Source organism: Ralstonia sp. TCR112 (genome assembly GCF_007997035.1).
GTDB classification, from domain to species: Bacteria; Pseudomonadota; Gammaproteobacteria; order Burkholderiales; family Burkholderiaceae; genus Ralstonia; species Ralstonia edaphi.
The window spans coordinates 1-57,671 of record NZ_VOSS01000029.1 but is presented as its reverse complement, the minus strand read 5'-3'; the positions used below and the strand labels follow the sequence as shown (position 1 = coordinate 57,671).

The 57,671-nt window shown below is 64.3% G+C and carries 46 protein-coding genes, 1 tRNA gene and 3 pseudogenes (1 of these 50 running past the window's edge); 37 read left to right on the top strand and 13 right to left on the bottom strand.

From position 1 onward, the window contains the following. Positions 1–441 (top strand): annotated as a pseudogene (locus tag FUT88_RS10380) (integrase) (it extends 821 nt beyond the left edge of the window). A 289-nt stretch (positions 442–730) separates the two neighbouring features. On the opposite strand, the pseudogene FUT88_RS10375 reads toward FUT88_RS10380, so the two are convergent. Then, positions 731–2,034, bottom strand: a pseudogene (locus FUT88_RS10375) (NCS2 family permease). A 1,435-nt stretch (positions 2,035–3,469) separates the two neighbouring features. Here FUT88_RS10375 and FUT88_RS10370 point away from each other — a divergent pair. Then, positions 3,470–4,546 carry a replication protein RepA gene (locus tag FUT88_RS10370; RefSeq protein ID WP_147214927.1) on the top strand — a complete coding sequence of 359 codons (1,077 nt, stop codon included), beginning with the start codon at positions 3,470–3,472 and terminating at the stop codon, positions 4,544–4,546. Positions 4,547–4,625: 79 nt separating this feature from the next. Here the strand turns inward: FUT88_RS10370 and FUT88_RS10365 are convergent, their stop codons facing one another. Further along, positions 4,626–4,829, bottom strand: coding sequence for a cold-shock protein (locus FUT88_RS10365; protein ID WP_004632415.1), 204 nt, complete (start codon positions 4,827–4,829; stop codon positions 4,626–4,628). A gap of 424 nt (positions 4,830–5,253) precedes the next feature. On the opposite strand from FUT88_RS10365, the gene FUT88_RS10360 reads away from it, so the two are divergent. From FUT88_RS10360 to FUT88_RS10330, 7 genes and pseudogenes are all read left to right on the top strand, one after another. Next, a complete protein-coding gene (locus FUT88_RS10360; RefSeq protein WP_147214925.1) occupies positions 5,254–5,922 on the top strand; it encodes a ParA family protein in 669 nt (222 codons plus the stop codon). After that, positions 5,919–6,929 (top strand): ParB/RepB/Spo0J family partition protein, encoded by a 1,011-nt coding sequence (locus FUT88_RS10355; RefSeq protein ID WP_147214923.1) that lies wholly within the window; start codon positions 5,919–5,921, stop codon positions 6,927–6,929. The genes FUT88_RS10360 and FUT88_RS10355 overlap by 4 nt, the downstream gene beginning before the upstream one ends. 320 nt (positions 6,930–7,249) lie before the next feature. After that, entirely contained in the window at positions 7,250–8,068 is an 819-nt protein-coding gene (locus FUT88_RS10350) for a DNA-binding protein (protein ID WP_147214921.1), read from the top strand. A gap of 276 nt (positions 8,069–8,344) precedes the next feature. After that, on the top strand, positions 8,345–9,295 hold the full coding sequence (gene galU / locus FUT88_RS10345; protein WP_147214919.1) for a UTP--glucose-1-phosphate uridylyltransferase GalU: 951 nt from the start codon (positions 8,345–8,347) through the stop codon (positions 9,293–9,295). Positions 9,296–9,585: 290 nt separating this feature from the next. After that, positions 9,586–10,926 (top strand): MFS transporter, encoded by a 1,341-nt coding sequence (locus tag FUT88_RS10340; RefSeq protein ID WP_147214917.1) that lies wholly within the window; start codon positions 9,586–9,588, stop codon positions 10,924–10,926. 3 nt (positions 10,927–10,929) lie between these two features. Then, positions 10,930–12,845, top strand: a pseudogene (locus FUT88_RS10335) (ATP-binding protein). After that, positions 12,842–14,200, top strand: a complete 1,359-nt coding sequence (locus FUT88_RS10330; protein ID WP_147214916.1) for a sigma-54-dependent transcriptional regulator — start codon at positions 12,842–12,844, stop codon at positions 14,198–14,200. The pseudogene FUT88_RS10335 and the gene FUT88_RS10330 overlap by 4 nt, the downstream one beginning before the upstream one ends. Here the strand turns inward: FUT88_RS10330 and FUT88_RS10325 are convergent. Beyond that, entirely contained in the window at positions 14,197–14,997 is an 801-nt protein-coding gene (locus FUT88_RS10325; RefSeq protein ID WP_147214914.1) for a YhfC family intramembrane metalloprotease, read from the bottom strand. The two genes, FUT88_RS10330 and FUT88_RS10325, sit on opposite strands and share 4 nt — an antisense overlap. Before the next feature lie 125 nt (positions 14,998–15,122). Here FUT88_RS10325 and FUT88_RS10320 point away from each other — a divergent pair, with 125 nt between their 5' ends. The 7 genes from FUT88_RS10320 to FUT88_RS10290 all read left to right on the top strand — a co-directional run bounded on the left by FUT88_RS10320 (position 15,123) and on the right by FUT88_RS10290 (position 23,416). Then, positions 15,123–15,563 carry a surface-adhesin E family protein gene (locus FUT88_RS10320; protein WP_147214912.1) on the top strand — a complete coding sequence of 147 codons (441 nt, stop codon included), beginning with the start codon at positions 15,123–15,125 and terminating at the stop codon, positions 15,561–15,563. Positions 15,564–15,670: 107 nt separating this feature from the next. Beyond that, a complete protein-coding gene (locus FUT88_RS10315; protein ID WP_147214911.1) occupies positions 15,671–18,352 on the top strand; it encodes a diguanylate cyclase domain-containing protein in 2,682 nt (893 codons plus the stop codon). A gap of 445 nt (positions 18,353–18,797) precedes the next feature. Then, the gene (locus tag FUT88_RS10310; protein WP_147214909.1) at positions 18,798–19,958 is read left to right on the top strand and encodes an ABC transporter substrate-binding protein; all 1,161 of its coding nucleotides are present in this window, start codon (positions 18,798–18,800) and stop codon (positions 19,956–19,958) included. Between the two features lie 130 nt (positions 19,959–20,088). Beyond that, the gene (locus tag FUT88_RS10305) at positions 20,089–20,970 is read left to right on the top strand and encodes a branched-chain amino acid ABC transporter permease (protein ID WP_009240220.1); all 882 of its coding nucleotides are present in this window, start codon (positions 20,089–20,091) and stop codon (positions 20,968–20,970) included. A 10-nt stretch (positions 20,971–20,980) separates the two neighbouring features. Further along, positions 20,981–21,889 carry a branched-chain amino acid ABC transporter permease gene (locus FUT88_RS10300; RefSeq protein WP_147214907.1) on the top strand — a complete coding sequence of 303 codons (909 nt, stop codon included), beginning with the start codon at positions 20,981–20,983 and terminating at the stop codon, positions 21,887–21,889. Positions 21,890–21,896: 7 nt separating this feature from the next. Beyond that, the gene (locus tag FUT88_RS10295) at positions 21,897–22,694 is read left to right on the top strand and encodes an ABC transporter ATP-binding protein (RefSeq protein ID WP_147214905.1); all 798 of its coding nucleotides are present in this window, start codon (positions 21,897–21,899) and stop codon (positions 22,692–22,694) included. Further along, the gene (locus tag FUT88_RS10290; RefSeq protein WP_004632384.1) at positions 22,691–23,416 is read left to right on the top strand and encodes an ABC transporter ATP-binding protein; all 726 of its coding nucleotides are present in this window, start codon (positions 22,691–22,693) and stop codon (positions 23,414–23,416) included. Before FUT88_RS10295 ends, FUT88_RS10290 begins: the two co-directional genes overlap by 4 nt. Positions 23,417–23,523: 107 nt before the next feature. Here the strand turns inward: FUT88_RS10290 and FUT88_RS10285 are convergent, their stop codons facing one another. Next, positions 23,524–24,396 (bottom strand): LysR family transcriptional regulator, encoded by an 873-nt coding sequence (locus FUT88_RS10285; protein WP_147214904.1) that lies wholly within the window; start codon positions 24,394–24,396, stop codon positions 23,524–23,526. Between the two features lie 205 nt (positions 24,397–24,601). On the opposite strand from FUT88_RS10285, the gene FUT88_RS10280 reads away from it, so the two are divergent. From FUT88_RS10280 to FUT88_RS10260, 5 genes are all read left to right on the top strand, one after another. Continuing rightward, positions 24,602–25,600, top strand: coding sequence for a quinone oxidoreductase family protein (locus FUT88_RS10280; protein WP_147214902.1), 999 nt, complete (start codon positions 24,602–24,604; stop codon positions 25,598–25,600). Positions 25,601–25,728: 128 nt separating this feature from the next. Continuing rightward, positions 25,729–26,046, top strand: coding sequence for a YciI family protein (locus FUT88_RS10275; RefSeq protein WP_147214900.1), 318 nt, complete (start codon positions 25,729–25,731; stop codon positions 26,044–26,046). A 52-nt stretch (positions 26,047–26,098) separates the two neighbouring features. Next, positions 26,099–27,502: a ClcB-like voltage-gated chloride channel protein gene (locus FUT88_RS10270; RefSeq protein WP_147214898.1), complete on the top strand. Its 1,404-nt coding sequence runs from the start codon at positions 26,099–26,101 to the stop codon at positions 27,500–27,502. Positions 27,503–27,786: 284 nt separating this feature from the next. Beyond that, the gene (locus tag FUT88_RS10265) at positions 27,787–30,015 is read left to right on the top strand and encodes a TonB-dependent receptor (RefSeq protein WP_147214897.1); all 2,229 of its coding nucleotides are present in this window, start codon (positions 27,787–27,789) and stop codon (positions 30,013–30,015) included. A 47-nt stretch (positions 30,016–30,062) separates the two neighbouring features. After that, a complete protein-coding gene (locus FUT88_RS10260; RefSeq protein ID WP_147214895.1) occupies positions 30,063–30,749 on the top strand; it encodes a Fe2+-dependent dioxygenase in 687 nt (228 codons plus the stop codon). A 70-nt stretch (positions 30,750–30,819) separates the two neighbouring features. On the opposite strand, the gene FUT88_RS26140 is transcribed toward FUT88_RS10260, so the two are convergent. From FUT88_RS26140 to FUT88_RS10250, 4 genes are all read right to left on the bottom strand, one after another. Continuing rightward, positions 30,820–30,966, bottom strand: coding sequence for a hypothetical protein (locus tag FUT88_RS26140; protein ID WP_186829277.1), 147 nt, complete (start codon positions 30,964–30,966; stop codon positions 30,820–30,822). A 123-nt stretch (positions 30,967–31,089) separates the two neighbouring features. Beyond that, positions 31,090–31,746, bottom strand: coding sequence for a PEP-utilizing enzyme (locus tag FUT88_RS26650; protein ID WP_261797109.1), 657 nt, complete (start codon positions 31,744–31,746; stop codon positions 31,090–31,092). Positions 31,747–32,618: 872 nt separating this feature from the next. Next, a complete protein-coding gene (locus tag FUT88_RS26645; RefSeq protein ID WP_261797104.1) occupies positions 32,619–33,617 on the bottom strand; it encodes a PEP/pyruvate-binding domain-containing protein in 999 nt (332 codons plus the stop codon). Then, positions 33,614–34,246 (bottom strand): TetR/AcrR family transcriptional regulator, encoded by a 633-nt coding sequence (locus tag FUT88_RS10250; protein ID WP_147214893.1) that lies wholly within the window; start codon positions 34,244–34,246, stop codon positions 33,614–33,616. The genes FUT88_RS26645 and FUT88_RS10250 overlap by 4 nt, the downstream gene beginning before the upstream one ends. A 119-nt stretch (positions 34,247–34,365) precedes the next feature. Here FUT88_RS10250 and pip point away from each other — a divergent pair, with 119 nt between their 5' ends. The 5 genes from pip to cysC all read left to right on the top strand — a co-directional run bounded on the left by pip (position 34,366) and on the right by cysC (position 38,999). Beyond that, the gene (gene pip / locus FUT88_RS10245) at positions 34,366–35,319 is read left to right on the top strand and encodes a prolyl aminopeptidase (protein WP_147214892.1); all 954 of its coding nucleotides are present in this window, start codon (positions 34,366–34,368) and stop codon (positions 35,317–35,319) included. Between the two features lie 3 nt (positions 35,320–35,322). After that, positions 35,323–36,228 (top strand): LysR family transcriptional regulator, encoded by a 906-nt coding sequence (locus FUT88_RS10240; RefSeq protein WP_147214890.1) that lies wholly within the window; start codon positions 35,323–35,325, stop codon positions 36,226–36,228. A gap of 76 nt (positions 36,229–36,304) precedes the next feature. Then, positions 36,305–37,000 carry an HAD-IA family hydrolase gene (locus FUT88_RS10235; protein ID WP_410003876.1) on the top strand — a complete coding sequence of 232 codons (696 nt, stop codon included), beginning with the start codon at positions 36,305–36,307 and terminating at the stop codon, positions 36,998–37,000. A 10-nt stretch (positions 37,001–37,010) separates the two neighbouring features. Further along, positions 37,011–38,159 (top strand): DSD1 family PLP-dependent enzyme, encoded by a 1,149-nt coding sequence (locus FUT88_RS10230; RefSeq protein WP_147214888.1) that lies wholly within the window; start codon positions 37,011–37,013, stop codon positions 38,157–38,159. A gap of 300 nt (positions 38,160–38,459) precedes the next feature. Next, positions 38,460–38,999, top strand: a complete 540-nt coding sequence (gene cysC / locus FUT88_RS10225; RefSeq protein WP_147214886.1) for an adenylyl-sulfate kinase — start codon at positions 38,460–38,462, stop codon at positions 38,997–38,999. Between the two features lie 163 nt (positions 39,000–39,162). On the opposite strand, the gene FUT88_RS10220 is transcribed toward cysC, so the two are convergent. Continuing rightward, entirely contained in the window at positions 39,163–39,948 is a 786-nt protein-coding gene (locus FUT88_RS10220; RefSeq protein ID WP_147214885.1) for an EAL domain-containing protein, read from the bottom strand. Then, complete coding sequence (locus tag FUT88_RS10215) at positions 39,945–40,370, bottom strand: GAF domain-containing protein (protein ID WP_147214883.1); 426 nt, start codon at positions 40,368–40,370, stop codon at positions 39,945–39,947. The genes FUT88_RS10220 and FUT88_RS10215 overlap by 4 nt, the downstream gene beginning before the upstream one ends. 296 nt (positions 40,371–40,666) lie before the next feature. Here FUT88_RS10215 and FUT88_RS10210 point away from each other — a divergent pair, with 296 nt between their 5' ends. From FUT88_RS10210 to FUT88_RS10185, 6 genes are all read left to right on the top strand, one after another. Next, positions 40,667–42,058: an ATP-binding protein gene (locus FUT88_RS10210; RefSeq protein WP_147214881.1), complete on the top strand. Its 1,392-nt coding sequence runs from the start codon at positions 40,667–40,669 to the stop codon at positions 42,056–42,058. 33 nt (positions 42,059–42,091) lie between these two features. Continuing rightward, the gene (locus FUT88_RS10205) at positions 42,092–42,460 is read left to right on the top strand and encodes a response regulator (protein WP_147214880.1); all 369 of its coding nucleotides are present in this window, start codon (positions 42,092–42,094) and stop codon (positions 42,458–42,460) included. Then, entirely contained in the window at positions 42,453–43,064 is a 612-nt protein-coding gene (locus FUT88_RS10200) for a chemotaxis protein CheC (protein ID WP_147214878.1), read from the top strand. The genes FUT88_RS10205 and FUT88_RS10200 overlap by 8 nt, the downstream gene beginning before the upstream one ends. Before the next feature lie 38 nt (positions 43,065–43,102). Further along, the gene (locus tag FUT88_RS10195) at positions 43,103–44,524 is read left to right on the top strand and encodes an HD domain-containing phosphohydrolase (RefSeq protein WP_147214877.1); all 1,422 of its coding nucleotides are present in this window, start codon (positions 43,103–43,105) and stop codon (positions 44,522–44,524) included. Between the two features lie 86 nt (positions 44,525–44,610). Next, entirely contained in the window at positions 44,611–45,666 is a 1,056-nt protein-coding gene (locus tag FUT88_RS10190; protein ID WP_147214963.1) for a substrate-binding domain-containing protein, read from the top strand. A gap of 96 nt (positions 45,667–45,762) precedes the next feature. Continuing rightward, positions 45,763–47,394: an ATP-binding protein gene (locus FUT88_RS10185; protein ID WP_186829281.1), complete on the top strand. Its 1,632-nt coding sequence runs from the start codon at positions 45,763–45,765 to the stop codon at positions 47,392–47,394. A gap of 173 nt (positions 47,395–47,567) precedes the next feature. On the opposite strand, the gene FUT88_RS10180 is transcribed toward FUT88_RS10185, so the two are convergent. Beyond that, positions 47,568–47,652 (bottom strand) — tRNA-Leu (locus FUT88_RS10180). 178 nt (positions 47,653–47,830) lie between these two features. Here FUT88_RS10180 and blaOXA point away from each other — a divergent pair. Further along, entirely contained in the window at positions 47,831–48,658 is an 828-nt protein-coding gene (blaOXA, locus tag FUT88_RS10175) for an OXA-22 family class D beta-lactamase (RefSeq protein WP_147214875.1), read from the top strand. Positions 48,659–48,671: 13 nt separating this feature from the next. Here the strand turns inward: blaOXA and FUT88_RS10170 are convergent, their stop codons facing one another. Next, entirely contained in the window at positions 48,672–49,397 is a 726-nt protein-coding gene (locus FUT88_RS10170) for an ArsR/SmtB family transcription factor (protein WP_147214873.1), read from the bottom strand. Between the two features lie 150 nt (positions 49,398–49,547). Between FUT88_RS10170 and FUT88_RS10165 the strand changes: the two genes are divergently transcribed. From FUT88_RS10165 to mctP, 3 genes are all read left to right on the top strand, one after another. After that, positions 49,548–50,909, top strand: coding sequence for an MFS transporter (locus FUT88_RS10165; RefSeq protein ID WP_261797103.1), 1,362 nt, complete (start codon positions 49,548–49,550; stop codon positions 50,907–50,909). A 954-nt stretch (positions 50,910–51,863) separates the two neighbouring features. Then, positions 51,864–52,043: a DUF3311 domain-containing protein gene (locus FUT88_RS10160; RefSeq protein WP_102065686.1), complete on the top strand. Its 180-nt coding sequence runs from the start codon at positions 51,864–51,866 to the stop codon at positions 52,041–52,043. Then, positions 52,043–53,551, top strand: a complete 1,509-nt coding sequence (mctP, locus tag FUT88_RS10155) for a monocarboxylate uptake permease MctP (protein WP_147214870.1) — start codon at positions 52,043–52,045, stop codon at positions 53,549–53,551. The genes FUT88_RS10160 and mctP overlap by 1 nt, the downstream gene beginning before the upstream one ends. Positions 53,552–53,655: 104 nt before the next feature. Here mctP and FUT88_RS10150 read toward each other — a convergent pair whose 3' ends face one another. Continuing rightward, positions 53,656–54,777, bottom strand: coding sequence for a sensor histidine kinase (locus FUT88_RS10150; RefSeq protein WP_147214868.1), 1,122 nt, complete (start codon positions 54,775–54,777; stop codon positions 53,656–53,658). 272 nt (positions 54,778–55,049) lie between these two features. Between FUT88_RS10150 and FUT88_RS10145 the strand changes: the two genes are divergently transcribed. Further along, positions 55,050–57,437 carry a PAS domain S-box protein gene (locus FUT88_RS10145; RefSeq protein ID WP_147214867.1) on the top strand — a complete coding sequence of 796 codons (2,388 nt, stop codon included), beginning with the start codon at positions 55,050–55,052 and terminating at the stop codon, positions 57,435–57,437. Positions 57,438–57,671: the final 234 nt, after the last annotated feature.

The following is a 57,671-nucleotide window of genomic DNA, read 5'->3' as shown; positions in this document are numbered from 1 at the left end:
CGCACGGCCTTTGGCCTCTCGCCGCTGCCCCTGCCGAATGAAGCCACGCCGCTGCTGCTGTCGGTGCGCAAGCGCTCGCCGCGACGCGCAGACGGCACCATCATCGACTCACCAGCCCTGCGCCGCGATTTCGGAGAGCGCAAGGGCATCGCCTCGCGCTCGCAACTGCTGCTCATCGTCAAGGCCATGCTCGGCGAAGCCGCTGAATACGCTCGCGCCATCGGCCACGCCGACGCTGCCGTACGCCTCGCGAATGCCTCATTGCGCGGCCTACGCGGCGCCCATCTGCGCGAGCGGCTTGCCACCGGTGAGCCGGCAGCCGACGTTGCCCACGCGCTTGGCCTGGCTGCCCTGCCGAGCGCCGCCGTGCGGGCGCGCGAAGCCGATCTGGTCGCCAGCATTGCCGACGCCGCACGCAGACTGGCCGTGCCCTCTCCCTGACATTCCTCCACACATCGCGCAGAAACGGGTACGCCCCGCCTGCGTGGGTGCCATATCAACGCATTGTCGAAACCAATTGTCGGCGCGATTTGCGCGACAGTTGTCGCTTACCTCGTCCGCAGAATTGGGTACGCTTTGTCGTTGAATCGTCGACGGCAGTACGCAGAAACGGGTACGCTCGTCTGCGCAATCGCACGCAGAAATGGGTACGCTTCGGCGCAAATGCTCCAAAGAAAAACGCGGACCCGAAAGTCCGCGTTCGTTGTGATCCGCTTGAAGACACTGGCGCTCAATGCCCGCCGGACAGATAGAAGAAGCGGAACAGGAACACCGCCGAGATGATCCACACGATGACCGGCACCTCGCGCATGCGCCCGGTGAACAGCTTCAGGCCCGCGTAGGTGATGAAGCCGAACGCAACGCCGTTGGCGATCGAATACGTGAACGGCATCATCAGCGCCGTCAGCACCGCTGGCACGGCCTCGGTGGTGTCTTCCCAGTTCAGGTCGACCAGCTCGCGCAACATCAGGCATGACACATACAGCAGCGCGGGCGCCGTCGCATACGCCGGCACCACGCCCGCCAGCGGCGAGAAGAACAGACACAGCAGGAAGAGCGCGGCCACCGTCAGCGCCGTCAGCCCCGTTCGGCCGCCCGCCTGCACGCCCGAAGCGCTTTCGATATAGGCGGTGGTCGACGACGTCCCCAGCAGCGAGCCCGCCATGATGGCCGTGCTGTCGGCCAGCAGTGCCTTGTTCAAACGATCCATCTTGCCTTGCTTGAGCAGGCCCGCGCGGTTGGCCACGCCCATCAGCGTGCCGGTCGCGTCGAACAGCTCCACGAGGAAAAACACCAGCACGACATTCAGGATGCCGACCGACAGCGCGCCAATGATGTCGAGCTGCATCAGCGTGGGCGCAAGCGACGGCGGCATCGAGACCACGCCGTGGAAGGTGTTGCCCGCAAAGAAGAAGCTCGCTGCCGTCACGGCCAGAATGCCGATCAGGATGGCGCCCTTCACACGCAGGTGGTCCAGCGCCACGATCACGAAGAAGCCGATCACCGCCAAGATGACCGAGGGCTGGTGCACATCGCCCAGCGTCACGAGCGTCGCCGGATTCCCGACAATCAGCCCTGCGCCCCGGAGCGACACGATGCCCAGGAACAGCCCGATGCCGGCCGTGATCGCCACGCGAATCGAATGCGGGATGCCGTTGACGATCATCTCGCGGATGCGAAACACACTCACCAGCAGAAACAGGCAGCCGGAAATGAACACCGCGCCCAGCGCCGCCTGCCACGTAAAGCCCATGCCCTTGACCACCGCGTACGCAAAGTAGGCGTTCAGGCCCATGCCCGGCGCCATCGCGATGGGGTAGTTCGCGTACATCCCCATGATGATGGTGCGATCGCCGCGGCGATGCAGGTGGCGACAAACACCGCGTCGTGGGGCATGCCGGCGTCGGCCAGGATGTTCGGGTTGACGAAGATGATGTACGCCATCGTCAGGAACGTCGTCAGTCCGGCGAGCACTTCCGTGCGAACGTCGGTCTGATGTTCCTCGAGCTTGAAGGTGCGCGCGAGCCAAGTCATTCAGGTTGTCTCCTCTTGTTGTGAAGTGTCATCGTCGGCCGGCGCTGTCCTGCGCGTGGCTCCCCCACTGCACGCCCACCATGGGGCGAGGCTACTCTTAGCAAGCTTCCGGCACCACGAGGCGGCGCGGTCCAAATACTGTTCATGCGAATCGGATGATGGAGAACGCGCCGGCCATAGGGTCGGGCCAGCGTGCGGGATGCGCATGATGCCCGAAACGCATGACCTGTGCACCCATGGGACAAGACCTGCCACGTCGGCGGCGAAGGCTGTCCGAATCTTCCATAAACCGTACCCGTTTCTGCGAAAACCAGATACTACGCGGCGTGCGTAGCGATTGACGTACCCATTTCTGCGCGTGGCTCCGCAGAAACGGGTACGTACATCTCCAAGGGACGGCATGCGCAACCACAACGCAGATGCGTACCCGTTTCTGCGGGCCATGAAGGCGAAGCCGTACCCGTTTCTGCGCATGCTCGCGCGTCATCTCTGTCTCAAAGCGAACCTGTTTCTGCGAGTGGGGCCCGAATCGGGCGTACCCGTTTCTGCGCGGGCTTCCGCAGAAACGGGTACGCCTGGTTTGCAAGGCGTCACGCCAAGCCTTTGGCCAATAAGGCTTTTTACCCGCAGAAACAGGTACGGTGGCCAGCAGCCGGAGCCTGGAGGTATCAGCAAACCGCTCCCTTCCCTGAAGGTTTCAGCGATGAAAGTTCGGAATTCGAGCATCAAGACAAAACGTTCGATGGGGCGCGATCAGCTCTGCCCGAGAGCCGCGGCGCAGAAACGGGTACGCACGTAACGCAGCCACACTGTGTAGAGCGTGTGCTCGCTTTCATGGGAAGCGTTTAACAGACTCGGCTCGAACAATCACAGCGATCCGCACACGCGCAGATTTGGGTACGGTGATCGTGTCGACCCAGCCCATATCCCCGCAGAAACGGGTACGCATCTCCAGCTGTCAGGTCGAGGGCCTGCCAAAAGAACGCCGAATCGGCCGCAGAAACGGGTACGCACAGACAAAAACAGCCCGGATCACGCTGCCCAGCCTCTGTTTTCTGTGGATAACACTGTGGACAACATGATGTTATCCCCGCAGATTCCGGTACGCCCAATGCGCAGAAGCGGGTACGGTTTCGCGCAGAAGCGGGTACGCCATCGCGCAGAATCTGGTTCGGGCAGTCGCAGAATCTGGTTCGGTTTACCCCCCTGAACCTAATACCGGCAAGGCTTTGCGGGCCGCGTATACGGTTTACCTGTAGTAAACGTAGAAGGTATATATGGCTTGTAGTGAGGAAAGGTCTTCCGTGGACAACCTTGACGGTTGCCCACCGATGCCCTTCCCGCGACAACGAGCAAAAATAAGAAAACGTACCCAATTCTGCGTGACAAGGCGAAGGCGTTTTAGTACAAAGGCTCTGAACAATTCTTGCCCACCATGGTCACCAAACGCCTCACACCCAATGGGAAACCGGACGACAATGCGTCCGGCCGCATCATCGTCCCCTCGGGAGGGCAAGTCATTGCCGCGCCGGAGAAGTTTCAGCGCCTGTTCGATGAAGCGCAGGCAATGGAACGCGAAGACGCCTGGCAAAGCGGCGAAGTCGGCTTCCTCAGCCGCGCCAGCGTCCAGGTCACGCTCCCCTATCGTGCTCCCAAGGGCGCGCCGCCGGTCTGGACACGCTCCAGCGGCAACATTTCGTTGATGATCCAGCCGGGCTACTTCACGCAGCAGCGTTCGGAGCGGGCCAGCAATGGGCGCCAGCGCATCGTTTCGGAGACGGTCTCTTTCGGCTATCCGTATGGTTCGTATCCGCGCCTGATGCTCGCCTGGATCGGCAAGGAGATCATGGCGAAGAAGAAGCGCGGCGAATTCCAGGGCACAGTGGAAGACCGGCGCATTTCGCTGGGCAACTCGTTGTCCGAGTTCATGTACAACCTGGGCATCCCGATGGCCACGGGCGGCAAGCGGGGCACCATGACGCTGGTGCGCCAGCAGATGATTCGCCTGTTCTCGGCCACGATCGCCATCGTGCAGAACAAGTCGGCGCCGAGCAGCCAGAATCAGAACCAGGAGCCGCTCTCGATCGATCGCATTGGTTACTTGCTGGCGGACCAGCTGTCCACCTGGTGGGATCCGATGCAGCCGGGCCAGGGCTCGATGTTCGAGAGCTTCGTGGTGCTGTCCGAACCGTTCTTCAACGAACTTGTAAATCGGCCGGTGCCGGTGGATATGCGCGCATTGAAAGCACTCAAACAATCGCCGTTCGCGCTGGATGTGTATTCCTGGCTTACATACCGCTTCTTCACGATCCAAAAGCGTACAGAGATCCCCTGGGAAGCGCTGCAGATGCAGTTCGGAACTGAAACCGAAAGCGAGCGGAAATTCCGCGCGTTGTTCCGCAAGGCGCTGAAGGACGTACTGGTCGTCTATCCGGACGCGAAGGTGGACGCAGACTCTTCCAAGGCGCTGATTCTGCAGCCCTCGCGTACCAGTGTACGGAAGCTGGCCTGAAATCAAGCGAAAGCGTCGGGCAAAAAAGAAAGGGGAGCAGATGCTCCCCTTTTCTCATCTCAGGCGATCAGCCCGAAACTTATTCCGGCTTGATCGCCGAGGCTTGCAGACCCTTCGGGCCTTGCTTCACCTCGAAGGTGACCTTCTGGCCGTCCTTCAGGGTCTTGAAGCCCGAACCCTGAATTTCGGAGAAGTGCGCGAACAGATCTGCGCCGCCGCCGTCCGGAGTGATGAAGCCGAAGCCTTTGGTTTCGTTAAACCATTTGACAGTACCCGTGGCCATGCAAAAATTCCTTTAAAAAACAAAAAACACGTCGTCCAGCCGATCCGGACATCGCACGAAGAACCGGCTGATTCCGAATCTTGCGTAGACAAAGTCTTCAGACGACTGTCTAAGCATCATAACCAGTTTGGAGCAGAGTGTCGATGGGCGGCATTTTTCCCAAATGTCGCTTTTATGCACCTCACTGGTAAACACCTAGGAAGCTCGTAAATACAAGGCTGAACGCCTATCGTTATGCGCTAAAGACCGCATTTAGATCTCAATTTAGGTGAATTGAAAACCCAGTCTTTTCCGGCCTTTGGCGTGCCCGCGATGAGGCCCATCGGTGAAATTTATATGAATTGAATTTTATCGATCTTGTGTTTTTTGTCGGTCTTCCCTAAGATGAGCGCTGCTGACTTTCAGCGCTGAAAGTGGAGGGCCAGTGAGCGCCAAGATCGTAACGATATTCAATCAGAAAGGCGGCTGCGGCAAGACGACGGTCAGCATGCACATCGCCGGAACCCTTGGTTTGCGGGGAAGCAAAACGCTGCTCGTCGATATGGACGAGCAGGGCACGGCCACGCGATGGGCCGCTCAAGCACCGGAAGACAAGCCCTTTCCTGCCTCTGTGATCGGTTTGGCACCGTCTGGCGGTGCCATGCACCGCGAGGTCCGCAAGTTTGTGGCGGACTACGACTACATCGTGGTCGATTGCCCTCCGGCGGTTCACTCGCCGTCGTCATCGAGCGCGCTACTGATCTCCGACATTGCCTTGATCCCTGTCGTGCCGTCCCCGCCCGATCTGTGGGCTGCGGTCGCTGCCAAGGCTCTCGCTCAGCAGGCTCAGGTGACGAACGAAACGCTCCGTATTCGTGTGCTCGCGAATATGGTTCAGCGACGCGTCTCGCTCGCTAAACAAGCAATTGAGATTCTTGGTGATGATGGAGATATTCCTTTGATGGATTCCATGATCGGCTCGCGCTCTGCGTTTCGTGAGTGCCAGGCGATTGGAGCGACGGTGCACGGCGTGTCGGGCGCCCGGGAAGCCATCAGTGAAGTCGACATCTTGATCGACGAGGTGTTGCAGTTGTTGCAGGAGGAACGTGTATGAGCGCGAAGTTGAAATCGCTCAAAGACGGCATGCTGGCCGGCATTGCCGCAGAGAAGACCAAGGCAATACCGGTCGATCGTTTTGCTTTGGCAGAGAAAGCGATTACGTCGCACCCCCGCGGGCTGCTCGGCCAACCGGCTCCCGCCTCCGCTTTCAGCGCTGAAAGTCCCACGCCTGCGAATAGTTCCGAACGGCGCGTTATCAAGGTCCCGCTGGACCGACTGCAGGAAAATCCGCTCAATGCCCGCCGCATTTACGATCCGCAGATCGTCCAGGAGCGGGCCGCATCCATCGCTACGCATGGTCAGCAGACGCCTGGGTTGGCGGCACCAGACCCGGCACGGCCCGGCTGGTATGTCCTGATCGATGGCCACTACCGCAAGCGTGCCTTGGCTGCCGCTGGGAAGGCCGAGATGGACTGCTTCATCGAAGACGGGCTCTCAGATATCGATTTCTACCGTCTGTCGTTCGTCTTGAACGAGCAGCGTTCCGGCCAATCGGTGCTGGACAATGCCATCGCCTGGCGGCAGCTACTTGACGAAGGAAAAGTAAAAAAAGAAGAAGATATTTGTGAAATTACCGGCGTCTCTGCGGGAACGGTCAACAAGACCCTGGCGCTGTTGAAGTTGCCGGAGTCTGTCCTCGAAGTGATGAAGGAGCGGCCGGCGGGCATCGGTATCGCGACCGGATATGAGTTGACGTTGTACTTCAAGAGCGCCGGCGAAGACCGCACACGGGAGCTGGTGCATCGTGTGCTGGAAGAAGGGCTCTCCAGCCGCGACGTCGAACAGATCCGCAAGGTGGCTCAGGAGGGGCGTACCCGCAAGGTCAAGGAAGTCAGCCGGCAGTACAAAATTCGAAGCGCTGAAGGTGATCTTCTCGGCACAATCAAGGAATGGGATTCCGGACGCGTGATGCTCGATGTGAAGCTGGCAGATCGTGGCGCGCGGGAATCGCTGGTCGAGGCACTGAAAAGCCGATTTGGCCTGGACGTTGCGCTGCTGTAGTCCGGTCCCCGTTCTACCTGCCAGGAGCGCCCGATAGGGCGCTTTTTTTTTTTGCGTCGATTCTGCGGTGCTCAAACGTCCTCGCCCTCCTTGGCGTACCCGTTTCTGCGTGTCCAATTTGCTTGGTTGTGCGTCCAACACGGCTGCCGTCGGCGGCAAACATGCGCCGAAACAGGCAGACTCGGTGTTTGGGACGGGACTCAGCGGCTCGGAATGCGACTGCAACAAAAATCGAATAAATGAAAAATAATGAACGCTATATCGGAGATGTTGAGGTTTTTAACCCTTCGTGTACACTATAAGGACATTTCACAGCCCCTATGGCACGCCCCGGTCTCTATTTCTCGCCTGAACAGCAACAGCGGATCGTCGAAGCGATCCGGAGGCTGGATATTGCCTTCCCGCACGACAACGCAGTGTTCCTGGATGAGGTGATCGAAGCCGTTCACACCGTGACGCGCCGTGTTTATGGCGTTCGGCGCTACGTGCAGTGGTTGGCGGACGCTGGAGTGCGCCGACGTCCGAGCAATACGACGCTGCAAAAGGCAGTCGATCGAGCGCAGGGGCGTGGGACTGCGGCAAGCGGCGTTGTCGCGGATGCCGTTGAACCGTGGCCGATCCCGTCGGCGCACGCAGAAACGGGTACGCTTTCGCCGGGTGAGGAGCGCAACCGTATCGCCTCGCGTGCGATTGGCGCGCCGGGGGCCGGCGCGGAGTGGATGGAAGCGCGCATTCGGGCCGAAGTGGCGGAGCGCGCGCTGGAACACGAGGCCGCGCGCAACCGGCAATTACAGGCCGCGATGGCGGACCTGGAGCGCCGTCTTGGCGAGGCGCTCGCGACTGCGCCTGCTGTGCCTCCAAAGTTGACCGACGCGACCCTAGAGCGCCTGGAACAGACCATGGAAACGGTGTCCCGGCTTGAGGGCGCGGCCAACGCGCTGGCCGGTACGGAGCGCTTTCTCCGCCTGCAGAACGATGCGGTGCGTCAGCAGACGCAAAACGAAGCCGATCAACTCCGGCAGCGCATCCGCACCCTCGAAGCTGAGGTCGCGCAACTGAACGCGCAGATTGACGCCTACCGGCGCGCGCCCGAGCGCACCACGCCGGTCTCCCGCGGCTGGGTCAAGCCATCCTCCTGAATTCCTGAATTCCTGAAGACGCCGTCAGCGGATGCCGACCGTTCCGGCGTGCACACAGGCGGCGCGACCAGTACGCAGAATTGGGTACGCTTTTCAACTTTCGGCGCTGAAAGTCGCGGCGACGGAGTTGCAACCGGTTGTAGGAAAAACGCCAAGACGGTCGCCGTGACAATACGGAGGGCACCCCAGATGGCGCTCCATCAAAGGGTCGACCCCCTTGGCTTTGTGCTGGCATATGACTTGCTCATGACGCTACGTCTCACCAATGGAGCTGTCATGAACGAGAAGATCACCAAGGCCGTGTTTCCCGTGGCGGGGCTCGGTACACGTTTCCTACCAGCCACCAAGGCCAGCCCGAAAGAGATGCTGCCTATCGTCGATAAACCGCTGATCCAATATGCGGTGGAGGAGGCGGCCGCTGCGGGTATCACGGAAATGATCTTCATCACGGGCCGTGCCAAGCGGGCGATCGAAGATCATTTCGACAAGGCGTACGAACTCGAAACCGAACTGGCGGCCAAGAACAAGCAGGCGCTGCTGGAGATGGTGCAGTCCATCAAGCCGGCCGGCGTCGAGTGTTTCTATGTGCGCCAGCCCGAGACGCTGGGCCTGGGCCACGCGGTGCTGTGCGCGCAGAAACTGGTACGCGACGAACCCTTCGCCGTGATCCTGGCCGATGACCTGCTGGACAACCAGCCCCCCGTCATGCAGCAGATGACGGAGCTTTACGATCACTACCGTTGCTCCATCGTGGGCGTCGAAACGATTGCGCCGGAAGCTTCGCGTTCGTATGGCGTGGTGGCGGGCCGTGAATGGGATGACCGCCTCGTCAAGCTCGACGGCATCGTGGAGAAGCCGGCACCGAAGGACGCACCGTCCAACCTGGGCGTGGTCGGCCGCTACATCCTGACGCCGCGCATCTTCGATCATCTGCGCAATTTGAAACCGGGCGCCGGCGGCGAACTGCAATTGACCGACGCCATCCAGAGCCTGCTGGCTGAAGAGCAGATCCTGGCTTATCGCTACCGTGGTCAGCGTTTCGATTGCGGCAGCAAGTTCGGTTACCTGCAGGCCACCGTCGAGTTTGCCCTGCGCCATCCGGAAGTGCGTGCTGACTTTGAGGCGTACTTGCATGACCGCCTGGGCCTGGCCCAAACACATCAGGATGTTTCTACCGAGATGGATTCGTTGGTCCGTGACACCATTCCGCTGAGCGTGGCCGCCTGAGCCTCGCCTCTCTCTTTCTCAGAATCGGTCGTGCGGGTTTCCGCACAGGTTGCCCCGGTCGATTCTGAGAAACCGCACACTCCTCCCGTCGTCCCCTGTTCCGTCGATTTCCCGTAAAGCCTTGTGCCATGGCATTTGCGGCACATCGGCGCGTCTGCTTTTCGCATGGAATGCTTCTTGAGTAAGAGCGATCACCCATAAACCGGCGGACCGCTCGGACGTCGCGCACGCAGCCAAGTGTGCCGATATGTCACAAGCAAAGGTCGCCGCCAACGCTCCAAGGAGACACCATGACGCAGCCTCAGGCTGGCGCGGTCACGGGCGACTTTTCGCCCGCGCAGGCCCCCACCAAAGACACTCCCGCAGATGTTCGCCGTCGTCTGCGATCCATCTTCTCCGGTTCGATCGGCAACCTGGTCGAGTGGTACGACTGGTACGTCTACTCGGCGTTTGCGCTGTACTTTGCCAAATCGTTCTTCCCCAAGGGTGACCAGACCGCGCAGCTGCTCAACACGGCGGCGGTGTTTGCGGTGGGCTTCCTGGCGCGTCCGGTGGGCGGCTGGCTGATGGGCATCTATGCCGATCGATACGGCCGCAAGCGCGCGCTGTTCTTCTCGGTGGTGCTCATGTGCGCGGGCTCGCTGATCATTGCGCTCACCCCGAGCTACGCGACGATCGGCGTGGCGGCCCCGGCGTTGCTTGTGCTGGCGCGGCTGCTGCAGGGGCTGTCGGTTGGCGGGGAATACGGCACCTCCGCCACGTATCTGAGCGAAGTCGCCAACAAGGAAAACCGCGGCTTCTATTCGAGCTTCCAGTACGTCACGCTCATCGCCGGCCAACTGACGGCGCTGGCGCTGCTGATCGTGCTGCAGCAGTTCGTGCTGTCGCCGGCGCAGCTTGAGGCGTGGGGCTGGCGCATTCCGTTCTTCATCGGCGCGCTGTGTGCGCTGGTGGCGATGGCGATGCGCTCGCACATGGAGGAAACGCAGTCCTTTACCGCAGCGAAAGCCAACAAGAAGCGCGGTACGCTGTCGGAGCTCGCCAAACATCCACGCGCCGTTGCGACGGTCGTGGGCCTGACGATGGGCGGTACGGTGGCGTTCTACACGTACTCGATCTACATGCAGAAGTTCCTGGCGAACACGGTGGGTCTGTCCAAGGATCAGGCGACGCTGGTGTCCGGCGCCACGCTGTTGCTGTTCGCCATGCTGCAGCCGATCGTGGGCGGGTTGTCTGACCGCATCGGCCGCCGTCCGATCCTGATTGCGTTTGGCGTGCTGGGTACGCTGTTCACCGTGCCGATCATGACCGGCATCAGCCAGACCACCAACGTGTGGACGGCGTTCTTCCTGATCATGGCCGCGCTGGTGATCGTCTCGGGCTACACGTCGATCAACGCGGTGGTGAAGGCGGAGCTGTTCCCCGCGGAGGTCCGCGCGCTGGGCGTGGGTCTGCCGTATGCGCTTACGGTGTCGATCTTTGGCGGCACGGCTGAGTACATCGCGCTGTGGCTCAAGCAGGCGGGTCATGAGTCGCTGTTCTACTGGTATGTGACAGGGGCCATCTTCCTGTCGCTGTTGGTGTACGTGTTCATGCGCGATACTCGCGAGCATTCCCGCATCGAACATTGACCCATGTCGCCAACCGACGGCCACGCCGACCTTGCCCCACCCGCACGCGGGCGAGGGTGGCGCGTGGCCGTCGCGCTGGCCATGGCGGCGTGCTGCGCGGCGGCGGGGTGGGGCGCTTACGCCATCGCCCTGCAGCGCTACGTTGCCACCCGTGCCGAAGAGGCCGGCCAGCGCACGACCTTCTACGCGCAGAATCTGCGCAGCACGCTGGCGCGCTATGAATCGTTGCCGAGGCTGGCTGCGTTGGAGCACGTGCTGCACGTCGCGCTTCTGGAGAACCCCGAGGCCGGCGACGCCGTTCCGCGCCGTGCAGCCAACGCCTATCTGAAAGAAGTCCAGGCGGCCACCGACCTGGCTGCCGCTCACCTGATTAATAAGACGGGTCTCACGATTGCCGCCAGCAACTGGGATCTGCCCACTTCGTTCGTCGGCCAGAACTACGCATTCCGCCCGTACTTTGTCGAAGCCATGCGCGAAGGGCTGGGTCGCTTCTATGGCGTCGGCAACACCACGGGCGAGACGGGCTATTTTGTCGCCGCGCCCGTGCGCGAAGGCAACACGCCGATCGGCGTGGTGGTGGTGAAGGTTAACCTCGATGCGTTCGAGCGACGTTGTCGCGCAGCGGCGATACGGTGCTGCTGGTGGATCGCCACGGGGTGATCTTCCTGTCGTCCGTACCGGAGTGGAAATACCGCACGCTCGGCACCTTGAGCGCGGACCAGCGCGCCGCACTCGACGCGACGCGCCAATACGCGCCGCACATCCTCACGCCGCTCGGCATGAACGACGGGCAAGGCGCGAGCGTACCCTTTTCTGCGGACGAACCGCCGCAGACTGTGCGCGTGGCGTTGCCCGGAAAATCGGTATCGACACTGCGTGTGCAGTACCGCCCGGTGGGCCTGCTCGGCTGGCAGGTCGCCGTGCTGATCGACCCGCGCGACGAGCAGCGCACTGCGCTCGTGGCCGGGGCGAGCGCCGCGTTTGCGATGGCGCTCATCTTTGCCGTGCTCGTCGCTTTGCGTTTGCGTCAGCGCCGGCGCGAAGAGCAGCGCCGCGCGCGCGCCGCCCTGCGCGAAGTCCAGCGCGACCTGGAAGCGCGCATTGTCCAGCGCACTGCCGAGTTGACGTCCGCCAACACCGCGCTCGCCGGCAAGGTCGAGGCGCTCGACGCTGCGCAACGCATCCTGCGCGAAACGCGCGATGCCGCCGTGCAGGCCGGCAAGCTCGCCGTGCTTGGCCAGATGGCCGCCGGCATCACGCACGAACTCAACCAGCCGCTCACCGCGCTCACCACGCTGTCCGACAACGCCAACCAGCTTGCCGAGCGCGGCCGCATCGACGAGGTGCGCGGCAACCTCACGCACATCAGCCAACTTGCCGAACGCATGGGGCGCATCGTTTCACACATCAAGGCGTTCTCGCGCAAGGGCGATGCGGCACGCGCAGCGGTGTCGGTGGACGAAGCCATCCGCCAGGCGCTAATGCTGATCGAGACGCGTCGGCGCCAGGCCGGCGTGACCGTGGTGACCGAGCCGGTGCCGGCAGACCTTGCTGTGTGGGCCAATGTCGTGCGGCTCGAGCAAGTGCTCGTCAACCTGATCCGCAACGCCATCGACGCCACCGCCGAGGCGCCCGCAGCCGAATCGGCGATCGTGCGCGTGGGTGTCGAGCCCATCGAGAAATGGGTACGCATCACCGTGCGCGACTTCGGCCCGGGCATTCCCGCCGATGTGTTGCCGCGTCTGTTTGAGCCATTCTTCACCACCAAGGACGATGGTCAGGGCCTGGGGCTTGGGCTGGCAATTTCGCTGGCGATCATCGAAGACTTTGGCGGCCGGCTCGAAGGTCGCAATGCGGGTGACGATGCAGGTGGCGCAGAATTCATCATCGAGCTTGAACGCGTTGTGAAACCCACATGACTGAACACTGCACGCCGGACCCTTCTCCTATCGAGCACGCGCCCGTCTTCCTGATCGAAGACGATGACGTCGTGCGGCTTGGTTGCGAGCAGGCCCTCTCGCTGGCCGATGTGCCGGTGCAGTCCTTTGCCGATGCAGAGAGCGCGCTCGCTGCGCTTGCCACGCAAACGCCGGCCGTAGTCGTCACCGACGTGCGCCTGCCCGGCCGCGACGGCCTGGCCGTGCTGCGCGAGATGCTGCAGCACGACCGCCAGTTGCCGGTCATTCTCATCACTGGTCATGGCGATGTGACGATGGCGGTGGCTGCCATGCGCGCCGGCGCCTACGACTTCATGGAGAAGCCGTTCCACTCCGAGCGCCTCGTCGACGTGGTGCGGCGCGCGTTGGAAAAACGCCGGCTCACGTCCGAAAACCTGCGTCTGCGCGAAGCGCTGCAGGGCCGGCAGGCGTACCCGTTGATCGGCCAGAGCGCCGTCATGCAGAACGTGCGCCGGCTCGTCACCGCACTGGCACCGACCGATGCAGACATCCTCGTCACGGGCGAGACCGGCTCGGGCAAGGAGGTGCTCGCGCGCGCCATTCACGAAGGCAGCCGACGTCGCGGCCCGTTCGTGGCACTCAACTGCGCGGCCTTGCCCGAATCCGTGTTCGAGAGCGAGATGTTCGGCCACGAAGCCGGCGCTTTCACGGGGGCCAACCGCCGCCGCATCGGCAAGATGGAATACGCGGATGGCGGCACGCTGTTTCTGGATGAAATTGAATCGATGCCGCTGGCACTGCAGGCCAAGCTGCTGCGCGCGCTGCAGGAACGCAGCATCGAACGGCTGGGCAGCAACGCCAGCGTGCCGGTCAACTGCCGAGTGGTCGCCGCTGCGAAGGTCGATTTGAAGGAGGCATCCGATCACGGCCAGTTCCGTGCGGACCTGTATTACCGCTTGAATGTGGTGTCGATTGCGCTGCCGGCGCTGCGTCAGCGTGCCGAAGACATTCCGCTGCTGATGGCGCATTTTCTGCAGCAGGCTGCGGTGCGTTACGAGCGCCCCGCGCCTGATTGGTCTGCCCAGGACATGATGCGCTGGCAGCATCACGACTGGCCCGGCAACGTGCGTGAACTGAAGAACGTGGCCGAGCGTTTTTGCCTCGGGTTGGACGATGGCCTGGTGGTGTCCGAAGCGAGCCAGCATTCCCTGGCCGGACGCATGATGGCAGTCGAACGCGCCACCATCGAAGAAGCGCTGCGCGCGACAGAGGGCAACGTTGCCCGCGCGGCGGATTTGCTCGCCGTGCCGCGCAAGACGCTGTACGACAAGCTCAACCGGCACGGCATCGAGCCGGACCGGTTCCGCAGCAGTTAGCGCAGCGAAGATTCGCCGATCTTGCGGCCGCCCTGTGGCGGCCAGCACGTTGCTGCCAGCAGCACGGCCGCCACCGCGTAGATCGCTTCGGTCACGGCCAGGGGCAGCACATGCACCTGGTACAGCGCAGCCGGCAGGTCCGCCAGCGCATGCAGCAGGACCGCCAGCACGACAATCACAAAACGCCGCTGGCGCACCGCGTGCCACACCACCAGCGTGAGCGTGAACTGGATCAGCATCGCCGCAACGCGTTCGCTGATCGCACCGAGCGCGAGCCACGGCGAAAGCTGCGCGAGCATGGCGTGAATCGTCCCGGCCATGGCTTCGGCGCCGCTGGCGGCGAGACGCGACTCCAGCTCGCCCCGATTGGCGGCAATGCCGAACATCACCATCTGCGCCTGCGATGCCGCACCGACCAGCCAGGCCTCGATGCCAGCGTGCCCGAGCGCGTACGCGACCGGTGTGGCGGCGTCGCCGGGCGTGCGCACGAGAAAGCGCAGGCCGAGCCAGCGGCCGCTTTCTTCGAACAAGCCAGCCATCAGCGCGCCGTAGATGACGAACAGCGCAGGCATGCGCAGCCAATGCGCCGTCGTCGGATTGAGTTGCAGCAGATACAGGTGCAGCGTGCGCTCCAGGACCAGCGCAAACACGACAAACACCGCAGCGCCCACACCGATATCACGCCACGCCAGGTCAAAGCGCCGCCGCAGCCAAAACCACGCCACAACGGGCACGCTTGCAATGAGCAAGGCTGCGATGGCGTGGGCAACGAGGGCAGACGGAGCGACGGTGGGCATGGCGGATGTGGAAGTCGGTGCGATCGAGTTGGCGGCATGCTACCTGAGCGCTCAGGCGCAAGTCTTGCGGGCCGATTGTTACAATATGTGGCTGCGGCACCAGTGCCGCTTCTTGGCTTCTTGATATGGCAGGACGGACGGTCGTGAAACGCATGCTGTGGCGGTGGATCTGGATATGCGCTGTCGGCGCTGGCGCCTTCGGCGTGGCGGTGCCTGCCCAGGCCGAACGTTGGCACCAATACCTGACGACGACGTCCGTCGCGGCATCCATCGACCGCACGTCGCTGCGCTCGAGCCGTACCGGCCACAAGACCTTTCTGGCGCGCACCGTGCTGAAGCGCAGCGAACGCCGCGCCCACGGGGCGCACTACCGGCCCGGCACGGTGATCCTTTCGCGGCAGGAAATTGACTGCCATCGCCATCGCATCCGCCTGGTGGACTACGTGGTGCGCGGCCCCGACGGCACCACTCTCGATACCGATACCGCGGCAGGCGCGCACTGGATGCGCATCCGCTCCGGTACGCTCGCGGCGCGCTCTGCTGCCTACGTCTGCGGCCGCCGCTAGCGCCGCGGCGGCTCGACAATGACGGGCGGGCATAGCACTATGGTGGCTGCCCTCCCACTACAGCAAGACACCGGCCGCGAGGGGTGCCGGTGCCAGCCGACGGTCCGATGAAACTGACCCTGAAGTCGCAGGCGGCCATCATGGCGACCGTCATCAGCGTGGCGGTGGTGAGCGTGTTCGGCTGGTCGCAACGCGAGCCCATCCGCCGCGAGGTGATGGCGCAGATCAAGGTGCAGCAGGCGGCCCTGGTCAAGCAATCGGCGGAAGATCTCAAACAGCGGCTGGACACCTATCTGGGCGTGCTCGAACGCACTGCCCAGCAGATGCGCAGCGTGCGGTTCGACACGCCCGCGCAGGAAGCCGCGTTCTACCAGTCCATCCAGCCGGCCAGCGGCCTGTTCGACGGCGTGTTCCTGGCCTCGGCCGACGGCAAGGTGACAACGACCTCGACGCGCCGCGCAAGCGTGGTCGGCATCGACATTTCGGATCGGGACTACTTCCGGCAAGTCCTGGTGGTCGACCAGCCGACCATCTCCGCGCCGCTGCGCAACCGCGTGGGTGGTGAGCCCATCGTCATCATGGCGGCGCCTGTGCATGACCAGGACGGCAATCTCGTGGGGCTGATCGGCGCCTCGCTGTACCTGCTCAAGCCGAACTTTCTGGGCGACCTGCGCGACATGCGCGTAGGCCAGACGGGCCATGTCTACCTGGCCACGCGAGGTGAGAACCCGGTCTATATCGTTCACCCCGAGGCCGACAAGACGCTCGCGCCGCTTGACGCCGATCCGGCGGCAGCCTCGGCCTTCCGCGCGGATCCCGATGCGCTGCCCGAGCGCGGCGGCGACGTGGTCACCACGCAAGACATCATCGCGGCCGGCTGGACGCTCGCTGCCGTGTTGCCCGGCGCCGAGGCCAACCGGCAGCTCTTCCTCATGCGCCAGCGCTTCCGCTGGTCGCTCCTGGTGCTCGCGGCGCTGATCGGCGGATCGGTGTGGGCGGCGATGCTGTGGCTGCTGCGCCCGCTTGGCCGGCTGCACGCCGCCATGACGCAGCTCTCTGCCACGGACTTGCGCAATGCGCCGCCGCTTGAACTGGGCGGTGCCTCGGCGGAAATCGAGGCGGTGTCGACAGCGTTCCACAAGCTGATGGGCGAGGTCGTCCGCCAGCGCGCCGAACTGGAAGCGGTGAACGATGCCTCGCCGCTGGGGTTGTTCCGTTCGGATGCGGACGGCCGGACCGTCTATACCAACGAGGCGTATCGCCGCCTGCTCGGCGCCACGCCCGAGGAGGCGCTGGCCGACGTGTGGCTTGCGCGCCTGCATCCGGACGACCGCGATGCCACCATGGCCGGTTGGCGCGACGCCCTCGCGCGCGGCGCCGGCTACAGCGCCGAGCAGCGCGTGATCGTGCCGGGCATCGGCGAGCGGTTGCTGGTCGTCACCACGGCACCCGTGCGGGTGGACGACGAGGTAGTCGGCCACGTTGGGGTCATGGAAGACATCACCGTGCGGGCGCGGGCCCAACAGGCGTCGCGCGTGCTGACCAAGATCCTCGACTCCACCACCGACTTTGTCGCGCAGAGCGACATCCAGGGCAACGTCACCTACATGAATCCGGCCGGCCGCCGCTTCGCTGGGATCCCGCTGGACGCCAATCTCCAAGGCCTGACCGTTGCCGATTTCTACCCGCCAGAGACGATGGGCTGGCTGCGCGAGGTGGCCGTGCCCGCAGCCGCGCGCGATGGTGTATGGATTGGCGAAACCACTGTGCGTGGGGCCGAAGGTCAGGTTGTGCCGATCAACCACATGATCATCGCGCACCGCGATCCTGCCGGGCATATGGAGTACTTCTCGTCCGTCATGCGCGACATCACGCAGGACAGGGCGGCCAAGGAAGCGCTGCAGCGCAGCCGCGAAACGCTGCAGACCGTGACCGACGCGCTGCCTGCGCTGGTGGCCTTCATCGACACCGACGAGCGCTTCCGCTTCCTGAATGCCGCCTACGAGAAGGCGTACGGACGCTCAGCCGCCAGCATGCTCGGACAGACGCTGCGTGAAGTCGTGGGTGACGATGCTTACAGCATTCTTCGTGATGCGTTGCGGCGCGCGCTGGGCGGCGAGACGATGGTCTTCGAGCGCGAACTTCGCGGGCGCGATTTGTACCGCTGCGAAGAGGTCAGCTACCTTCCGCAGTTTGACGCGCAAGGCCGCGTGGCTGGTGTGCATTCCGTCACGCTCGACATCACGGAGCGCAAGAAACAGGAGCTGCGCCTGCGCGCGCTGACCACCACCGACCACCTCACGGGCCTGGCGAACCGCGCCGGCTTTGAAGAGCGTTTGCTGGCGGCGCTCGACCAGGCGCGCGTGAACGGATCCACCGGCGCGCTGCTGCTGGTCGACCTCGACGGCTTCAAGGTCGTCAACGACACGCACGGACATGCCGTGGGCGATGCGCTGCTGCGGACCTTCGCGCAACGCTTGGCACGTGCCGTGCGGCCGTACGACGGCGTAGCGCGCTTTGGCGGTGACGAGTTCGCCGTCATCCTGGAACATCTGTCGCATCCGGACGACGCGAAGACTGTCGCTACCAACATCCTTGCCGCATGCAACAAACCGTTTCGCTTGCGTGAGGCGATGGTGCAGGTCGGTGCGAGCATCGGTATCGCGACTTTCGACGCGCGCACGTTGGCGCAAAGCGCCGTCTTCGAAGCTGCCGATGAGGCGTTGTACGAAGCCAAATCGCGCGGCAAGGGCCTGTTTGTCAGCGCCGACGAGCTGTCGGCGGGCTGATTTCGCAGCGCCGCACGGCACGCAGAAACGGGTACGCTTGGCGCCGATCCGACGGTATTGCGCAGGCAATATTGCGCCGCAACATCGGCCCCCCAGGCCGGGCGGCGGACAATCCCCTATCGCACGGTCGTGCGCTTTCCGGTAAAGTCCCGCGACTGACTGCACGCGCCGGCCACCCCGGCGCGTCGCACAAGAGCGCTGCACCCATGGCGCCTTCGCTTCACACTTCGACGCACTCCCGGTGCGCGCATGCCCGATCCGGCATCGCTCGCCCGGCAGGTCTTCCGTTATTTCGCCAACGTGGTCATGCGTGGCGCGAAACCGGCAGGCGAGCGTCCGGACGCGATGCAGGGCGCATGCGGGGGAGCGACGGTGTTGGGCCAGCGCATCTTCGAGACGCATCGCATTCAAGCAATCGCGACGGACAAACAAGGAGCAGGTTCGCATGCAAAAAATGATCAAACGGCTGCTGTTGACGGCAGTGGCTGCGGGGGGGGCAATCGCAACGGGCACGACGTTCGCGGCCCAGGACATCAAGATCGGTGTGGCCGAAGCGCTGTCGGGCGGTGCAGCCCAGTACGGCGTGGCCATCCGCAACGGCTTCCAACTGGCGGCTGAAGAGATCAACGCTGCAGGCGGCATCAACGGCAGCAAGATCGCGCTGGTGATCGAAGACGAGCAGGGCAAGAAGGAAGAGGCCATCAACGTCTTCAAGAAGCTGATCTTCCAGGACAAGGTGGCGATGGTGTTCGGCCCCACGCTGTCCAACTCGGCTCAGGCGGCTGACCCGATCGCGCAGGCTGCCAAGACGGTGGCCTTTGGCACCTCCAACACCGCAGACGGCATCACCAGCATCGGCGATTTCGTCTTCCGCAATTCCGTGACCGAAGCCGATGTGCTGCCGGCCACCATCCAGACCGTTGTGAAGAAGGCCGGCGTGAAGAAGGTTGCCGTGCTGTACGGCAACGACGACGTCTTCACCAAGAGCGGCTACGACAACTTCAAGAAAGCGCTCGAAGACCTGAAGATTCCGGTCACGACCACCGAGACCTTCGCCAAGGGCGACGTGGACTTCAAGGCCCAGCTCACCAAGATCAAGGCGACGAATCCGGATGCGATCGTGCTGTCGGCGCTGATTGCCGAAGGTGGTCCGATCATGGTACAGGCGCGCCAGCTTGGCCTGAATGTGCCGGTCATCGGCGGCAACGGCATGAACTCGGTCAAGGTGTTCGACTTGGCTAAGGACAAGTCCGACAACCTGTGGGTGGGCAGCCCGTGGTCGATCGAGAACCACACGCCCGAGAACAGCAAGTTCATCACTGCCTACACCGCCAAGTACAAGGCAGCGCCGGACCAGTTTGCGGCGCAGGCGTATGACGCCATGTACATCGCCAGCAAGGCGCTGAAGACGGTCAAGTTCAGCGGCAACCTCGAAGCCGACCGCAAGGCGATCCGCGATGCATTGCCGGCAGTCAAGCACACCGGCGCGACGGGCGCGTTTGCCTTCCGTCAGGTCACCGCACGTGGCAAGCCGGCCGGCTACGATGCCGTGCAGACGCCGATCGTGAGCGTGACCAAGAACGGCAAGTACACGATCGAGAAGTAATCTTCGGTTCTCGTTGAAACCCTTTGAACGAGACAGGCGGGGCGTAGCTAAACCTACGCCCCATCGCTTTTTTTGTGGCTGCGTCGTGACTGCTTCGGTCACGTTCGGCCGCACCTCACTCTGATTCATCATGCTGGAACAGCAACTCGTCAATGCGCTGTCGCTCGGGTGCGTGTATGCGTTGTTCGCCCTGGGGTTCACGCTGGTTTTCGGCATCCTGGGCGTGATCAACCTGTCGCACGGCGCGGTCTTCATGCTCGGTGCCTATGCGGCGCTGCAGGTCGTTCTCCATTTCGAGCTGCCGCTGTGGGCGGCACTGGCCGTGGGCTTTGTCGTCAGCGGCGTCGCCGGTCTCATCATCGATGTGCTGCTGCTGCGCCCGCTGCGCCGCCGCAACGCGCCGCACCTGATCCCGATGATTGCCACCATCGGCGCGGGCATCGCCATCAACAACGCCATGCAGGGCGTGTTCGGGGCCGAAAACCTGCGCTTCCCGGCCGGGCTCGTCTCGGATGCCTCGCTGGACCTGGGCGGCATCCACCTCACCCCGCTGGAGCTGAGCATCATCGTGCTGTCGTTCGCACTGATGGCCGCGCTCATGCTGCTGCTCAAGCGCACGCAACTCGGCCGCGCGCTGCGCGCGATCGCGGAGTCGCCGAAAGCCGCCGCGCTGCTGGGCATCAATGTCGAAGGCCTGTTCCTCCTGACCTCGTTTGCCGCCGCTGCGCTGGGCGGCTTGTCGGGCGTGCTGATCGGCCTGTACTCCAACGCGGTCTTCCCGTTGATGGGTCAGCCGATGCTGCACAAGGGCATCGCGGTCATCATCCTCGGCGGCCTGGGCGATATTCGCGGCGCGATGCTGGGCGGGCTGTTCCTCGGCTTTGCCGAGGTGCTGTCGGTGGCCTACATCGGCTCCACCATGCGCGATGCGGTGGCGTTCGGTCTGCTGTTCCTGATCCTGCTGGTGCGGCCGCAAGGGCTGTTCGGCAAGGTGCTGGAACGCAAGGCCTAAGGAGACCGATATGGAATGGTTCGACAATTTCTGGTCGGTCTACAGCAACCTGGTGCTCACGCTGGGCATCAATGCATTGCTGGCGCTGTCCATTTACCTGACGCTGTCGTGCGGCCTGCTGGCGATGGCGAATGCGGCCTTCATGGGCATCGGCGCCTACACGGCGGCGCTGCTGACGATGAACGCCGAGATGCCGTTTTCCGTCGCGCTGCTGGGCGGCATGGCGGCGCCGGCCGTGGTGGCCATTGTCATCGGGCGGCCGACGCTGCGCCTTTCGGGCGTGTATCTGGCCATGGCCACGCTGGGTTTCGGTGAGGTCGTGCGCGTGCTGATCCTGAACACCGAAAACTGGACTGGCGGCGCGCTGGGCCTGAACGGCATTCCGCAATTGACCGAGTGGTGGCATGTGGCGGTGGCCGTGTTGGCGACGCTGTTCGTGCTGGCGCGCATGCGCCGCTCGAAGGTGGGCCGCGCATTCGAGGCCATCAAGGAAGACGAAACGGCTGCCGGCCTCATGGGCATCAACGTGGCCGGCACCAAGCTGCTGGCCTTCACGCTGGGTGCGGCCATCGCCGGGTTGGCCGGTGCACTGAACGCGCACCTCACGTTCTTCATCGGCCCGAACGAATTCGGCTTCGACCGCGGCGTCGAAATTCTGACGATGACGATCCTGGGCGGCACGAATGGCCTGACGGGCCCGGTGCTCGGCAGCCTGATCCTGTCGCTGCTGCCGGAGTTGCTGCGTGCGTTCAAAGATTTCCGCCTGGTCGTCAACGGCGTGATCCTGATGGTGATCGTGCTGTTCCTGCCCAAGGGCATCTGGGACCCGTCGCGTTTCGCGCGCTGGTTCGGCATCAAGCGCGGCAGCACCATGCCTGGCACGGGCAACACCCCGGCTGCTTCCAATGAATCGCACTGAGGCCGCCATGCTGAAACTCACCTCCATTTCCAAGCGCTTTGGCGGCCTGTCGGTCTTGCAGGACGTCAACATTGAAGTGCCGCAAGGCAGCATCTTTGGCTTGATCGGCCCGAACGGCGCCGGCAAGACGACGGTGTTCAATCTGATCACGGGCCTGCTGGCGCCCACCGGCGGCTCGCTCACGTTCAACGGCGAAAACCTGGTCGGCAAGAAGCCGCACGAGATTACGCAGATGGGCATCGCACGCACGTTCCAGAACATCCGCATCTTCAAGGAGATGACGCTGCTGGAGAACGTCGTGGTGGGCATGCACCGGCATCTGGATTACGGCGCGCCGGGCCTGCTGCTGTCGCTGCCCAAGTACCGTGCGGCCGAGCGCCGTGCGCGCGACCGTGCGCTCGAGCTGCTCTCGTGGGTGAAGCTCGATCACAAGGCGCATGACATTGCCGACAACCTTTCGTACGGCGACCAGCGCAAGCTCGAACTGGCGCGCGCGCTGGCAACCGAGCCCAAGCTGCTGCTGCTTGACGAGCCCGTGGCCGGCATGAACACCGGCGAGAAGGTCGACCTGATGGCCGAGATCGAAAACATCAAGGCGCGCGGCTACACGATCTTCATGATCGAACACGACATGCGCTTCGTGATGGGCCTGTGCGAGCGCATTGCGGTGCTGAACTTCGGCCGCATCATCGCTGAAGGGCCGCCTGAGGCCATCCGCAACGACCCGCAAGTCATCGAGGCGTACCTGGGCCGCGATGACGACGATGACGCGAACGGCAATGCCGCGCAGAAGGAGACGGCATGACCACGTTGCTGGAAGTCAAAGGGCTGGACGTGTCGTACGGGCACATCGCAGCCGTGAAGGGCATCGACTTTGCGTTGAAGGCCGGCGAGATCACCTCGCTGGTGGGCGCAAACGGTGCGGGCAAATCGACCACGCTGCTCGCGCTCTCGGGCTTGATCCCGAAGTCGCAGGGTGATGTGCGCGGCCAGATCCTGTTCGAAGGCGAAGACGTTACGCAGTGGTCTGCCCACAAGCGCGTGGAACGCGGCATCGTGCAGGTGGCCGAAGGGCGCGCCACGCTCACCACGATGACCGTGCGCGAAAACCTGGAGCTGGGCGCCTACACGCGCAAGGACAAGGGCCAGATCGCCTCCGACCTGGAGCGCGTATTCCACCTGTTCCCGCGCCTGAAGGAGCGCATCGACGGTCTGGCCGGCAACCTGTCGGGCGGCGAGCAGCAGATGCTGGCCATCGGCCGCGCGCTGATGGCGCGCCCGCGCGTGCTGCTGCTGGATGAACCGTCGATGGGCCTCGCGCCGATCATCGTGCAGGAGATCTTCCGCATCCTGCGCACCATCAATGCCGAGGGCCTGACGATTTTCCTGGTCGAGCAGAACGTGCGCCAGGCGCTGAAGATCGCGCAACACGGCTACGTATTGGAAACCGGCGAGATCGTGCTGGCGGATAGCGGCAAAAACCTGCTGGGCAATCCGCGCGTGCTCGAAGCCTACCTGGGCGGCTGAGTGTTTTGAAGGCGCTCGGCATGCAACATTGCCGAGGCGCAAGAACCGCATATCCATTGGGTTTGCGGTTTATTTTCATCCCAAAGCGTACCCGTTTCTGCGTACGTTCAAATCCCCGCCAAAACGTGTCGCTGTGCCTCGAACAGCGCGATCAATGCGTCGGCTACGGCCCGCACGCGCGGTGATCGTCGAACGTCGGGATGGATCACCAACCAGATTTCTCGATGCAACGCCGGGTCGTCGACGGGCAATCGGCGTAAAAGCGTACCCGTTTCTGCGGGAGCGCCAAGCAGGTGCGGCAGCGCCGCGACACCCAGTCCGGCCAGTGCGGCCTGATGCATCGCGGCCAGATCGCTGCAGCGTAAAACCACGCGACGTTCGCCCGCGTAGTTGTCCAGCCAGCGCTGCTGCGGGACGTGACGCAGGTTTTCGTCGTAGCCGATGAATTCCCATTCGGATTCGGGGCGAGCGAACACCTCTGCGGTGGCGTACAGACCGTAGCCGAGGTCGCCCAGCGGCCGTGTCGCCAGAGCCGATGACGTCGGACGCGACAAGCGCACTGCCAGATCGGCTTCGTGTGCCATCAGGTTGGCGTTGCGCTTTTCGCCCAGCAGCACGAGGTCGATGCCGGGCCATTGACGGCGCAGCGTCGCCAAGTTTGGCGCAATGATGTGGCTGGCCACCGTGGGCGGCGCGGAGATGCGAACCGTCCCGCGCAAACTGCCCGCTCCTGCTGCGGCACGTGCAAAGCCGGCCGCTTCCTGTTCCATGCGCTCAGCGCGCTCGGCCAGCGCGTTGCCTTCGGCGGTCAGGCGCCAGCCGCGCGGCAGGCGGTCGAACAGGCGCACGCCCAACGATTGCTCCAGTGCGTCTGCGCGCCGCGCCACCGTGGTGTGTTCTACCGCCAGTCGCCGCGCGGCAGCCGACAAGCTGCCCTCGCGCGCGAGCACGAGAAAGTAGCGCACGTCATCCCACTGCAAGGAAGAAGAAGGTTCGGCCGCCGCCGCACGCGCCAAGGCACGCGCATTTTTTGGCCGACCTGGGCTTTTTTGCACAGAAGCTGATCGGTTTTAGTGAATTCCCGGGTGATTCTGAACGGATTACGCTTGTTTCACAACGTGACGAACGCAATACCCGTCACCACCGAAACCGAAAAGCGTACCCATTTCTGCGAGGACATTTGCCATGCATGCCAAGGTGATCCAACTCCGTGAACCCGGACCAGCATTGGGTTTGCGGCCCGCCAACCTGATGTTGCCGCCGCCCGGGCCGAATGCGTTGACGGTGCGGCACACGGCTATCGGCGTGAACTTTGTCGACGTGTATCACCGGACCGGCTTGTATCCGGTGCCGGCATTTCCGGCCGTGCTCGGGGTGGAGGGCGTCGGCGTGGTGGAAGCGATGGGTACGGAGGTGCGCGGCTTTGTGGTGGGCCAGCGCGTGGCCTGGGCTGGCCTGATGAACGGCGCGCCCGGCGGCTACGCCAGCCACCGCAACATCCCCGCGGAGCGGGCGATTGCCTTGCCTGATGCGCTGGATGACGAAACCGTGGCAGCCACGTTGGTCCGCGGCATCACCGCGCATATGCTGCTGACGCGGGTACGGCAGGTGCGCGCCGGCGATACGCTGCTGGTGCATGCAGCGGCCGGTGGCCTGGGCGCGTTGCTGGTGCAGTGGGCCAAACGTCAGGGGGCGCGCGTGATCGGCACGGTGGGCAGCGAAGCCAAGGCCGCCATCGCCATCGGCCACGGCGCGGACCACGTCGTGCTGCATCGCCAGCAAGATGTGCGCGAAGCCGTGCTCCAGCTCACCGGCGGGGAAGGCGTCGACTACGTGATCGACGGCATCGGCGGTGCCATGCTGCAGACCTCGCTAGCGGTGACGCGGCCCTTCGGCATGGTGGCGAGCATCGGTCAGGCGGGCGATGTCGGCAACGCCCAGACAAATGCCGTCGATCTTGCAGCGCTCGGGCCATCGCGATCCATTGCGTTGGCGCGGCCGGGGGTCATCCGATACATGGCCGATCTGTCGAACTATCGGACCGGTGCGCAGGCCGCGCTGCAACGCATGCTCGATGGTGTGCGCGTGCCGGTTGGCGGTACCTATGCACTCGAAGACGCCGCTGCCGCACACACCGCGCTGGAGGCCGGACAGACCGTCGGGGCGTTGCTCTTGCGCCCTTGAGAGCCCCGCGCGGCGAAAGGGTTTCCGCGCAAAGCGTACCCATTTCTGCGGGACACTGAGCGTGGTTGTTTCACGCTGCCGGGTCTCGCGTTTCGAAGGTGTTACCTCATCCCATAAGGAGCCATCGCATGCTGTACCTGATTCTTTTCAACTACACCGCACCGCTCGAAGCACTTGATCGTGTGCTGCCTGCGCACCGCGAGCATCTGGACGCCCACTATGCGAGCGGCCACTTCCTGATGTCGGGGCCGTTCTTCCCGCGTGAGGGCGGCGGGATCCTTGCGCGTGCCGAATCCCGTGAAGAGATCGACGCCATCGTCGCGCGCGACCCTTTCGTGATCGAAAACCTCGTGCAGGCGCGCGTCATTACGTGGGGCCCGAATCGTCGCAGCGCAGACACACCGCAGGCGTGGTTGCCAGACGCCGTGGTCGCGACATCGACTTAAAACGGCCGCGGCGCCGTCGCTATCATGTCGACCTGTCCTTGCGCGAATCGACATGACCGACACGCCGCCGCCTCAACCTGATGTGCCGCGCCAGCCATGGTGGCGGCGCGCGATTGCCCGACTGCCGTTTGGTCGCGAGCATCTGGTGTTCGTGATTGCCGGGGTCATCGGCTGCGCGGGCGCCTTGTCGACGATCCTGTTTCGCGAATGCCTGCGTCAACTGCAATGGTGGCTTTCGGGTACGGACCAAGGTTTGGTGGCCACGGCGCGGGCGCTGCCGTGGTGGGCGCGCCTGCTGGTGCCGACGGTGGGTGGACTGCTGGCCGGCATCACCTTGCAGGTGGGCCTCAAGTGGATTCCGCGAAAAGGCTCCGAAGACTATATGGAGGCCATTGCCGTGGGCGATGGCGTGCTCAGCGCGCGGCAGAGTCTGGTACGCAGCGCGTCGTCGTTGTGCTCGGTGGCCAGCGGCGCATCGATCGGGCGCGAAGGGCCGATGGTGCAGCTGGCCGCAATGTGCGGCTCGCTGGTCGGCCGTGTGCTGCGGCACTGGACCGCCGTGCCCGTCGAGCAATTGCGCCTGCTGGTCGCATGCGGTGCGGCTGCCGGTATCACGTCTGCCTACAACGCGCCCATCTCGGGCGCCGTGTTCGTCTGCGAAATCGTGTTTGGTGTCATCACCACGGCGACGCTCGGGCCGCTGCTCGTGGCGGCGGTCACCGCCGATATCGTCGTGCGCCAATTCTTCGGCTACGGGGCCGTCTACGAGATGCCCCACTTCGATTTCGTTTCCGGCTGGGAAGTGCTGACGTATCTGGGCCTGGGTCTGGCCGCGGGGATGGCGGGGCCGCTGCTGCTCGGTTTGATCGACCGCGCGCGCGATGCGTTTGCACGCACCAAGCTGCCGCTCACGTTGCGGTTGGCTGCCGGCGGGTTGATCGTCGGTGCGCTTTCCACGGGCGTGCCCGAGGTCTGGGGTAACGGCTACAGCGTGGTCAACGCGTTCCTGCACGAGCCGTGGCTGTGGCAGACGGTGGCGCTGGTGCTGATCTGCAAGGTGGTGGCGACGGCGTCGAGCGCAGGGTCGGGCGCCGTCGGCGGTGTGTTTACGCCCACGCTGTTCTGCGGCGCCGCATTAGGTTTGCTGTATGGCACAGGCATGCACGCGCTGCTGCCGGATGCGGCGCCGGTGCCGGTCAGTTACGCGGTGGTTGGCATGGGCGCGCTGCTGGCCGCCACCACGCACGCGCCGCTCATGTCGATCCTGATGATCTTCGAGATGACGCTGTCGTATCAGGTGGTGCTGCCACTCATGCTGGCGTGCATTACCGGCTATGTGACGGCCCATGCAGCGGGCGCGCCGTCCGTGTATGCGCGTGCGCTGGCGCGCAATCGCGAGGACACGGGCGACGATGCCGCGCACCTTCCAGCGCCATCAGACGGCACGCAGAAATAGGTACGCTTTAACGCTGATCGATCACCCCGTCATAAATGTTCCGACGCGACAAGCTTGCCTTGTCAGCTAAATAGAAGCGAAAGCGATCGTTAGATTGCTTTTTCGTGTGCCTTTTCGGGAACTTTTTGGAGGGATTGCGACAATTTGTTGCTGTTGCGAATCGTTATCATTTATATTTGCGTCCGCAATACGTAGTGCGCTCTCGTGCACGGCGGCACGGGCGCAGGAGGGCGTTCCGGAGCGGCTGGCACTCAACAGAAGAGCGCCGTCGGAGAAACCACGCAATGAACCGCCGCACGCCCGTCGCCAGCGCCCTGTTGGCCCTGTTTGCCACGCCCACCGTCGCACTTGCCCAGCAAGCCACGCTTGCGCAGGCACCCACCACCGCCACGTTGCCGGAAGCCGTTGTAAAGGGCGCCGCCCCGCGCGACGACTACAACGCCGCCAAAAGCTCCATTTCCAAGCTGCCCGAGAACCTGCGCGATGTGCCGCAATCGGTGACGGTCGTGCCCAAGGCGCTGACCGACGCGCAAGGCGGCAGCTCGCTGGCCGATGCGTTGCGCAACGTGCCGGGCATCACCATCGGTGCGGCCGAAGGCGGGCAGATCGGCAACAACATCAACCTGAACGGTTTCTCTGCGCGTACCGACATCTACCTCGACGGCTTCCGGGATCGCGGCCAGTACTACCGCGACCTGTTCGCCCTCGATTCGGTGGAAGTGCTGATGGGCCCGTCGTCGATGCTGTTCGGCCGCGGTTCGACGGGCGGTGTCATCAACCAGGTGACGAAGAAGCCGAAGCTGAAGGCCGCGACGGAAATCACCGGTTCGGTCACCACCAACGGCCTGGTGCGTGCCACCGCCGACGTCAACACGCCGACGTCGGACACTTCGGCCTTCCGCATCGCCGCGATGGCGCAGAACGGCAAGACGAGCACGCGCGACGAGATGACCGCGCAGGATTTCGGCATCGCGCCGTCGTGGCGTTTCGGCATCGGCACACCGACCGAGGTGACGCTGTCCGCGCTGCTGCAGCACAACCGCGACATGCCGGATTACGGCCTGCCGAACCTCAACGGCCACCCGGTCAACGTCAGCCCCAAGACGTACTACGGCTACACCGACGACCGCACCACGCAGGACGTGGCGTCGTTCTCGGCCAACATCGATCACAAGTTCTCGCCCAACCTGCGGCTGCGCAACCAGACGCAGTTCAACTACGTGCAGACCGACGCGCGCGAGACAGCGCCCAACGCGGTGGGTACGGTCAATTCGTCGGGCGTGTTCACGGCGCTGACCAACAGCAATCTGCCGCTTTCGGCGCTGTCGGTGCGCCTGCAAAGCCATGACCGCCGCATCCGTGACTACTCGTTGTTCAACCAGACCGAGCTGACGGCCAAATTCGATACGGGTTCGGTCAAGCACACGCTGCTGGTCGGCACCGAGTTCGGCCACGACGGCTACGACAACCAGAATTACTATCGCAACGGTTCGTGCAACGGCACGCCGCTGGCGCAGTCGAGCATGACGAGCGGCTTTGTCTCGTGCGAGCCGCTGGTCAGCCCGAGCTACACCACGTCGCCGGCGAGCACGCCGTCGAGCCTGGGCAACCTGCAGGGCGGCTCGGCCAACACGGTCGCGGCGTACTTCAACGATTCGATCGAATTCAACAAGCAATGGAAGGCTGTCGCCGGCCTGCGCTATGACCGCTACATCGCGAGCATTTCGAACTCGCTGAATTCGGCGAACACGCCGGCGTCGGCCAAGATCACCGCGCTGCCGTACGCGCAGCAGACCGTGAACTTTGTCAGCACGCGCCTGGGCGGCATCTGGCAGCCGACGGACTGGCAGTCGTACTACGTCTCGTACGGCACGTCGTTCAACCCGTCATTGGAACAACTCGTCGGCACCACGGGCCAGCAGGGGCTGGACCCGGAGAAGAACAAGTCGTACGAGGCCGGCGGCAAGTGGGATCTGCTCAACGGCGACCTGTCGGTCAGCTCGGCGCTGTTCCAGATCACCAAGGACAACGCCCGCACGCAGATCGACAGCACGACGTACACCTCGGCGGGCAAGATCCGCGTGCGCGGTGCGCGCCTGGGTGCGACGGGCCACGTCACCGACAAGCTGCAGATCTTCGCGGGCTATACGTACCTGGATGCGCAGATCGTCAACGGCATCGCCGCGGGCACGCACGGCATGACGCCGGCCAACACGCCCAAGCACGCCGCGACGGTGTGGACGAGCTACGCCTTCCTGCCGAACTGGGAAGTGGGCGCAGGCGCGTTCTACATGTCGCAGCGCTACGCCAACAACACCGACACGGTGCAGGTGGGCGGCTTCGTGCGCTGGGATGCGATGCTGGCCTACCACCAACCCAAATACGACGTGCGTCTGAACCTGTTCAACGTGTTCAACAAGACGTATTACGATGCGCTGATTCCGTCCGATGGCGGCCGCGCCGTGCCGGGCACCGGCCGTGCGGCGATGCTGTCGGTGGTGTATCGGATGTAATGGCTGGGGGATGGGCCCTCGGCTGCATCCCTTTTCCTTCGAGCGCCATGCTGGTCTGCATTCCGAACGTATTCAACGCCGCGCAGGTGGCTGCGCTGCGCGATCTGCTCGACAACGCGGGCGACGCCTGGGTGGATGGCCGCGTGTCGGCCGGATATTCGGGGGCGCCGGTCAAGGTCAACCAGCAGATCGACGAGGGCGCGGAAGTGGCCCTGCAGTGCCAGCAGCTCATCCTGAGCGTGCTGGAGCGGCACCCGCGCTTCATCAGCGCGGCGTTGCCCAACGTGGTGTACCCGCCGATGTTCAACCGCTACGGCGAGGGCATGACTTTCGGCGCGCACGTCGATGGCAGCGTGCGCATCCACCCGCACAACGGCACAAAGCTGCGTACCGATATCTCGGCCACGCTGTTTCTGTCAGACCCCGCCAGCTACGACGGCGGTGAACTGCAGATCGAAGACACCTATGGCATGCACAGCGTCAAGCTCAATGCCGGCGACCTGGTCGTCTATCCGGCAACGAGCCTGCATCAGGTCACGCCCATCACGCGCGGAGTGCGCGTAGCGAGTTTCTTCTGGATCCAGAGCCTGATTCGCGACGACGCGCAGCGCGCCATGCTGTTCGACCTGGACAACGCCATCCAGACGCTCAACCAGACCGACGCCGATGCCACCGCGCGTCGCACGCTGATCGGCGTGTATCACAACCTGATGCGGCAGTGGAGCGAGACGTGATCTGAGCGCACCGCACCTGGGATGGCCCGGCGCAACGTTCATGAGCGCCGTGCGATTGGGCTGACTGAGCTTAGTGGCCCGAACGGCGATACAGCTCGGCCATCATGCCGCAGCTTTCCACGTGCAGCGCGACGGCGCGGCTGGCTTCACGGCGCACGATTTGCCAGAAACGGGCGAAACGCGAGGTGCGGGCGGCTTTGAGAGCGACGGTGTTCATGGCGATTCCTTCTGAGGACTGATTTAGGGATAACCCTAGTAGGGAATACCCGAATGTTAGTCCGAATATTGCGGCGCAGCAAACCGCATTTACCAGTGTCGCCTCGTGACCACATGTGGGTGGCTAACCGGCCACTTTGCTGACCGTGCCGGCGTTGCCATCCACGCGGATCGTCTCGCCGTCTTTCAACCGGGCCCGGATGCCCGGCAGGTTCACCACCGCCGGAATCCCGAACTCGCGCGCCACGATGGCGCCGTGCGACAGGTAGCCGCCGGTTTCCATGACGAGCGCGCCGGCCTTCAGGAACAGCGGCGTCCACGCCGGATCGGTGCTAGGCGCGACCAGGATGTCGCCCGCTTGCAACGCCGTGCCGGCGGCAGCGTGGTCGACCAGCCGTGCCAGCCCCTGTGCCGAGCCTGCGCCGACGGCGGTGCCGGTCCAGGTATCTCCGGCCAGGGCGATTGGCGCAGCGGCCGCGACCGCCGCCTCGCCATGTTCGGTAACGATGTCCGGCTCCTGCCGGGCGGCCCAATCGCTCAACTGCTGGCGGCGTGCGCGCGCACGCTGGGCGGCAAAGCGCAGCGGCAACGCGCCGGTGCCCGCGGCCACGCATTCGTCCAGCGTCAGGTTGAAGATGTCTTCGGGCGCATCGAGCCCTTCGTCGCCGGTCAGCCTGTCAGCCAGCTTCAGCAGGCCGGTGCGCAACGCCTCCAGATACGCCACCAGCGCGCTGCGTGCCGCTTCGCGTTGGTTGCTGTCGCGCACGGCGCTCTTGAGCATGCCGCGCACGATCGGTCGCAGCCAGAACGGCAGGCGCGCCCACGCGCGCTCAGACGCCGCCTGCTGCCGTTGCCGCACGGCGCGCGCATCGCTGCCGATCAGTCCGGCCACGAGGTCCAGCAAGTAGTCCGGCTGCTCGCGCCAGCGCGGGTGGCGGAAGTAGCTTTCTTCAATGGCGCGATGGCCGTAGCGCTCCAGAAACGCACTGAAATGCTGGCGGAACGGGCTGTGCGGCGGCAGCTGCTGCGCCCATTGCGCGCCGATACGCTTCTCGGCGCGAAGCCAGGGGAGCGCTTCGATGTCGGCGGCGGCCGTTTGTGCCAGCGCCATCAGGTCGTAGCTCTGCTGCGCGGTGACGCTGGGTTCTGCACCGGCCATGAGCGCGGCGGCCAGCGCGTGGCCCTCGCCGGGGCACTGTTTTTCGATCACGTCAACCAGCCCCGAAACGGCGCCGCCCGCCGAGCCCTGCAGGAAGAACAGGCTGTCTGCGCGGCGGGTAATGTTGAAGCGCTCGCGCAGGCAGGTGGCCAGCTCGGCGGTTGTTTCGGGCCATGCGTCTTCGCGCCATTGCGCGGCTTGCTTGCGGGCCCGGTTCAGATCGCTCTGCGCATGGCGGCGTGCCGCGCCTGCTTTCAGTAGATATCGCACGAGCCGCGCGCCGCGCGCCAGCCGCTGCGGCCATGTGGTGCGGGGCAGCGCAATCTCGGGCTGCGTGCCGCCCAGCATGCGGTTGATGGCATCGGGCGCAATGCCGAACGCGTCAAACGCCTCCCACTGCATCAACGAAACATCGAGATACACGTGGCCGCCGAAGAGCCTGGCGCGCTCCAGGCCCGGCAGCAGCGCGTAGCCCGCCAGCGAGTACGCCAGCGTCAGCATCCGGTTGGCCGCATGGCCGTACAGCGACCAGTCGATGGCCGACAGCGGCGAGGGGAACACCTCGCGCGTGTTGCCGCGCGTCCAGAACGTCGGCTGGGTTTGCAGGGCGGGGTAGGTGCAGCGCGCGGCGTGGTGATCGGGCGCGCCTGCACGATCCAGAAGCGCTGCCCGTCCCACACCCATTCGATGTCATAGCGGGGCTGGGCAAAGTCGAGCGCGCGGGCTGTGTCGCGTGCAATCGTGGCCAAGGCGATGAGCTGCGCGGCGTCCAGCACGGCGCGGCGGGCGTCTTCTGTCGCGGTGTCGGCGAGTGCCGTGCCGCCTTCGGTCAGCGCGCGCGTCATGTGGCGCTTCGTGCCGACCTGGCGTTCAACCACGCGCAGCGTATCGTCCTGCGGCGCGACTTCGAGCCGGTCGACGTCGCCATCGGCCTGGCCGCCCACCAGCGCTTCGCCCAGGCCCCAGTGCGCGTTGATGACGATGTGGTCGTCGCGGCCTGTGAGCGGGTCGCCCGTGAACGCGATGCCTGCGGCCACCGCCGGCAGCATCGGCATGATGACTACGGCCATCGCCGGGTCGGTGGTGTCGATGCCGAAGCGCTCGCGGTATGCCAGCGCCTGCGGTGCCTGCGCGGAGTCCCACACGGCGCGCACCGCGTCCGCCAGCGCCTGCGCCCCGATGACGTTCAGGCGCGTCTCGTGAATGCCCGCGAACGAGCGTTGCGCTGAGTCCTCCTGCGGCGCGGACGAGCGTACAGCCAGCGGCGTGTCCTGCCAGCCGCGCGCGACCAGCGCTTGCGCGATGGCCGCGAGCACCGTGTCGGGCAGCGCATCTCCGCGACTACGCCCCCGGCTGGCATCTGCCGCCAGCACGAAACCATCGGGCACCGGCACGCCGAGCATCGCCATCCGGCCAAGCTGCCAGCCCTTGCCGCCTACCACTGCGGCGGTGGCCGCCGCAGCAGCGGGCCAATCGAGCACGAGCGAGTTCATCGCGCCTCCTTGCGGGCCATGCCGTGCAGGAACAGGTCGATGACGGCGGAGAAGCCCGCGTGCAGGTCGGTGTCTGGACGTGCAAGCCAGCGCATCAGCGCGCCGAGATACAAGTACTCGAAAAGCGCTGCGAGTTGCTCCGCATCGAGCCGCGTGTCGAGTTCGCCCGAGCGCTGTGCGGCGTCGATGAGTGCCATGAACACCGCTTCGAGCCCGCTGCGCTTCTCCGGGTCACGATTGCGGGCGGCCAGGTCGGCGCTGGCAAAGCGGTAGCGGAAATACGCGGCCAAATACGGCCGGCGCACGTTGCACCAATCGGCCGAGGCGGAGAGCAGCACCGCCAGGCGCGACGCGAAATCCGGCTGTGCGTCGATCTGCGCACGCAACTGCGCGCCGCCCGCCGCCAGTTCGGCGTGGAACTGGTGCGCCAGCAGGGCTTCCTTGACCGGAAAGTGGTTGTACAGCGTGCCCTTGGACACATCGGCCTGCGCGGCAATCTGCTCCATCGTCACGGCGTCGTAACCGTGCTGCTCGAATAGGGAAAACGCCGTGGCCGCTAGATGGTCCAGCGTCTGGGTGCGCTTGCGTTCGCGACGGCCGGCTTCGATGGGGGACGGACTGGACGACATGGTGGGTTCGCTATTATTAAACAACGTACAATTTTATACGTCGTTCAAAAATATGTGCAAGCGGAAACCCGTCTGTAGAATCAGCCCATTCTCCCGGCAACCTTTCGACAGGACCGACCATGTCTGCACTGCGCACGCTGTATCCCCCAATCGAACCATATGAAACCGGCATGCTGGACGTGGGCGATGGCCACACGATCTATTACGAGCGCGTCGGCACGCCCGGCGCCAAGCCCGCGGTGTTCCTGCACGGCGGGCCGGGCGGTGGTGTTTCGGCGGACCACCGCCGCGTGTTCGATCCGGCACGCTACGACGTGATGCTGTTCGACCAGCGCGGCTGCGGGCGGTCAACGCCGCACGCGGGCCTGGAGGCCAACACGACGTGGCACCTTGTGGCCGATATCGAACGCCTGCGCGCAATTGCCGGTGCGGAACGTTGGCTCGTCTTCGGCGGCTCGTGGGGATCGACGTTGGCGCTCGCTTACGCGCAGAAGTATCCGCAGCATGTGAGCGAACTGGTACTGCGTGGCATCTACACCGTCACGCAGGCCGAGCTGCGCTGGTATTACCAGTACGGCGTGTCGGAGATGTTTCCCGAGAAATGGGCACGCTTCCAGGCGCCCATTCCCGAGGCCGAGCGCGGCGACATGATTGCCGCCTACCGCAAGGTGCTGACCGGCAACGACACCGCCAGGCAGATCGAGGCCGCCCGCGCCTGGAGCGTGTGGGAAGGCGAGACCATCACGCTGCTGCCCGACCCGGCCAACAGCGCGAAGCACGCCGACGACCATTTTGCCCTGGCCTTCGCGCGGCTGGAGAACCACTACTTCACGCACCAATGCTGGCTGGAAGAGGGCCAGCTGCTGCGCGAGGCGCACCGGCTGGCGGGCATTCCTGGCGTGATCGTGCATGGCCGCTACGACATGCCGTGCCCCGCGCGCTATGCGTATGCGCTGCATCAGGCGTGGCCAGATTCGGACTTCCACCTGATCGAAGGTGCGGGCCATGCGTGGTCCGAACCGGGCATCCTCGATCAACTGCTGGCCGCAACGGACCGCTTTGCCGGCAAGTGACCCATGACGGATTCCGCCGACCTGCGTTTCCTGCTCGCCATCCAGGACAGCGGCAGCCTGGTGGCGACGGCGCGCGCGTTGGACCTGACGCCGTCGGCCGTGTCGCAGCGCTTGCAGCAGTTGGAGAAGAAGCTGGGCACACGGCTGGTTGATCGCACCGCGCGCAGCCTCCGCTTTACGCAAGAGGGCGCGCTGCTGTGCGAGCGTGGCGCGGAGCTGATCCGCCAGCTCGACGCCCTGTCCGAAGACTTGCACACACGCCGGGGCGGCTTGGTCGGTACGCTCAAGGTGAATGCCCCGCTGGGGTTTGGGCGGCGTTACGTGGCGCCCGTCATTGCGGATTTTCAGCAGCAGCATCCTGATGTCGACATCGAATTGGCGCTCTCCGATGCGCCTCTTGTCGAAGCGGCGGACCGCTTTGATGTGGTGGTGCATATCGGCGCGCTGCAGGTGTCGAACCTGGTCGGCCACGCGATTGCGCCGAATGCGCGCTTTGTCTGCGCGTCACCCGCGTTTGTGAAGCGCTTCGGCTTGCCGGAAACGCCCGATGACCTTACCGCGCTGCCTTGCATCGTGCTGCGCGAGAACAAGGAAGACGTGTCGCTCTGGCACTTCAGCAAAGGCCGCACGAGCCGCAGCGTGCGCGTGCCCAGGCAACTCATCTGCAACGACGGCGATGTCATTCGCCAGTGGGCGTGCGAAGGGCGCGGCGTGATCCTGCGCTCGGAGTGGGATGTCGCCGACGACCTGCGCGCAGGCCGCCTCGTGCGATTGCTGCCCGGCTGGAAGGCGCCCGACGCCAACGTGATCGCCCTCACGCACAACCGCGCGGGGTTGCCGCAACGTACGCGTCACTTCATGCAGGTGCTGCAAAGCCGTTTCAAGCCGCAGCCGCCCTGGCGCGCTTGATGTAGCAACACTGAATCTTTGATTCAAACTGGCTTCACCGAAAGCCGGCGTGCGGTGCCTACAATCGGTTGCATCGATGTCCACCGATTTGCAGGTCACCAGCGTGAACGCTTCCACCGCCTCTACCGTTTCTCCCGACTCCGGCTATCCAAAGGCCATCCTCTTCGATCTGCTGACCGCGCTGCTCGATTCGTGGTCGCTGTGGAACCGCGCCGCCGGTTCCGAGCAGGCGGGCCGCACATGGCGCGCCGAGTATCTCCGGCTCACGTACGGCTGCGGCGCGTACGTTCCTTATGAAGCGATGGTCCGGCAGGCCGCGCAGAACGTCGGCTTGCCGGCTTCCACGCCCGAAGCGCTGGAAGCCAATTGGCTGCAGCTCACACCGTGGAGCGGCGCTGCGCAAGCGCTGGCCCAACTCCAGCCGCACTGCAAGCTGGCCGTGGTCACCAACTGCTCGGAGCGGCTGGGCCGCCAGGCCGCGGCGCTGCTACCCGTCACCTGGGATGTCGTGATCACGGCCGAGCAGGCGGGCGTGTACAAGCCCGACCCGAAGCCGTATCGCATGGCGCTCGAACAGCTTGACGTGGAGGCAGCCGACGCGGCGTTTGTTGCTGGCTCCAGCTACGACATGTTCGGCACGGCGGTGGTCGGTCTGCGTACGTACTGGCACAACCGCATCGGGCTGACGCCGGTGGAGGGAGCACAACTGCCGGAAATCACCTCACCCACGCTCGACGACCTGCTGCCCTGGGCCCGCCGTTTTGCCGCATGAGGATGCAGCCATGACCGCTGATACGCACACACTGGAAACCATCGACACGCCCGCAGCGTTGATCGACCTGCCGCGCATGCAGCACAACATCGCCCGCATGCAGCACCGCATGAACGCGCTGGGCGTGAAATTCCGCCCGCATGTGAAGACCACCAAGTGCCTCGATGTGGTTCGCGCCCAGCTGGCGGCCGGCGCGCAGGGCATTACCGTCTCCACGCTGAAGGAGGCCGAGGCCTTCTTTGCCGCCGGCATCAAGGACATCCTCTACGCGGTGGGCATTGTGGCCACCAAGTTGCCGCGCGCGATGGCGCTGCGCAAGCGCGGCTGCGATCTCAAGCTTGTGGTCGACAACGCAGAGGCGGCCCACGCTGTGGTCGACTACGCCCGCACACACGGCGAGCGCTGCGAGGTGTGGATCGAAGTCGATACCGATGGGCACCGCTCCGGCATCACGCCCGAGCAGGACGCGCTGCTGGATGTCGGCCGCATCCTGAAGGACGGCGGCCTCGACGTGGGCGGCGTCATGACGCATGCCGGCTCCAGCTACGACTTGAACGACCGTGCCGCGCTGGCGGCCCTGGCCGAGCAGGAGCGTGCCGGTTGCGTGCGCGCGGCACAGCGCCTGCGCGAAGCCGGCGTGCCGTGTGCGGCGGTGAGTGTGGGCTCCACGCCCACGGCGTTGGCGACGGAACAACTGGACGGCGTGACGGAGGTGCGCGCCGGCGTCTATGTGTTCTTCGATCTGGTCATGCACAACGTGGGGGTGTGTGCGATGGACGAGATTGCGCTGAGCGTGCTGACCACCGTGATCGGCCATCAGCCCGACAAAGGCTGGGTGATTGTCGACGCCGGATGGATGGCGATGAGCCGTGACCGTGGCACCGCCAAGCAGTCGCGTGACTTTGGCTATGGGCAGCCGTGCGCGCTCGACGGCACGCCGCTCGACGGCCTTACGTTGATCGGCGCGAACCAGGAGCACGGCATTCTGGCGGCCAGCGATGGTTCGGTGCGTGACGACCTCGTGGCGCGTTTCCCGGTCGGCACGAAGCTGCGTGTGCTGCCGAACCATGCGTGCGCCACGGGAGCGCAGTTCCCGGAATACCAGGCGGTGTCGCCGCAGGGTGCGGTGCAGACGTGGGCGCGGTTCCACGGCTGGTGAGTCGTCCGCCCGGCATGTCAAAAAAGCAAAAGGCCCGCAGGAATACCGCGGGCCTTTTGTTGAATCCAATCTGCCGAATGTGCCTCGGTCGCGTCTGACGCGTCCGATAGGCCGGGGAGCGACTCGGAACCAGCGCCGTCAGCGGCAAGGTGTCGGAATTGTAAATGCACCGTCCGGCGGCGCGCTGTAGCACATTTGTTCTACAGAGCGGCGCCGTACAGCGTTCGTATACTGGGTTGCACCAAGCCAGTTGAACCCGCCGTGGCAGCGCGATGGCGCATCTGCGGCGGGCTACATGACATGCAACCCACACCTTCCACACTCTGGCTGACCGGGCTGAGCGCCGCCGGCAAAACCACCTTGGCGCTGGCCGTGGCCGAGACGCTGACGTCGCGGGGCCTGCCGTGTCGCGTACTCGATGGCGGTGCCTTGCGCCAGCAGCTCTGCGCGGACCTTGGTTTCTCGCGCGCGGATCGCAGCGAACACGCGCGCCGCGTGGCGCAGTGGTGCGCGCAGATGAACAACACCGGGACGTGGGCCATTGCTGCACTCATCTCGCCATACCGTGAAGACCGGGAGCGCGCGCGACAGATGGTGGGCGCGTCACGCTTCTTCGAGGTGCATGTCGCGACACCGCTGCCGGTGTGTGAAGCGCGCGACCCGAAGGGTTTGTACCGCATGGCCCGAGCCGGAACGATCGCCAATCTCGCGGGCGTTGGCGAGCCCTACGAGCCGCCGTTACATCCACAGTTGATGGTGGATACCGGCGTGCAATCCGTTGAAGAGTGTGTTGCACGGGCATTGGCCCTGCTTGGGATGCAGGAAGCCGTTACGGCTTGATGCGGGGCAATGCACTCCTGCACGATGCGCAGGATATGCAGCGCGCTGGACGGGTCCAGCCACGGCAGCGACGGCAGCTTCTGGACCTCGCAACCGGGTAGCTCAGTCCTAGCTGAGGGCGGCCGAGTGATGGTTGAATATTCCGTGCTTTGTCATGCCGGCATTACACCGGCGCGCTTGCAGAAATGGCTTCGAGCGGGCCCGGACGCCCCAGCAGATAGCCTTGGCCGTTACGGACGCCAAGGTCGGCCAGCATTGTTCTCTGAGGTTCTGTCTCGATACCTTCGGCGACGAGGTCGCACCGTATTTCATTGGCGAACGTCACCATGGCCTTCAGGAGCGCGCGCTTGATCGGGTCGTCTTCCAGGTTGGTCGTCAGATAGGCGTCGAGTTTGATGAGATCCGGTTTGAGCGCAATGATGTGGTTCATCGTCGAGTAACCCGACCCGGCGTCGTCAATGGCGATACGGATCAGGTGGCGACGCAGCGGCAGAAGCGCTTCGTGCAGGCTGGGGTAGTCGTCGACCAGGGCATGCTCGGTAATTTCCAGGACGAGGCGATGAGGTGGAACGTCATGTACCAACGCTTCCAGCTTGCCGCTGAGCACCGTGGCAGGAGAGACGTTCACTGCCAGATAGGCACCGCCAATCGCGTGCAATGCGTGCAGGCCTTTCTTGATGGCAAGCATTTCGAGTTCAACGCCAAGACCGACTTCCCAGGCATCCGCAAACCAGCGATACGGGGGCCGTTGCTGCCCGCCGGGAAACCGCGATAACGCTTCGAGTCCGACCAGGCGTCCGTCCACCAAAGACCGTATGGGCTGAAAGAAGATGGAGAGCTGGTCGTCTTCGATCGTCCGTTGTACGCGCGACAGCTTTTCGCTGATCTGCCGTGTCGCGGCCTTATGTCGTTCGATCTGGCGCGCGATCACGCCAGCGAACGCGGTCATGAGCTCCAGGGGGAGTTCAGTGAGTCATCCGGTTGGTCACTGAAACAGCAGAACGTGCCGAACACGGTGCCGTCGGCCAATTGAATCGGCACGCTGATATGAGCGCCGACGGGAAATGCGGCGGTGATGGGCAACGCGCGCGCGGCTGGCAGGTCGGCGGCGTCCTGTATCAGCGGCGGTAGGCGGCCGTCGATCACTCGGGCGCAATAGCTGTCGGCAAGGGGGCCGGAATCGCCCGCGCTGAAGGGAGGATGTTCGGCGCTGCTATCGACATACCGGAAAACCCGCTCCGTCCCGACAAACTCGGAGACGAACGCGAACGGCATTCCCAAATGACTTCGCACGGCACGCAGGATTTGCGCAATGTGGGCAGTCGCCTCAAGGTCGGCTTCGAGGAGGCTGCTGGTGAGAAGGTGCTCCAAATTCCTCTCTCCTTGGCTGGATCATTCTCCGGCAAGTGACGGTCTCCCTTCGCCGCATGAATGGGAGCGCCACGGGGCAGTATGTCCGGCAAACGCCCGTATTACGCACGAGGAGTGTGTCGGACTGAACTCTAGATTATTTTGCGACCGATGCAGTTAACGCCGATATTCCCGCCTTAATAGGGATTTATACGCATCTGCCTGGGCAAAAATCCTGTCGATAAATACACAAACGGCCCGGGAATCAGCAGGGGGTCGACAGCGAACACTCCCGTCTTGCAGGAAGCATGCCAAACATGCCGGACATTACCCAACCCCAGTTATCCGACGCCATTGCGCAATTGGTAAGTTGCGGCGTGTTTTCTGTGGATCGTCAAATGCACATTCTGTCGTGGAACCGCTTTATGCAATATCACAGCGGTTTCTCCGGCGACGATGTGATCGGTAAGGACATGTTTGCCCTGTTTCCGGAGTTACCCGAGAAATGGTTGCGCAAGAAAATCGAGAGCGTATTTGTTCTGGGTGTCTCTGCGTACACTTCCTGGGAGCACCGCCCGTATTTGTTCCGTTTTCGGCACACGCGGCCCATTACCGACACGATTGAATGGATGCAGCAGAACTGCAGCTTTATTCCGATCGAAGACGGAAATGGTGCGGTCATCGCGGTGGGCATTACCCTGCTCGATGCGACGGACGTGTGCCTGGCATATGGTGAACTGAAGAAGCGCGAAAAAACGGTCACCGATGCACTGCAGGAGCTGACCGTGCGCAACGCCCAGCTCTCGGCGCTGAATGAAGAACTCGCCCAGGCGCATCAGCAGTTGCTGCAGTCCGAAAAGCTCGCCGCGATTGGCCAGCTTGCCGCGGGCATTGCGCACGAGATCAATAACCCCGTGGGGTTCGTGCTCTCGAACCTGAACAGCTTGCAGCGCTACATGAGCACGCTGCTCGATTACGCACGTAGCCTGGATCAGCTGATCGGCCAACACGCGCCCGCACTGGATGCCCAGTTGCTGGCGCTTGCGCAGGCGGCCGACATCGAGTTCCTGGCCGAAGATGGTCCGGCGTTGGTTGCGGAATCGCAGGAAGGCCTGACCCGTGTGCGCGACATTGTGGTGGACCTGCGCGACTTCTCACGCGTGGACAGCGCTCACCAGTGGGATCAGGTGGACATTCACCGCTGCATCGAGTCGACGCTCAACATCGTTCACAACGAAATCAAGTACCAGGCCGACCTCGTGCGCGAGTACAGCGAGCTGCCGCCCGTGACCTGCATCCCGTCGCAGATCAACCAAGTGGTGCTGAACCTGGTGGTCAACGCGGCGCAGTCGTATGCAGGCAAAGGCACACAGGGCGGCGAGCGCGGCAGCATTACCGTCCGCACCGGCGTCGATGCAACCGACGACGCATCGATCTGGTTTGAGGTGGCCGACGCGGGCAGCGGCATCGCGCCCGAAAACCTGAAGCGCATCTTCGATCCGTTCTTCACCACCAAGCCGGTCGGCAAGGGCACCGGCCTGGGGCTGTCGCTCACCTACGGCATTGTCACGGCGCATGGCGGACGCATCGACGTGTCGAGCACGGTGGGTGTGGGCACAACCTTCCGTGTGACCTTGCCCCGACGCGGGCCGGATGCCCCGCCTCTCGAACAACAACCGCCGGCCGCGACTGCGCTGGCCATAACGTAAGCCTCGCGCTTCACGCCTGAAGGGGGACACACCATGGCGCTACCTGTGCTGGTTGCCGACGATTCATCGTTGGCGCGCAAGCTTCTGATCAACGCCTTGCCGGACGACTGGGATGTCGAGGTCACGCAGGCCTCCAACGGTGCGCAAGCCCTGGAGCTGTTTCGCGCCGGCAAGGGCACGGTCGTTTTTCTCGATCTGACCATGCCCGACATGGACGGCTTCCAGGTGCTCGAACATATCCGCAAGGCCGGCGAAGACGCCTTCGTCATCGTGGTGTCCGCCGACATCCAGTCCGGCGCCGTCGAGCGCGTCAAGGACCTCGGCGCCATCGGCTTCATTCCAAAGCCGGTCTCTGCCGAGCGCATTGTTCCGATCCTGCGGGGGTACGGGCTCTATGAATGACCTGACACTGAATGAAGACCAGCGCGACGCTCTGCAGGAAATCGCCAACATCGGGATGGGCAAGGCGGGCGCGGCGCTGGCGGAACTGCTGGGCGCGTTTGTGACGCTCTCGGTCCCGGGCATCAAGCTCGTCAACGCTGCCCAGCTCAAGGCTGAGCTTCTGGGCCGCGACATGGCAGGCGACGCGCCGTCACCGGTGCGGCAGGCGTTTCAGTCCGACATTTCGGGCGAGGCGATCGTGCTGTTCGGCAAGGACGGCCGCGAAGAACTCGAAGAACTGATGGGCTACGACGATGCCGACGTGAACAGCGAAAGCGAAGCCCTGTCCGACATCGCCAACTTGCTTGTCGGTGCCTGCGTACGAAGCGTTTTCGAGCAACTCGGACGCAATCTGTCCTTCTCGCGGCCAAGCTTCGTTCCGGCTGCGGTGCTCCAGCAAGCACTGTCCGGCGAGCAGTTCGATCGTTGGGATGTGGCGCTGTTGCTGGAAGTGCGATTCACGCTTGAGCGCGGCGGCTTTGTGGCCCAGTTGGTGATGTTGTTGCCCGAAACCGCCATCCGAAAAATGAAGCACGCGCTGGAGCAATTCCTGCAGGCGCTCTGAACGCGCCCCGCCAGCCATCGAACCGAGAGACGCCAGCCATGCTTGTTTACGACGAAGCCACTGCGCAAGCGAGCGCACCCGACGCCCAGGCCGCTGCGCAGCCTGACACTGCGCCCGCTTCTGCAACGCCTACGGATGCCACGCCGTTGATCCTGCTGGTGGACGATGAGCCAGGCGTGCTCTCGTCGCTGCGCAGGCTGCTGCGGCCCACGGGCTACCGCGTGATCACCGCCGAGGGCGGTGCGGCCGCACTGGACATGCTATCGGTGTATCCGGTAGACCTGATTATTTCCGACATGCGGATGCCCGGCATGAACGGCGCCGAGTTCCTGGCACGTGCTCGCGAACGCTATCCGGACATCATGCGGATCCTGCTGACGGGCTACTCCGAAGTCGATTCGGCCGTGCGGGCCATCAACGAAGGCGGCGTCTATCGCTACCTCAACAAGCCGTGGGACGACCAGGATCTGCTGCTGACCGTCAGGCATGCGATCGAGCAGCGCATGCTCGCATGCGAGGCCCGGCGCCTGAGTGAGTTGACGCAGCGGCAGAACGAGACGCTGCAGCAATTGAATGCCGGGCTTGAAACCCAGGTGCTGGCCCGCACCGAAGAAATTCGCCAGACCGTGATGTTCCTGGAAGGTGCCCAGCGCGACCAGAAAGCGAACTTCACGAATATGGTCAAGGTATGCGCCAGCATGATCGAGATGCGCTGCGGTGCCATGGCGCGCCAGTCCTTGCGGGTGGCCGATCTGGCGCGCCGCATTGCCATTGAATGCGGCTTGACGGGGCTGCAGGTGCAGGACATTTTCCACGCTGGCCTGCTGCACGGCATTGGCAAGTTGTCGCTGCCCGATGCGCTGCTGCATACGTCGCTCGACAGGCTCACGGCTGAACAGGCGCAGCAGTTCTATCAGCATCCGCTGCGTGCCCAGATGGTGCTCACCCCCGTGCCGCAGCTCGAGCACGTGGCGCAAATCATCCGGCACCAGTACGAACGCTTCAATGGACGGGGGACACCCGACCGACTGGCCGGAGCGGCCATCCCGATCGGTGCACGCATCCTGGCGGTCGCTCGCGATTTCGAAGGGCTTCTGGCAGGCGAGATCATCAAAGACCACGTATCGGGCGATCAAGCGCTGGAGATGGTCAAGGCGCAATCGGGCCTGCGCTATGACCCCGACGTGGTCGTGCGCTTCGTCGCCGTGCTCAGACAGCAGGGCGAGGTGATGCCTGTGCGGCAGATCTCTGCAGCCGAACTGCGGGAAGGCATGCGGTTGGCCGACGATCTCCTCACGCGGCGCGGTGTGCTGCTCATTACACGGGACAGCACCGTCAGTGCGCACCAGGTCTTGCAGATCAGGCGCTTCGAAACCCACGAGGATGTGCCGTTCGCGATTCTTGTCTATGCGCCCGTGCCCAATGCGACGGATGCGGCAGACACGCCGCCAGCAGCATGAAGCATGACCCTCGGGAGGCAGCGATGGTCGCAGGCACCGGCAAGCGAATGTTGGCGTACCTGCTGTGCGCATTCGGGTGGGGAGCGATGGCAGGCCACGCGATGGCCTCCGGGGGCTCCGCCGACGACGCGCGCATGCAGCAGATCGTCGCGCGCGCCAGCGAACACGGGGCGGCGTGGGATGGTCCCCAGACAGGTCCTCGCGCGCAGGCCGGCATGACGCTCGCCGTCGTGAGTGAAGACCTGCGCAACGGCGGCATCCTCGGTGTTGCGAAAGGCATCAAGGAGGCCGCTGGCGCCATCGGCTGGAAAATCCGCGTTTATGACGCCGGCGGGACGCCGGAGGGCCGCAAGCGTGCGATGGCATCGGCCCGGGCGCTGCAACCGGACGGCGTCGTGCTCGTTGGGGGCGACGCGCGTGCGATGCAGGCAGAGCTGTCGCCCTTCGTGCAGCAGGGCAGGCCCGTGGTTGGCTGGCACGTTGCCGCAACGGCCGGCACCATCGCGGACAGCCCGATCGCCATCAATGTCTCCACCGACCCGATGGCCGTCGCCCGCCTCACGGCCATGGCGGCTGTCGTGGAATCTGCCGGCCACGCCAACGTGGTCATCTTTACCGATTCCAACTTCCAGATCGCCAGCGCGAAGGCTGCGGCCATGGCAGAGGTGATCCGCGCATGCACGGGCTGCCGCTTGCTGGCCGTCGAGGACGTACCGATCTCGGGCAGTGCGCAGGCCATGCCCGCCGTCATGCGCGGTCTGCTGGAGCGGTATAGCCGTGTGTGGACGCATGCGCTGGCCATCAACGACATCTACTTCGACTACGCGGCCGCCGAGCTGACCCGCGCCGGCAAGCCCGACGGCATCCACATGCTGTCTGCCGGCGACGGCAGCGCCGCGGCGTTCCTGCGCATCCAGGCGGGGGCGTTTCAGACCAGCACGGTGGCCGAGCCGTTGAACCTGCAAGGCTGGCAACTGGTGGACGAAGTGAACCGGCTGCTGGCCCATCAGGCAGTCACCGGCTATGTGGCCCCCGTGCACCTGGTGACGGCCAAGAACGTCGCCTTCGATGGCGGACCGCTCGGGCAATATGACCCGGACAACGGCTACCGGTCCGTGTATCGCCGGATATGGGGCCGTTGAATGTTCAGCGCAGCGGCTGCCATCCGATGGGCGCGCACGCCGCGGTATGGTCTGTGGCCCAGATCGCTCGGGCGTCAATTCACGCTGGTCGTGGCCATGCTGGCGCTGCTGATCGCAGCAGGCGGCATCACGGCGGTCTATGCCCTGCGCACGTCGGCGGAAGCGACCCGCGCGCTCGCCAGCGAGCAGCTCATGCAATTGCGCGAGGCGCAGGAACTCGTTCAGCGCACGTTGTTGATCGAGCGCGAATCGGCGCAGCTGGAAAAAACCTCATCGGTGGAAGCGCTGCGACGGCACTATGCCGAGATCCTGCGCAACCTTGAGGCGTTCGAGCAGTTGTCCGAACGGCTTGCCGCAACCGACGACGACATTGAAGTGCTCGATCTGCATCAGTCGACCCAGCTGTTTCGCAACGTCGTCAACATCGTCGCGCAGTGGTGGGAAAGCGAGCTGCAGCATGCCGGAACTGCCGCAGCCGCGCAGGCGCCGGCATCCGAGCGCAGTCTTGCCGGGCGCCGGTCCTTGGATGCGCTCTACATGCAGGCCGGGGCCATGGTGGTCTCGGCACAGCAGGTGTCGGAGCAGCACACGCGGGCGTTTCAGCAGGCGATGCAGGCGTTGGCGGTGGTCTCCGAGCGCAATCAGCGCTGGGTGACCGCGCTGCTCGCCACCAGCGTCGTATTTGCCTGCCTGGCGGCTTACGGGCTGCTCGGGCGCCATGTGCTTCAGCGCCTGCTGCAGGTCAGCCGCAGCTTGCGCGAAGGGCATTCGGAGGGGGCGCCCAGTGCGGTACCCGTCGATGGCGACGATGAGATCGGCCAGATGGCGCGCGCGGTCGAACAATTCCAGCGTGACCGGTGGCAGCTTGCCTTGGCCCACGAGGCACTGCAGGCCGAGCGTGCGCGCCAGGAGCAACTGCTGCACGAACTGGCCCAGACGCAAGGGCAACTGCTGCAGTCGGAAAAGATGGCGTCAATCGGCCAGCTCGCTGCCGGCGTGGCCCATGAGATCAACAACCCCGTCTCGTTTGTCAAAGCCAATCTGGGCAGCTTGCAGCGCTACGTTGCAGGGTTGCTCGACGCGCTGTCAGCCTACGAATCCCACGAGGCAGAGTTGGCGCCCGCCACCCGGGCTGCACTAGCGCAGGTCAAGCAGGCGGCCGATCTTGAATACGTGCGTGAAGATGTGCCGGCGCTGTTGATGGAGTCCCAGGAGGGGCTGCAGCGGGTCAAGACGATCGTGCAGGGCCTCAAGGATTTCTCCCATGTGGAAGAAGCGCAGCCGCAGCCTGCCAATCTCGAAACGTGTCTGGAAACGACGATCAAGATCGTCTGGAATGAGCTCAAGTACAAGGTTGAGCTGGTGCGCGAATATGGCGGAATCCCCGACATCGAGTGCAGGCCCGCACAACTGAGCCAGGTGTTCATGAACCTGCTGGTCAATGCCGGCCAGGCCATTCAGGACCACGGGCGCATCACATTGCGAACGGGCCACGACGCAGGCAACGTCTGGGTGGAGGTGGAAGACACCGGTGGCGGTATCCGGCCCGAGCATCTCAGCCGCATCTTCGACCCGTTCTTCACCACCAAGCCCGTTGGCCTGGGGACGGGGCTCGGCCTGTCCGTCTCTTACGGCATCGTGCGGAAGCATGGTGGGCAGATCGACGTGCGTAGCGAAGTTGGCCGTGGCACGTGTTTTCGGCTCGTCTTGCCGCTGCACGGACGCTGACGCAGGGGGCGCACCGGGCGCATGCGTCCGCCGGATTTCGATACGGCATGTTTGTATCCCACTGCGCGACGCCATCGGCGCAATGTGAGGCGATGCACGGACAACAAAAAACCCGCGAGGCTCATCGCCACGCGGGTTTTCTGGTCGCCCCTGAACTGCTCGGGACTGTGTCTTGGTGCCCAGGAGAGGACTCGAACCTCCACGGAGTTACCCGCTAGTACCTGAAACTAGTGCGTCTACCAATTCCGCCACCTGGGCTAGGTGAGCGGCGCATTCTACCGGCCCCGGAAAAATTTGCAAGCCCTTCTTTTCTGCTCGGCTATTCCACCGGCGCGCTGGGTTACAGCCGTTACGCGTGTGGCGGTCAGCAGCGCGGGGACCTCGCTGCTACGCTGCCGCGCAGTTGTCCGCATTCCCCCCCACATGAGGTTGATCGATGATGAAACTCCGCCACGCCGCCACCGGTGCCTTGCTGGCCGCGCTTGCCACGTTTGCCCACGCCGAGCACCCGATCTGCACGATCGTGGCCGATGCCGCCACGGGCAAGGCCGTCTTGCACGAAGGCAAGTGCGACGAGCGCGTGACCCCCGCTTCCACCTTCAAGCTCGCGCTGGCCGTCATGGGCTTCGACCACGGCTTCCTGAAAGACGAGCACACCCCGGTCGAGCACTTCAGGCGCGGCGACCCCGACTGGGGCGGCGAAGCCTGGCGCCAGCCCGTCGACCCGGCGCTGTGGCTCAAGTATTCGGTGGTCTGGTATTCGCAGCGCATTACGCATGCGATGGGCGCGCAAGCATTCCAGGCCTACGTGCGCAAGCTCGGCTACGGCAACATGGACGTGAGGGGCGACCCTGGCAAGAACAACGGCATGGACCGCTCGTGGATCACCTCGTCGCTGAAGATATCCCCGGAGGAGCAAGTCAGCTTCATGCGCCGGATCGTCAATCGACAGTTGCCGGTGTCGACGCGCACCTACGAGATGGTCGACCGTACCGTGCAGACTTGGCAGGTGCCGGGTGGCTGGTCAGTGCAGGGCAAGACGGGCACCGCCGGCCCGGCGCCGGGCAATACGTCGCCCGACGGCACGTGGGACCAGGCGCACGCTTACGGCTGGTTTGTCGGCTGGGCCAGGAAGGGTGACAAGACCTACGTGTTTGCCAACCTCATCCAGGACGACAAGGTTGAGCCGACGTCAGGCGGCATCCGCTCGCGCGACGCGCTGCTTGCGCGCCTGCCGGAAGTGCTGGCCTTTGCCGGGCACTGACCAACGACGTCACTCATGCATGACGGTGCTCGGCCTGGCTGCGCACCGTTGCCTCATCCACGCCCAGGCGCTGATGCAGCTCTTGCCAGCCCTTGGGCGTGACCAGCACCGCGCGTGAATCGCGTGCGCGCAGCATCCAGCCGACATCGCACAGGCGACGCAGGAACTGCACGCCCAGCGGACCGGCCAGGTGATGCGTGCGCTCCGTCCAGTCCAGGCATTGCCGCGCCAGCCCGCGCCGCGTGGGGCGAATGGTGCGCACGTCGAGCCCAACATCGCCAAACCAGCTGATGCCGGCTGGCGTGATCTCGTACTGCTTGTCGGGCATCGGAAGCAGGTAACCGCGTGATTGCAGCGCCTGCGTGACGGCCACGCCCACCTGCCCCGCAAGGTGGTCATAGCAGCAGCGGCAGAAACCAAGTTCACGCGCCTTTGGGCTGGGCGTGGCGCGCCGCACGGCCGCTGCGGGCGTGATGGCCGCCAGGTGTTCCAGCGCTTGCGCCACATGGGCGCCGGCCAGCCGGAAGTACTTGTGTCGCCCCTCGGTCTCCACCACCAGCAAGCCACCGTCGAGCAGCTTGGCCAAGTGCGTGCTGGCCGTCTGCGCGGTGACGCCCGCTGCATGCGCCAGCTCGCCCGCAGGCAGCGCGCGCCCATCCAGCAACGCCGTCAGCATGGCGGCCCGCGCCGGGTCGGCAATCAGGAAGGCCGTGCCGGAAAAGCTGTTCGGATGCGACATGTCGGGCTCCTCGTCATGAGGCCATTCTAGGGAGCCGCGCGCCGCGATGTTTCGACACGCATCGAAGCGTTGCCCGGGGTGCCGGCACTACGCTGGGGCCATCGCTTGCTAAAGCCAGAAACCAAAGGCCCCGAGATGGATGGAATCACGATGCAACCAACGCATGCCAACACCGCGACACATCAGCGCCTGGTGCTGTGCGTGCTGTCGATGGCCGTGCTGATCGCGCAGATCGACACCGCCGTCGTCAACCTGGCCGTGCGCCCGATTGGCCAGTTCTTCCATGCCCAGGTCGGCCCGCTGCAGTGGGTGATCGATGCCTACAACCTCGCCTATGCCGCACTGCTGCTCAGCGGCGGCCTGCTGGCCGACCTGTACGGCCGGCGGCGCGCGTTTGTGTCGGGTGCGGCGGTGTTCTCGGTGGCATCGGTGCTGTGCGCGCTGGCGCCGTCGATCGGCTGGCTGACCGGCGCGCGGGCGATGGCGGGCGTGGGCGCTTCGCTGCTGCTGCCGGCATCGCTGGCGATCTTGCGGGTGGTGTGGCGCGACGCGCGCGAACGTGCGCATGCGCTGGGTGTCTGGGCGGCGTGCAACGGCCTGGCCATGGCGATCGGGCCGACGGCCGGCGGCGTGCTGGTCACGCACTTCGGCTGGCGCGCGGTGTTCTGGGTGGTGGTGCCGGTAAGTGTGGCCATCATGGCGCTGGCTGTGCGCGTGGTGCCGGAATCGTCCGACGCCGCGCATCGCCGTTTCGACGCGCTGGCGCAGGTGCTGGGCGCGATCGCGCTGGGCGGATCGGCCTTCGCCGCCATCGAAGCGCATCATGCCCCCGTTGTGGCGGCGACTGTGCTGGCCGTGGCGCTCATCGCGCTGGCGTGGTTCATCCGCGTAGAGGCGCGCCACGGCAGCGAGGCGCTGGTGCCGCTGGAACTCTTTCGCGTGCGCGCGTTTCGCGGCGCCATCGTCGCCACGGCCGGCATGACGTTCGGCATGTACGGCGCGCTGTTCCTGCTGCCGCTCATGTGGCAGAGCACTGGGCGCTTCAACGTCATTGGTGCGGGCATTGCGCTGATGCCGATGGCGCTGGTCTTCATGGCGGTATCGCCCTTGTCGGGCACGGTGGCGCGCCGCCTTGGCGCTCGGCTGGCCACGGCCGGCGGGGTGGGCATCATCGCGCTGGGGCTGCTCACGTTGGGGGCGTCTGCGGGCGCCGCATCGGTGGTACCGGCTTCCATCGGGCTGGCCCTCACGGGGCTCGGCATGGGCTTTGCCACTGGGCCGCTGATGGGTGCGGCAGTGGGTGCCGTGGAGCCGGAGCGTTCGGGCACGGCGTCGGCGCTGGTGAACGTGGCCCGCATGAGCGGGGCGACGCTGGGCGTGGCGATCCTGGGGGCGGTGTATGCCGTGTGCGGCAGCGGCGCATCGGGTTTGCGGGTGGCCATGCTGTGCGGCGGCGCGGTGCAGTTCGCCTGCGCGGCCGTGGCGTGGCGGCATGGTGCCGAGCGCCACTGAACGCTTTGCAATGCCCCGCGTTCTTGCGGTGGATCTTCGCGCCCGCAGCCATTTGATGCACCGCCCAAAAAAAGACCCGGCGAGGGGATTGCCGGGCTAAGTGGGATGTGAATCTGTACGATGGAACCACCTTACAAGTATTTCTTCATTCAGATTGAAAACAAATTCAAAACCCCACACGTTTTTGAGTGTTCGCTCTAAAGAAACAAGCGCTTGAAAGTCTATTCGTGTACGGGTTTTTCCTGATGGCTGCGCCATTTGCGGGTAGCGGGCAAACGATTTCCTTTGGTGGGTATCAATGTAAAGATCACGGCCTCCAAGGCAAAGAATGCCGGCAAAAATGGGAATAAAAGATCGTTGATGGATTTAATTCGATTTGAATAAACCGATTCATTCAATTCCGTCTTTCATGATTGACTCATCCGGATCGATTGTTGCGGGGGCGCCCTCTGCACGCACACCTCTGCACAAGCAGCCATTTGCATTCGCTGCATGTCGGCCCACATCTGGCCGAGAAGAATTGGCAACGCTGCAGCGCTGCACCGTGCAGAAACCCTGAGCACGCCAGGGCCTATGCTGCGCCACAACAATCAACGGGGAGCCACTGCGGCTCCCCGTTGTGCTTGATGCCATGCGGCACCGTGGCCACTCGCGAGTTTGGCTCACGCGTTCTGCAGTTGTCTGTCATGACAGGAATTCGTGAAAACCCTAGGAAACCCGCGCCCACCTTAGCGATTGGTTATTTCACGCGAAAAGCCTACGCTTGCTACGTAGTACTACGTGTGGCTGCTGCGTACAGGTGCGGATGGTTTTCCAGAAGGTGCGCGATCACAGTGCGCCGGATAACAACAAAGGCGGAAAGCAATCCGTCAGACATCCGTCTGGTCACGCATCGGGCGTGGCACCTCACCTGTTCAAAACAACATCCGAAGTCCCCGAACCAGGAGACAACCCATGAAGTTCTTGCTCGCACTGCCTTTCATCGGCCTGCTGTGGGTGCCGTTCTACAACCAGGAAACGCCCGCCCTCTTTGGCTTTCCGTTCTTCTACTGGTACCAGTTCCTGTGGGTGCCGCTCACCTCGCTGCTGATCTGGATCGTCTTCAAGAACGGTCAGGGCAAAGGAGAAGAATGATGGACGGACAAATCAACTGGACGGCGCTCAGCGTCTTCATCTTCTTCTTCGCGCTGGTCACGGTGCTGGGCTTCATCGCCTCGCGCTGGCAGCGCGGCAACTCCGACAAGGGCGCCCACATTGAAGAGTGGGGCCTGGGCGGCCGCAACTTCGGCACCTGGATCACGTGGTTCCTGGTGGGCGGCGATTTCTATACCGCCTACACCGTCATCGCCGTGCCGGCACTCGTGTATGCGGTGGGTGCGTATGGCTTCTTCGCGCTGCCGTACACGATCCTGGTGTACCCGATCGTCTTCCTGATCATGCCCAAGCTGTGGAAGGTGGCGCATGCCAACGGCCACGTCACGGCGGCCGATGCGGTGTACGGCCGCTACGGCTCGCGCGCGCTGGAGTTTGCGGTGGCGCTGACGGGCGTGGTGGCGACGATGCCCTACATCGCCCTGCAGCTCATCGGCATGGAAGTCGTGATCAAGGCGCTGGGCTTGACGGGCGAGCTGCCGCTGGCGGCCGCCTTCATCATCCTGGCGCTGTACACGTATTCCGCTGGCCTGCGGGCGCCTGCGCTCATCGCCTTCGTCAAAGACATCATGATCTACATCGTGGTGCTGGTGGCGGTGGTGCTGGTGCCGGCCAAGCTGGGCGGTTACGGTGCGGTGTTCGCCAATGCGCATGATGCGTTTGCGGTGAAGGGCGGCGCCACGGGCCTCACGCTCAAGCCCGCGCAGTTCCTGCCGTTCGCCACGCTGGCGATTGGCTCGGCGCTGGCGGCGTTCATGTATCCGCATACGCTCACGGGCATCTTTGCCGCGCGCAGTGCAGACACCATCCGCAAGAACGCCGTCTTCCTGCCGGCCTACACCGTGCTGCTGGGCCTGATTGCGCTGCTGGGCTTCATGGCCTATGCGGCAGGCATCAAGGTCACCAACAACAACGACGTCGTGCCCGCGCTGTTCAACGCGCTGTTCCCGAGCTGGTTCACGGGCTTTGCGTTCTCGGCCATCGCGATTGGTGCGCTGGTGCCGGCGGCGGTCATGTCGATTGGCGCGGCCAACCTGTTCACGCGCAACTTCTGGAAGCCCTATGTGGCCCCGGACCTCACGCACGCCGGCGAGGAAAAGGTGGCCAAGGTGATCTCGCTGATCGTCAAGGCAGGCGCGCTGGTGTTCATCCTGTTCCTGCCGACCAAGTTTGCGCTGGACCTGCAGCTGCTGGGCGGTGTGTGGATCGTGCAGACCTTCCCGTCGGTGGTGTTCGGGCTGTTCAACATCTCGAACCGCTTCCGTGCACCGGCGCTGCTGGCGGGGTGGGCGGCGGGCATGATCGCCGGCAGTTGGCTGGCCTTCTCCGACGGCATCAAGCCTGTGCACACCTTCGTGATTGGCGGCGACAAGTACACCGTTTACACGGGCCTGGCCGCACTGGCCTTCAACATCATCGTTGCGGTGGTGGTGCAGTTGCTGATGGGCAAGCGCGGGCAGGAAGCTGCTGCGTTGCGTCAGGCAAGCTGATCGACACTGCCGATTTGCAAGCAGCAAGAAGCAAGCAGGAAGAGAAAAGGGCCGGTACCTCAGGGTGCCGGCCTTTTTTTTTCATGCTGGGCGACCGGCAAGGGTCAAGCCGTCACAGAAAGAGGAATCCGCACGGTGAACGTCGTGCCGTGTTCCGATGACTGCACATCGATTGTCCCGCGATGCGCCTGCACGATGCAGCGGCAGATATACAGGCCAAGCCCGATGCCCGCGGCGCTCCCGCTGTGGTCGGGACGCTGCGCGCGGGTGAGCGGGTCGAACAGCGTCGGAAAAGCAGAAGGCGGGATGGGGTTGCCCTCGTTTGAAACGGCAATCGTCATCTGCCCGTCGCGCCCGGCCGCCTCGATGGCGACCCCACCGACCCCATAGCGCACCGCGTTGGTCAACAGATTGACCAGCAACTGGCCGATCCGGCTGCCGTCCCAGGTGCCACGCAGTTCGCCTGCCAGGCGCAGATCGATCTTCGCGTCGGGGTACGACGCACACACCTCGTCGATGGCATCGCTGCACAGTCGCCCCATATCCTGGCTACTGAAACGCGTAGAAAGAAAATCCCCCAGCCGCGTGCGTGTAAAGATGAGCAGGTCGTCGATCATCTTTTGCACGCGCATCGCACCGCGCTGGATGAAGGCGACCGCCCGAACGCTGCGCGAAGACAGGCCATCATCGTGCAGCAGCGTTTCTACAGACGCGAGGATCGCGCCGAGCGGCGAGCGCATGTCATGGGCCAGCACGCCGGCAAACAGGTCGCGCATGCGCTCGGTCTGCTGGGCATGCTGGCGCACCGATTCTGCAAGCATCTGGTCGATGGCCTCGTTGAACCGGATCATCTCTTGCAGCGCCAGGGCGTGCGCCTGCGGATCCTGCTGCCACCGGCGCAGCACGCTGGCGCGCAATGCGCGGTATTCCGCCACCAGATCGTTGATGTCAAAACCGTGCGAGAGGCGGTCGTCGGCATGCTCGTGGGCGGCTTCATTGAAGCCCGATTCCGATGGCGCCCGGTCGCCCTCCGATTTGGCGCGCTGTTGTGCGGGCGTCTGCCCCTCGCGCATATCGGCAGCAATCCGCCGGAGAAGGTCACGCGCCGAATTGCGCAGTTGCGGATCGGAGAGCCGGGCGCGGCCGGCATTGAGCTTGCGCGCATAGTCCGTCCAGTCGTCGATCAGGCCGGGGAGGTTTGCCTCGATGAAGTCGGAGAGGTTCATGGGTTTCCCTGATGGTTGCGAAAGCCATGGTCGAGGAGCCGCCTCGTGCGCCGCGCCGCTGTCGTACCGATCTCCATGTTCTCGGGAACGGCCGATGCTGAGTTTTCCGCTCCAAGGTATGCAAACCGCGCTCGATTTTCCAGCCTGACGGTGCGATGGGGTGGCGTTTCAGTCGCGCATCGTGCCGGTTTCGGTAAAGATGTCGGGCGCGGTCCACTCGTCGCTCTGCGCTGCCGCACGCGTGCGGCGGCACACGCTGATCTGCCAATCCAATGAATCACGATCCCTTGTCTGCTGAATCCGGTTTTGCGTGGCTGCGGTTGTGGGCCGAATCCACCTCGGATTTCTCCGTCTTTGCCCTGTCGCGCACCGGCGTTGTCGCTACGTGGAACCCCGGCGGAGAACGCATGCAGGGCTATCGGGCCGACGAGATCATTGGGCAGCCGCTGGCACTGTTGTATCCGCCGGAGGACCGCGCGTCGGGTGCGCCCGACGCCGCGCTGCAGGCGGCCGCTGAAACGCGGCGGCACGTCGATGAGGGATGGCGCATCCGCAAGGACGGCACGCCCTTCTGGGCCAACGTCGCCATCACGGCACTGCGTGACAGCACCAGCGCCCTGATCGGGTTCGGCGCCGTGATCAGCGACATGAGTGAGAAGAAGGCCGCCCACGACGCCGTGCTCAAGAGCGAGCGGAATTTCCGGCTGCTGGTTCAGGGCGTGACGGACTACGCCATCTTCATGCTGTCGCCCGATGGGCACATTACGAGCTGGAATGCGGGCGCCCGACGCATCAAGGGCTATACCGAAGACGAGATCATCGGTTCGCATTTTTCGCGGTTCTATACCCCCGAGGACGTTGCGGCCGGCGTGCCGTTCCGTGGCCTCGAGACCGCGCGGCGCGACGGTCGATTTGAGGCCGAAGGCTGGCGGGTGCGGCGCGACGGCAGCCGCTTCTTCGCGCACGTCATCATCGATGCCATCTACGAAGATGGCGAACTGGTCGGCTTCGCAAAGGTCACGCGCGACATCACGGAACGACGGCGCGCCAGCGAGCAACTGGAGCAAACGCAAAGAGCGCTGTTCCAGGCCCAGAAGATGGAGGCCCTGGGCAAGCTCACGGGCGGCGTTGCGCACGATTTCAACAACGTGCTGCAGGTGCTGCGCGGCAACCTCGAACTGCTCGAAAGCCGGCATGGCCGCGATGCCTGGAGCGCCGAGCGGCTGGGAAACGCCATCGATGCCGTCGACCGGGGGGCCAAGCTCGCGGCCCAGTTGCTGGCCTTCGGACGTCAGCAACCGCTTGCACCCGTCGTGATCAACCCCGCGCGGCAACTGCGCGCCATGGACGATCTGCTGCGGCGCGCGTTGGGCGAGGCGATCGAGATCGAATCGGTGGTGGCGGGCGGACTGTGGAATACCGCGGTCGATCCGCATCAACTGGAAAACGTCATCCTGAACCTGGCCATCAACGCGCGGGATGCGATGCCGGACGGCGGCAAGCTCACGCTGGAACTCTCCAACGCCACACTCGACGACGACTATGTCGTCGCGCTACCCGACGTGCCGGCGGGGCAGTACGTCATGCTGGCCGTGACGGATACCGGCACCGGCATGGCCCCCGAAGTCATGGAGCAGGCTTTCGACCCGTTCTTCAGTACCAAGCGCGAAGGCGAGGGCACTGGGCTAGGGCTGAGCATGGCGTACGGCTTCGTCAAACAGAGCGGTGGCCATATCCGGCTCTACAGCGAGGTCGGTGAGGGCACGACGGTGCGCATCTATCTGCCCCGTTCCACCGATATGGCGGTTGAGCCCGCACGCGTCAAAGCCGGAGCGCTCAAGCATGGCAACGAGACGATCCTCGTCGTGGAAGACGACGCAAAGGTTCGCGAGACCGTGGTCGATCTGCTGAGCGGCCTCGGCTATGCCGTGCTCAAGGCCAACAATGCCGAGCAAGCGCTGGCCGTGATCGAGAGCGGCGTGCATATCGACCTGCTCTTCACCGATGTGGTCATGCCCGGCGCCCTGCGCAGTACGGAGATGGTGCGGAGAGCCGTGCAGGCACTGCCCGCGCTGAAGGTGCTCTATACCTCCGGCTACACGCAGAACGCCATCGTGCATGGCGGGCGGCTCGACCCTGGCGTCGAGCTGCTGAGCAAGCCGTACAGCCGCCAGCAGCTCGCCTTCAAGATCCGCCAGGTGCTCGGAAGCGATGCCGTACAAGCGGCCGAAACGGAAGAAGGCGACACACCGCCCGATCTCGACACGGGCGCAGTGTGGGAGCCGGCGCGCCTGCGCATCCTCGTGGTGGAGGACGACGCTTCCTTGCGTGGCGCGGTGTGCGAGCTGTTGATGCTGATCGGGATCACGCCCCAGCAGGCGGCCAGCGGCGCGCAGGCGCTCGAAGCCCTGCGGGCGAAGGCGTTCGACGTTCTCTTTACCGACGTGATCATGCCCGACATGTCCGGCATTGAACTCGCGCAGCGTGCGTCCGCACTGCATCCGGAACTGCGCGTGGTCTTCGCTTCCGGCAACCCGATCCCCGACCATGACCGCTTTGCGTTCAGGTGGACGGCGCTACGCAAGCCTTACACGCTCGATCAGCTGCAGCACGCACTGCAATCCATGATGGCGCGAGAGCGGGTGGCCACCGACACATAGCCGAGCGCGGGGGGTTGAGGGCGGCATTCGGTCCTCTGAGATCCGTCTTCCACAGTCGGAGGCTCACGCACGGCACTCAGACCGTGGAACGCCGCTGTTTTGGCTCGAAATTTTCGACCTCCGAGAGCGGTGCGTCACGGTCAAACGGTCGACCGTGACCCTCCAACCGTGGCGGTCGACTGTCCGAGGCTGGAACGCGGCTCTCCGAGGTCGAAAATTTGAAGCTCGGAGAGC

Bases quoted from the DNA above. Each gene is read 5' to 3' on its own strand.
- FUT88_RS10370 (WP_147214927.1), top strand. From the start codon at position 3,470: ATGGTCACCAAACGCCTCACACCCAATGGGAAACCGGACGACAATGCG.
- FUT88_RS10365 (WP_004632415.1), bottom strand. From the start codon at position 4,829: ATGGCCACGGGTACTGTCAAATGGTTTAACGAAACCAAAGGCTTCGGC.
- FUT88_RS10355 (WP_147214923.1), top strand. From the start codon at position 5,919: ATGAGCGCGAAGTTGAAATCGCTCAAAGACGGCATGCTGGCCGGCATT.
- FUT88_RS10350 (WP_147214921.1), top strand. From the start codon at position 7,250: ATGGCACGCCCCGGTCTCTATTTCTCGCCTGAACAGCAACAGCGGATC.
- galU (WP_147214919.1), top strand. From the start codon at position 8,345: ATGAACGAGAAGATCACCAAGGCCGTGTTTCCCGTGGCGGGGCTCGGT.
- FUT88_RS10340 (WP_147214917.1), top strand. From the start codon at position 9,586: ATGACGCAGCCTCAGGCTGGCGCGGTCACGGGCGACTTTTCGCCCGCG.
- FUT88_RS10330 (WP_147214916.1), top strand. From the start codon at position 12,842: ATGACTGAACACTGCACGCCGGACCCTTCTCCTATCGAGCACGCGCCC.
- FUT88_RS10325 (WP_147214914.1), bottom strand. From the start codon at position 14,997: ATGCCCACCGTCGCTCCGTCTGCCCTCGTTGCCCACGCCATCGCAGCC.
- FUT88_RS10320 (WP_147214912.1), top strand. From the start codon at position 15,123: ATGGCAGGACGGACGGTCGTGAAACGCATGCTGTGGCGGTGGATCTGG.
- FUT88_RS10315 (WP_147214911.1), top strand. From the start codon at position 15,671: ATGAAACTGACCCTGAAGTCGCAGGCGGCCATCATGGCGACCGTCATC.
- FUT88_RS10310 (WP_147214909.1), top strand. From the start codon at position 18,798: ATGCAAAAAATGATCAAACGGCTGCTGTTGACGGCAGTGGCTGCGGGG.
- FUT88_RS10305 (WP_009240220.1), top strand. From the start codon at position 20,089: ATGCTGGAACAGCAACTCGTCAATGCGCTGTCGCTCGGGTGCGTGTAT.
- FUT88_RS10300 (WP_147214907.1), top strand. From the start codon at position 20,981: ATGGAATGGTTCGACAATTTCTGGTCGGTCTACAGCAACCTGGTGCTC.
- FUT88_RS10295 (WP_147214905.1), top strand. From the start codon at position 21,897: ATGCTGAAACTCACCTCCATTTCCAAGCGCTTTGGCGGCCTGTCGGTC.
- FUT88_RS10290 (WP_004632384.1), top strand. From the start codon at position 22,691: ATGACCACGTTGCTGGAAGTCAAAGGGCTGGACGTGTCGTACGGGCAC.
- FUT88_RS10280 (WP_147214902.1), top strand. From the start codon at position 24,602: ATGCATGCCAAGGTGATCCAACTCCGTGAACCCGGACCAGCATTGGGT.
- FUT88_RS10275 (WP_147214900.1), top strand. From the start codon at position 25,729: ATGCTGTACCTGATTCTTTTCAACTACACCGCACCGCTCGAAGCACTT.
- FUT88_RS10270 (WP_147214898.1), top strand. From the start codon at position 26,099: ATGACCGACACGCCGCCGCCTCAACCTGATGTGCCGCGCCAGCCATGG.
- FUT88_RS10265 (WP_147214897.1), top strand. From the start codon at position 27,787: ATGAACCGCCGCACGCCCGTCGCCAGCGCCCTGTTGGCCCTGTTTGCC.
- FUT88_RS10260 (WP_147214895.1), top strand. From the start codon at position 30,063: ATGCTGGTCTGCATTCCGAACGTATTCAACGCCGCGCAGGTGGCTGCG.
- FUT88_RS26140 (WP_186829277.1), bottom strand. From the start codon at position 30,966: ATGAACACCGTCGCTCTCAAAGCCGCCCGCACCTCGCGTTTCGCCCGT.
- FUT88_RS26650 (WP_261797109.1), bottom strand. From the start codon at position 31,746: ATGCTCAAGAGCGCCGTGCGCGACAGCAACCAACGCGAAGCGGCACGC.
- FUT88_RS26645 (WP_261797104.1), bottom strand. From the start codon at position 33,617: ATGAACTCGCTCGTGCTCGATTGGCCCGCTGCTGCGGCGGCCACCGCC.
- FUT88_RS10250 (WP_147214893.1), bottom strand. From the start codon at position 34,246: ATGTCGTCCAGTCCGTCCCCCATCGAAGCCGGCCGTCGCGAACGCAAG.
- pip (WP_147214892.1), top strand. From the start codon at position 34,366: ATGTCTGCACTGCGCACGCTGTATCCCCCAATCGAACCATATGAAACC.
- FUT88_RS10240 (WP_147214890.1), top strand. From the start codon at position 35,323: ATGACGGATTCCGCCGACCTGCGTTTCCTGCTCGCCATCCAGGACAGC.
- FUT88_RS10235 (WP_410003876.1), top strand. From the start codon at position 36,305: ATGTCCACCGATTTGCAGGTCACCAGCGTGAACGCTTCCACCGCCTCT.
- FUT88_RS10230 (WP_147214888.1), top strand. From the start codon at position 37,011: ATGACCGCTGATACGCACACACTGGAAACCATCGACACGCCCGCAGCG.
- cysC (WP_147214886.1), top strand. From the start codon at position 38,460: ATGCAACCCACACCTTCCACACTCTGGCTGACCGGGCTGAGCGCCGCC.
- FUT88_RS10220 (WP_147214885.1), bottom strand. From the start codon at position 39,948: ATGACCGCGTTCGCTGGCGTGATCGCGCGCCAGATCGAACGACATAAG.
- FUT88_RS10210 (WP_147214881.1), top strand. From the start codon at position 40,667: ATGCCGGACATTACCCAACCCCAGTTATCCGACGCCATTGCGCAATTG.
- FUT88_RS10205 (WP_147214880.1), top strand. From the start codon at position 42,092: ATGGCGCTACCTGTGCTGGTTGCCGACGATTCATCGTTGGCGCGCAAG.
- FUT88_RS10200 (WP_147214878.1), top strand. From the start codon at position 42,453: ATGAATGACCTGACACTGAATGAAGACCAGCGCGACGCTCTGCAGGAA.
- FUT88_RS10195 (WP_147214877.1), top strand. From the start codon at position 43,103: ATGCTTGTTTACGACGAAGCCACTGCGCAAGCGAGCGCACCCGACGCC.
- FUT88_RS10190 (WP_147214963.1), top strand. From the start codon at position 44,611: ATGGCAGGCCACGCGATGGCCTCCGGGGGCTCCGCCGACGACGCGCGC.
- FUT88_RS10185 (WP_186829281.1), top strand. From the start codon at position 45,763: ATGCTGGCGCTGCTGATCGCAGCAGGCGGCATCACGGCGGTCTATGCC.
- blaOXA (WP_147214875.1), top strand. From the start codon at position 47,831: ATGATGAAACTCCGCCACGCCGCCACCGGTGCCTTGCTGGCCGCGCTT.
- FUT88_RS10170 (WP_147214873.1), bottom strand. From the start codon at position 49,397: ATGTCGCATCCGAACAGCTTTTCCGGCACGGCCTTCCTGATTGCCGAC.
- FUT88_RS10165 (WP_261797103.1), top strand. From the start codon at position 49,548: ATGCAACCAACGCATGCCAACACCGCGACACATCAGCGCCTGGTGCTG.
- FUT88_RS10160 (WP_102065686.1), top strand. From the start codon at position 51,864: ATGAAGTTCTTGCTCGCACTGCCTTTCATCGGCCTGCTGTGGGTGCCG.
- mctP (WP_147214870.1), top strand. From the start codon at position 52,043: ATGGACGGACAAATCAACTGGACGGCGCTCAGCGTCTTCATCTTCTTC.
- FUT88_RS10150 (WP_147214868.1), bottom strand. From the start codon at position 54,777: ATGAACCTCTCCGACTTCATCGAGGCAAACCTCCCCGGCCTGATCGAC.
- FUT88_RS10145 (WP_147214867.1), top strand. From the start codon at position 55,050: ATGAATCACGATCCCTTGTCTGCTGAATCCGGTTTTGCGTGGCTGCGG.